This window comes from Mumia sp. zg.B21, from assembly GCF_019550855.1.
GTDB lineage: Bacteria > Actinomycetota > Actinomycetes > Propionibacteriales > Nocardioidaceae > Mumia.
On record NZ_JAHWCJ010000001.1, the window covers coordinates 1,295,583 to 1,350,329 of the forward strand.

At 69.2% G+C, this 54,747-nt stretch carries 65 protein-coding genes (3 of these 65 only partly in view); 12 read left to right on the forward strand and 53 right to left on the reverse strand.

Annotation, left to right across the window (positions count from 1 at the left end; all coding sequences use genetic code 11):
* On the reverse strand, position 1 holds a 1-nt sliver of the coding sequence (locus tag KV100_RS06340; protein ID WP_220342019.1) for a holo-ACP synthase. 350 nt of this gene lie to the left of the window's left edge; a 1-nt sliver of its 351-nt coding sequence is all that appears in the window; only part of the start codon is in view: it crosses the left edge, with 1 base visible at position 1; its stop codon lies off the left edge, out of view.
* A protein-coding gene (gene glmS / locus KV100_RS06345) for a glutamine--fructose-6-phosphate transaminase (isomerizing) (RefSeq protein ID WP_220342020.1) crosses the window boundary here: on the reverse strand, positions 1–1,845 show its 5' portion. 3 nt of this gene lie to the left of the window's left edge; 1,845 of the gene's 1,848 nt are visible here — the first part of the coding sequence; the start codon lies at positions 1,843–1,845; the stop codon falls past the left edge of the window. Before glmS ends, KV100_RS06340 begins: the two co-directional genes overlap by 4 nt.
* A gap of 43 nt (positions 1,846–1,888) precedes the next feature.
* Between glmS and coaA the strand changes: the two genes are divergently transcribed.
* The gene (coaA, locus tag KV100_RS06350; protein WP_220342533.1) at positions 1,889–2,857 is read left to right on the forward strand and encodes a type I pantothenate kinase; all 969 of its coding nucleotides are present in this window, start codon (positions 1,889–1,891) and stop codon (positions 2,855–2,857) included.
* A 45-nt stretch (positions 2,858–2,902) separates the two neighbouring features.
* Positions 2,903–3,784, forward strand: a complete 882-nt coding sequence (locus tag KV100_RS06355) for a bile acid:sodium symporter family protein (RefSeq protein WP_220342021.1) — start codon at positions 2,903–2,905, stop codon at positions 3,782–3,784.
* 3 nt (positions 3,785–3,787) lie between these two features.
* On the opposite strand, the gene KV100_RS06360 is transcribed toward KV100_RS06355, so the two are convergent.
* From KV100_RS06360 to rplM, 4 genes are all read right to left on the reverse strand, one after another.
* Positions 3,788–4,780, reverse strand: a complete 993-nt coding sequence (locus KV100_RS06360) for a GNAT family N-acetyltransferase (RefSeq protein WP_220342022.1) — start codon at positions 4,778–4,780, stop codon at positions 3,788–3,790.
* 181 nt (positions 4,781–4,961) lie between these two features.
* On the reverse strand, positions 4,962–6,308 hold the full coding sequence (gene glmM / locus KV100_RS06365; RefSeq protein ID WP_220342023.1) for a phosphoglucosamine mutase: 1,347 nt from the start codon (positions 6,306–6,308) through the stop codon (positions 4,962–4,964).
* Positions 6,309–6,318: 10 nt separating this feature from the next.
* Positions 6,319–6,828, reverse strand: a complete 510-nt coding sequence (rpsI, locus tag KV100_RS06370) for a 30S ribosomal protein S9 (protein WP_220342024.1) — start codon at positions 6,826–6,828, stop codon at positions 6,319–6,321.
* A gap of 24 nt (positions 6,829–6,852) precedes the next feature.
* A complete protein-coding gene (gene rplM, locus KV100_RS06375) occupies positions 6,853–7,296 on the reverse strand; it encodes a 50S ribosomal protein L13 (RefSeq protein ID WP_220342025.1) in 444 nt (147 codons plus the stop codon).
* Positions 7,297–7,648: 352 nt separating this feature from the next.
* On the opposite strand from rplM, the gene KV100_RS06380 reads away from it, so the two are divergent.
* The 4 genes from KV100_RS06380 to KV100_RS06395 all read left to right on the forward strand — a co-directional run bounded on the left by KV100_RS06380 (position 7,649) and on the right by KV100_RS06395 (position 11,555).
* On the forward strand, positions 7,649–8,962 hold the full coding sequence (locus tag KV100_RS06380) for a citrate synthase (RefSeq protein ID WP_220342026.1): 1,314 nt from the start codon (positions 7,649–7,651) through the stop codon (positions 8,960–8,962).
* A gap of 105 nt (positions 8,963–9,067) precedes the next feature.
* Positions 9,068–10,117, forward strand: a complete 1,050-nt coding sequence (locus KV100_RS06385) for an NADP-dependent oxidoreductase (RefSeq protein WP_220342027.1) — start codon at positions 9,068–9,070, stop codon at positions 10,115–10,117.
* A 21-nt stretch (positions 10,118–10,138) separates the two neighbouring features.
* Entirely contained in the window at positions 10,139–10,963 is an 825-nt protein-coding gene (gene truA, locus KV100_RS06390; protein ID WP_220342028.1) for a tRNA pseudouridine(38-40) synthase TruA, read from the forward strand.
* Positions 10,956–11,555: a class I SAM-dependent methyltransferase gene (locus tag KV100_RS06395; protein WP_220342029.1), complete on the forward strand. Its 600-nt coding sequence runs from the start codon at positions 10,956–10,958 to the stop codon at positions 11,553–11,555. Before truA ends, KV100_RS06395 begins: the two co-directional genes overlap by 8 nt.
* A gap of 7 nt (positions 11,556–11,562) precedes the next feature.
* On the opposite strand, the gene KV100_RS06400 is transcribed toward KV100_RS06395, so the two are convergent.
* Complete coding sequence (locus KV100_RS06400; protein ID WP_220342030.1) at positions 11,563–12,783, reverse strand: acyl-CoA dehydrogenase family protein; 1,221 nt, start codon at positions 12,781–12,783, stop codon at positions 11,563–11,565.
* A 16-nt stretch (positions 12,784–12,799) separates the two neighbouring features.
* Positions 12,800–13,618 carry an SDR family oxidoreductase gene (locus tag KV100_RS06405; RefSeq protein WP_220342031.1) on the reverse strand — a complete coding sequence of 273 codons (819 nt, stop codon included), beginning with the start codon at positions 13,616–13,618 and terminating at the stop codon, positions 12,800–12,802.
* Between the two features lie 95 nt (positions 13,619–13,713).
* Here KV100_RS06405 and KV100_RS06410 point away from each other — a divergent pair, with 95 nt between their 5' ends.
* Positions 13,714–14,388, forward strand: a complete 675-nt coding sequence (locus tag KV100_RS06410) for a TetR/AcrR family transcriptional regulator (protein WP_220342032.1) — start codon at positions 13,714–13,716, stop codon at positions 14,386–14,388.
* Positions 14,389–14,452: 64 nt separating this feature from the next.
* Positions 14,453–14,878: a hypothetical protein gene (locus KV100_RS06415; protein ID WP_220342033.1), complete on the forward strand. Its 426-nt coding sequence runs from the start codon at positions 14,453–14,455 to the stop codon at positions 14,876–14,878.
* A gap of 7 nt (positions 14,879–14,885) precedes the next feature.
* Here KV100_RS06415 and KV100_RS06420 read toward each other — a convergent pair whose 3' ends face one another.
* The 3 genes from KV100_RS06420 to KV100_RS06430 all read right to left on the reverse strand — a co-directional run bounded on the left by KV100_RS06420 (position 14,886) and on the right by KV100_RS06430 (position 18,020).
* Positions 14,886–15,233, reverse strand: coding sequence for a DoxX family protein (locus KV100_RS06420; RefSeq protein ID WP_220342034.1), 348 nt, complete (start codon positions 15,231–15,233; stop codon positions 14,886–14,888).
* Between the two features lie 136 nt (positions 15,234–15,369).
* The gene (gene sigJ / locus KV100_RS06425) at positions 15,370–16,257 is read right to left on the reverse strand and encodes an RNA polymerase sigma factor SigJ (RefSeq protein WP_220342035.1); all 888 of its coding nucleotides are present in this window, start codon (positions 16,255–16,257) and stop codon (positions 15,370–15,372) included.
* Between the two features lie 56 nt (positions 16,258–16,313).
* Positions 16,314–18,020, reverse strand: a complete 1,707-nt coding sequence (locus tag KV100_RS06430) for an ABC-F family ATP-binding cassette domain-containing protein (protein WP_220342036.1) — start codon at positions 18,018–18,020, stop codon at positions 16,314–16,316.
* Between the two features lie 160 nt (positions 18,021–18,180).
* Here KV100_RS06430 and KV100_RS06435 point away from each other — a divergent pair, with 160 nt between their 5' ends.
* Positions 18,181–18,684: a hypothetical protein gene (locus tag KV100_RS06435; RefSeq protein ID WP_220342037.1), complete on the forward strand. Its 504-nt coding sequence runs from the start codon at positions 18,181–18,183 to the stop codon at positions 18,682–18,684.
* Positions 18,685–18,706: 22 nt separating this feature from the next.
* Positions 18,707–20,209 carry a flotillin family protein gene (locus tag KV100_RS06440; protein WP_220342038.1) on the forward strand — a complete coding sequence of 501 codons (1,503 nt, stop codon included), beginning with the start codon at positions 18,707–18,709 and terminating at the stop codon, positions 20,207–20,209.
* A gap of 13 nt (positions 20,210–20,222) precedes the next feature.
* Here the strand turns inward: KV100_RS06440 and KV100_RS06445 are convergent, their stop codons facing one another.
* On the reverse strand, positions 20,223–20,825 hold the full coding sequence (locus tag KV100_RS06445) for a class I SAM-dependent methyltransferase (RefSeq protein WP_220342039.1): 603 nt from the start codon (positions 20,823–20,825) through the stop codon (positions 20,223–20,225).
* A 60-nt stretch (positions 20,826–20,885) separates the two neighbouring features.
* Here KV100_RS06445 and KV100_RS06450 point away from each other — a divergent pair, with 60 nt between their 5' ends.
* Positions 20,886–21,563, forward strand: a complete 678-nt coding sequence (locus tag KV100_RS06450) for a TetR/AcrR family transcriptional regulator (RefSeq protein WP_220342040.1) — start codon at positions 20,886–20,888, stop codon at positions 21,561–21,563.
* On the opposite strand, the gene KV100_RS06455 is transcribed toward KV100_RS06450, so the two are convergent.
* The 39 genes from KV100_RS06455 to KV100_RS06645 all read right to left on the reverse strand — a co-directional run bounded on the left by KV100_RS06455 (position 21,560) and on the right by KV100_RS06645 (position 49,387).
* Positions 21,560–22,606, reverse strand: coding sequence for an LLM class flavin-dependent oxidoreductase (locus tag KV100_RS06455; RefSeq protein WP_220342041.1), 1,047 nt, complete (start codon positions 22,604–22,606; stop codon positions 21,560–21,562). The two genes, KV100_RS06450 and KV100_RS06455, sit on opposite strands and share 4 nt — an antisense overlap.
* A gap of 294 nt (positions 22,607–22,900) precedes the next feature.
* Positions 22,901–23,461 carry a 50S ribosomal protein L17 gene (gene rplQ / locus KV100_RS06460; RefSeq protein ID WP_220342042.1) on the reverse strand — a complete coding sequence of 187 codons (561 nt, stop codon included), beginning with the start codon at positions 23,459–23,461 and terminating at the stop codon, positions 22,901–22,903.
* Between the two features lie 48 nt (positions 23,462–23,509).
* Complete coding sequence (locus KV100_RS06465) at positions 23,510–24,520, reverse strand: DNA-directed RNA polymerase subunit alpha (RefSeq protein WP_220342043.1); 1,011 nt, start codon at positions 24,518–24,520, stop codon at positions 23,510–23,512.
* Between the two features lie 98 nt (positions 24,521–24,618).
* Positions 24,619–25,227, reverse strand: a complete 609-nt coding sequence (rpsD, locus tag KV100_RS06470; protein WP_220342044.1) for a 30S ribosomal protein S4 — start codon at positions 25,225–25,227, stop codon at positions 24,619–24,621.
* A 27-nt stretch (positions 25,228–25,254) separates the two neighbouring features.
* Complete coding sequence (gene rpsK / locus KV100_RS06475) at positions 25,255–25,653, reverse strand: 30S ribosomal protein S11 (RefSeq protein ID WP_139087808.1); 399 nt, start codon at positions 25,651–25,653, stop codon at positions 25,255–25,257.
* Positions 25,653–26,030: a 30S ribosomal protein S13 gene (rpsM, locus tag KV100_RS06480; RefSeq protein ID WP_220342045.1), complete on the reverse strand. Its 378-nt coding sequence runs from the start codon at positions 26,028–26,030 to the stop codon at positions 25,653–25,655. The genes rpsK and rpsM overlap by 1 nt, the downstream gene beginning before the upstream one ends.
* Before the next feature lie 133 nt (positions 26,031–26,163).
* Positions 26,164–26,277, reverse strand: a complete 114-nt coding sequence (rpmJ, locus tag KV100_RS06485; protein WP_167005642.1) for a 50S ribosomal protein L36 — start codon at positions 26,275–26,277, stop codon at positions 26,164–26,166.
* 79 nt (positions 26,278–26,356) lie between these two features.
* A complete protein-coding gene (infA, locus tag KV100_RS06490; RefSeq protein WP_039345467.1) occupies positions 26,357–26,578 on the reverse strand; it encodes a translation initiation factor IF-1 in 222 nt (73 codons plus the stop codon).
* Positions 26,579–26,714: 136 nt separating this feature from the next.
* Entirely contained in the window at positions 26,715–27,551 is an 837-nt protein-coding gene (gene map, locus KV100_RS06495) for a type I methionyl aminopeptidase (RefSeq protein WP_220342046.1), read from the reverse strand.
* Between the two features lie 6 nt (positions 27,552–27,557).
* Positions 27,558–28,124: an adenylate kinase gene (locus KV100_RS06500; protein ID WP_220342047.1), complete on the reverse strand. Its 567-nt coding sequence runs from the start codon at positions 28,122–28,124 to the stop codon at positions 27,558–27,560.
* Positions 28,124–29,431 carry a preprotein translocase subunit SecY gene (gene secY, locus KV100_RS06505; protein WP_220342048.1) on the reverse strand — a complete coding sequence of 436 codons (1,308 nt, stop codon included), beginning with the start codon at positions 29,429–29,431 and terminating at the stop codon, positions 28,124–28,126. Before secY ends, KV100_RS06500 begins: the two co-directional genes overlap by 1 nt.
* A gap of 143 nt (positions 29,432–29,574) precedes the next feature.
* Positions 29,575–30,015, reverse strand: a complete 441-nt coding sequence (rplO, locus tag KV100_RS06510) for a 50S ribosomal protein L15 (protein ID WP_220342049.1) — start codon at positions 30,013–30,015, stop codon at positions 29,575–29,577.
* 14 nt (positions 30,016–30,029) lie between these two features.
* Entirely contained in the window at positions 30,030–30,212 is a 183-nt protein-coding gene (gene rpmD, locus KV100_RS06515) for a 50S ribosomal protein L30 (protein WP_220342050.1), read from the reverse strand.
* Positions 30,212–30,811 carry a 30S ribosomal protein S5 gene (rpsE, locus tag KV100_RS06520; RefSeq protein WP_220342051.1) on the reverse strand — a complete coding sequence of 200 codons (600 nt, stop codon included), beginning with the start codon at positions 30,809–30,811 and terminating at the stop codon, positions 30,212–30,214. The genes rpmD and rpsE overlap by 1 nt, the downstream gene beginning before the upstream one ends.
* 26 nt (positions 30,812–30,837) lie before the next feature.
* Positions 30,838–31,221 carry a 50S ribosomal protein L18 gene (gene rplR, locus KV100_RS06525; RefSeq protein WP_220342052.1) on the reverse strand — a complete coding sequence of 128 codons (384 nt, stop codon included), beginning with the start codon at positions 31,219–31,221 and terminating at the stop codon, positions 30,838–30,840.
* A complete protein-coding gene (rplF, locus tag KV100_RS06530) occupies positions 31,221–31,763 on the reverse strand; it encodes a 50S ribosomal protein L6 (protein WP_220342053.1) in 543 nt (180 codons plus the stop codon). The genes rplR and rplF overlap by 1 nt, the downstream gene beginning before the upstream one ends.
* 16 nt (positions 31,764–31,779) lie before the next feature.
* Positions 31,780–32,187, reverse strand: a complete 408-nt coding sequence (rpsH, locus tag KV100_RS06535) for a 30S ribosomal protein S8 (RefSeq protein ID WP_220342054.1) — start codon at positions 32,185–32,187, stop codon at positions 31,780–31,782.
* Between the two features lie 75 nt (positions 32,188–32,262).
* Complete coding sequence (locus KV100_RS06540) at positions 32,263–32,448, reverse strand: type Z 30S ribosomal protein S14 (RefSeq protein ID WP_220342055.1); 186 nt, start codon at positions 32,446–32,448, stop codon at positions 32,263–32,265.
* Positions 32,449–32,450: 2 nt separating this feature from the next.
* Complete coding sequence (rplE, locus tag KV100_RS06545; protein WP_220342056.1) at positions 32,451–33,020, reverse strand: 50S ribosomal protein L5; 570 nt, start codon at positions 33,018–33,020, stop codon at positions 32,451–32,453.
* Entirely contained in the window at positions 33,020–33,391 is a 372-nt protein-coding gene (gene rplX / locus KV100_RS06550) for a 50S ribosomal protein L24 (protein WP_220342057.1), read from the reverse strand. Before rplX ends, rplE begins: the two co-directional genes overlap by 1 nt.
* The gene (rplN, locus tag KV100_RS06555; RefSeq protein ID WP_139087795.1) at positions 33,391–33,759 is read right to left on the reverse strand and encodes a 50S ribosomal protein L14; all 369 of its coding nucleotides are present in this window, start codon (positions 33,757–33,759) and stop codon (positions 33,391–33,393) included. The genes rplX and rplN overlap by 1 nt, the downstream gene beginning before the upstream one ends.
* 63 nt (positions 33,760–33,822) lie before the next feature.
* Positions 33,823–34,095 carry a 30S ribosomal protein S17 gene (rpsQ, locus tag KV100_RS06560; RefSeq protein ID WP_220342058.1) on the reverse strand — a complete coding sequence of 91 codons (273 nt, stop codon included), beginning with the start codon at positions 34,093–34,095 and terminating at the stop codon, positions 33,823–33,825.
* Positions 34,092–34,316 (reverse strand): 50S ribosomal protein L29, encoded by a 225-nt coding sequence (rpmC, locus tag KV100_RS06565; RefSeq protein ID WP_220342059.1) that lies wholly within the window; start codon positions 34,314–34,316, stop codon positions 34,092–34,094. The genes rpsQ and rpmC overlap by 4 nt, the downstream gene beginning before the upstream one ends.
* A complete protein-coding gene (rplP, locus tag KV100_RS06570; protein ID WP_220342060.1) occupies positions 34,316–34,735 on the reverse strand; it encodes a 50S ribosomal protein L16 in 420 nt (139 codons plus the stop codon). The genes rpmC and rplP overlap by 1 nt, the downstream gene beginning before the upstream one ends.
* Before the next feature lie 3 nt (positions 34,736–34,738).
* A complete protein-coding gene (gene rpsC, locus KV100_RS06575; protein WP_220342061.1) occupies positions 34,739–35,572 on the reverse strand; it encodes a 30S ribosomal protein S3 in 834 nt (277 codons plus the stop codon).
* Positions 35,572–36,021 (reverse strand): 50S ribosomal protein L22, encoded by a 450-nt coding sequence (gene rplV, locus KV100_RS06580; RefSeq protein WP_220342062.1) that lies wholly within the window; start codon positions 36,019–36,021, stop codon positions 35,572–35,574. The genes rpsC and rplV overlap by 1 nt, the downstream gene beginning before the upstream one ends.
* A gap of 29 nt (positions 36,022–36,050) precedes the next feature.
* Complete coding sequence (gene rpsS, locus KV100_RS06585; RefSeq protein WP_139087789.1) at positions 36,051–36,332, reverse strand: 30S ribosomal protein S19; 282 nt, start codon at positions 36,330–36,332, stop codon at positions 36,051–36,053.
* Positions 36,333–36,345: 13 nt separating this feature from the next.
* Positions 36,346–37,176, reverse strand: coding sequence for a 50S ribosomal protein L2 (gene rplB, locus KV100_RS06590; RefSeq protein WP_220342063.1), 831 nt, complete (start codon positions 37,174–37,176; stop codon positions 36,346–36,348).
* 21 nt (positions 37,177–37,197) lie between these two features.
* Complete coding sequence (gene rplW / locus KV100_RS06595) at positions 37,198–37,503, reverse strand: 50S ribosomal protein L23 (protein WP_220342064.1); 306 nt, start codon at positions 37,501–37,503, stop codon at positions 37,198–37,200.
* On the reverse strand, positions 37,500–38,159 hold the full coding sequence (gene rplD / locus KV100_RS06600; protein WP_220342065.1) for a 50S ribosomal protein L4: 660 nt from the start codon (positions 38,157–38,159) through the stop codon (positions 37,500–37,502). The genes rplW and rplD overlap by 4 nt, the downstream gene beginning before the upstream one ends.
* The gene (gene rplC, locus KV100_RS06605) at positions 38,156–38,815 is read right to left on the reverse strand and encodes a 50S ribosomal protein L3 (protein WP_220342066.1); all 660 of its coding nucleotides are present in this window, start codon (positions 38,813–38,815) and stop codon (positions 38,156–38,158) included. The genes rplD and rplC overlap by 4 nt, the downstream gene beginning before the upstream one ends.
* A 13-nt stretch (positions 38,816–38,828) precedes the next feature.
* Positions 38,829–39,137, reverse strand: a complete 309-nt coding sequence (gene rpsJ, locus KV100_RS06610) for a 30S ribosomal protein S10 (RefSeq protein WP_039345402.1) — start codon at positions 39,135–39,137, stop codon at positions 38,829–38,831.
* Between the two features lie 404 nt (positions 39,138–39,541).
* Positions 39,542–40,453: a cation diffusion facilitator family transporter gene (locus tag KV100_RS06615; protein WP_220342067.1), complete on the reverse strand. Its 912-nt coding sequence runs from the start codon at positions 40,451–40,453 to the stop codon at positions 39,542–39,544.
* Positions 40,454–40,593: 140 nt separating this feature from the next.
* On the reverse strand, positions 40,594–41,787 hold the full coding sequence (tuf, locus tag KV100_RS06620; protein WP_220342068.1) for an elongation factor Tu: 1,194 nt from the start codon (positions 41,785–41,787) through the stop codon (positions 40,594–40,596).
* Positions 41,788–41,862: 75 nt separating this feature from the next.
* A complete protein-coding gene (gene fusA, locus KV100_RS06625) occupies positions 41,863–43,971 on the reverse strand; it encodes an elongation factor G (protein ID WP_220342069.1) in 2,109 nt (702 codons plus the stop codon).
* 79 nt (positions 43,972–44,050) lie between these two features.
* Positions 44,051–44,521, reverse strand: a complete 471-nt coding sequence (rpsG, locus tag KV100_RS06630; protein WP_220342070.1) for a 30S ribosomal protein S7 — start codon at positions 44,519–44,521, stop codon at positions 44,051–44,053.
* Positions 44,521–44,895, reverse strand: a complete 375-nt coding sequence (rpsL, locus tag KV100_RS06635) for a 30S ribosomal protein S12 (RefSeq protein ID WP_139087780.1) — start codon at positions 44,893–44,895, stop codon at positions 44,521–44,523. The genes rpsG and rpsL overlap by 1 nt, the downstream gene beginning before the upstream one ends.
* A gap of 245 nt (positions 44,896–45,140) precedes the next feature.
* A complete protein-coding gene (locus KV100_RS06640) occupies positions 45,141–48,101 on the reverse strand; it encodes an FAD-binding and (Fe-S)-binding domain-containing protein (RefSeq protein ID WP_220342071.1) in 2,961 nt (986 codons plus the stop codon).
* A complete protein-coding gene (locus tag KV100_RS06645) occupies positions 48,098–49,387 on the reverse strand; it encodes a hydroxyacid-oxoacid transhydrogenase (protein WP_220342072.1) in 1,290 nt (429 codons plus the stop codon). Before KV100_RS06645 ends, KV100_RS06640 begins: the two co-directional genes overlap by 4 nt.
* A 141-nt stretch (positions 49,388–49,528) precedes the next feature.
* Here KV100_RS06645 and KV100_RS06650 point away from each other — a divergent pair, with 141 nt between their 5' ends.
* Positions 49,529–50,722: a hypothetical protein gene (locus tag KV100_RS06650; RefSeq protein ID WP_220342073.1), complete on the forward strand. Its 1,194-nt coding sequence runs from the start codon at positions 49,529–49,531 to the stop codon at positions 50,720–50,722.
* Here KV100_RS06650 and KV100_RS06655 read toward each other — a convergent pair.
* Both KV100_RS06655 and KV100_RS06660 read right to left on the reverse strand, forming a co-directional pair.
* The gene (locus KV100_RS06655; protein ID WP_220342074.1) at positions 50,651–51,805 is read right to left on the reverse strand and encodes an acyltransferase family protein; all 1,155 of its coding nucleotides are present in this window, start codon (positions 51,803–51,805) and stop codon (positions 50,651–50,653) included. The two genes, KV100_RS06650 and KV100_RS06655, sit on opposite strands and share 72 nt — an antisense overlap.
* Positions 51,806–51,935: 130 nt before the next feature.
* On the reverse strand, positions 51,936–54,747 hold the 3' portion of the coding sequence (locus KV100_RS06660; RefSeq protein WP_220342075.1) for a DNA-directed RNA polymerase subunit beta'. 1,067 nt of this gene lie beyond the right edge of the window; only the last 2,812 of its 3,879 coding nucleotides appear in the window; the start codon falls outside the window, past its right edge — the gene reads right to left on this strand; it ends in the stop codon at positions 51,936–51,938.

Below are 54,747 nucleotides of genomic sequence, written 5' to 3' on the forward strand. Positions count from 1 at the left end.
CTCGACCGTGACGGACTTCGCCAGGTTGCGCGGCTGGTCGACGTCGTGGCCGAGCAGCGTGGCGAGCTCGGCGGCGAAGATCTGCAGCGGGACGACGGCCAGCACCGGCTGCAGCAGCGTCGGCGCCTTCGGGAGCCGGATGAGGACGTCGGCGTACGGGTCGACCGACGTGTCGCCGTCCTCGACCAGCACCACCGTCCGCGCACCGCGCGCCCGGATCTCCTGGATGTTGCTGATGACCTTGTCGTGGAGCTGGTCGCGGCCCTTGGGCGGCACCACGACGAAGACCGGCAGCCCTGGCTCGATCACGGCGATCGGGCCGTGCTTGAGCTCGCCTGCCGCGAAGCCCTCGGCGTGGAGGTACGCGAGCTCCTTGAGCTTGAGGGCGCCCTCGAGCGCGACCGGGTAGCCCACGTGGCGCCCCAGGAACAGGAACGTCCGCTGGCCGGCGAGCTCGCGGGCGAGGTCGCGGACCACGTCGGCACGCTCGAGGACGGCCTCGATCCCGGCGGGGAGCTTCTCCAGCTCCGCGACCGTCGAGGCGATCTCGTCGCCGAACTTGGTGCCGCGGACCTGCGCGAGATAGAGGCCGAGGACGTAGCAGGCGATCAGCTGGGTGAGGAAGCCCTTGGTGGAGGCCACCGCGATCTCGGGGCCGGCATGGGTGTAGATGACGGCGTCGGACTCGCGCGGGATGGTCGACCCGTTGGTGTTGCAGATGGCGAGGACCTTCGAGCCCTGCTGCCGTGCGTGCCGGATCGCCTGGAGGGTGTCGGCGGTCTCGCCCGACTGGCTGATCGCGATCACGAGGGTCGACTGGCCGACGATCGGGTCGCGGTAGCGGAACTCCGATGCGAGCTCGACCTCGCACGGGATCCGCGTCCAGTGCTCGATCGCGTACTTGGCAACCATCCCGGCGTACGACGCCGTCCCGCACCCGATGATCAGGATCCGGTCGACGTGACGGAGCTCGTCGTCGGACAGGCGCATCTCGTCGAGGATCAGGCGCCCCTGGGAGTCGTGGCGACCGAGGAGGGTGTCGGCGACCGCCTTGGGCTGCTCGTCGATCTCCTTGAGCATGAACCAGTCGTAGCCGCCCTTCTCGGCGGCGGAGATGTCCCAGTCGACGTGGTACTCGGTGACCTTCGACGGGGCACCCTCGAAGTCGATGACGTCGATGCCCTCGCGGGTGATGGTCACGACCTGGTCCTGCCCGAGCTCGACGGCGTCTCGGGTGTAGTCGATGAACGCGGAGACGTCGGAGGCCAGGAAGTTCTCGCCGTCTCCTCGGCCGGCCACCAGCGGCGAGTTGCGACGGGCTCCGACCACGCGGTCGGGGTCGGCGCCGTCGGCGACGACCAGGGTGAACGCGCCCTCGAGGCGCAGGCACACCCGGCGCACCGCCTCGGTGAGGTCGACGGCTCCCTTGAGCAGCTCGCGGTCGACCAGGTGAGTGACCGTCTCGGTGTCGGTCTCGGACTGCAGCTCGACGCCCTCCGCCTCGAGCTCGGCCCGCAGCTCCGCGAAGTTCTCGATGATGCCGTTGTGGACCACGGCGACCCGGTGGTCCTCGGAGACGTGCGGGTGCGCGTTGCGGTCGCTCGGCGGCCCGTGCGTGGCCCAACGGGTGTGCCCGATGCCGGTGGTCGACTCCGGCAACGGGTGCTCGGCGAGCTCCGCGTCCAGGTTGGCCAGCTTGCCGACCTTCTTCGCGGAGACGATCGAACCGTCCCTCACGAGCGCGACACCGGTCGAGTCGTAGCCCCGGTACTCGAGACGGCGCAGACCCCCGAGGACGACGTCCAAGGCGGACCGTTCACCGACATAACCCACGATTCCACACATGAGCAACAGGGTACCGACCCCGCTGACGAGGTCGGCCGCCACAATGGGGTCCATGTCGCTCACGCAGCCGGGTTCCGGGGACACCTCGCCGTACGTCGAGCTCGAGCGCGGCGCGTGGGCCGCCCTCGCGGGCGAGGCGCCGCAGCCGCTGTCGCAGCGCGAGATCGACGAGGTCCGAGGCCTCGGGGACGAGCTGGATCTCGAGGAGGTCCGCAAGGTCTACGTGCCGCTGACGCAGCTGATCAGCATGCGCATCGGCTACGCGGGCGAGCTCTACCGGTCCACCGAGGCGTTCCTGCGCCGCCCGCAGCCGCAGCGCACGCCGTACGTGATCGGCATCGCGGGATCGGTCGCGGTCGGCAAGTCGACGACCGCCCGGCTGCTGCGCGAGCTGCTCGCCAAGAGCCCGGGCCACAGCAACGTGTCGCTCGTCACCACCGACGGGTTCCTGCTCCCCAACGCCGAGCTGGAGCGCCGGGGTCTGCTCGAGCGCAAGGGGTTCCCCGAGTCGTACGACCGCAAGGCCCTGCTGCGCTTCGTCATGGCCGTCAAGTCCGGGCGTGAGACGGTCGAGGCCCCGGTCTACTCGCACCTCTCGTACGACGTCACCGACGAGGTCGTCACGCTGAACCGGCCCGACGTGGTCCTCATCGAGGGCCTCAACGTCCTGCAGCCCGCGCGAGTCCGGGGTGACGGCCGACCGGGGCTCGCGATCAGCGACTTCTTCGACTTCTCGGTGTACGTCGACGCGGCCCGCAAGGACATCCGCCGGTGGTACATCGAGCGCTTCCTGCGCCTGCGCGAGACCGCGTTCCGCGACCCCGACTCGTACTTCGTGCGCTACGGCGCTCTGGACGCCGAGCAGGCGACCGCGCAGGCCTCGCTGCTGTGGGACTCGATCAACGGCCCGAACCTCAAGGAGAACATCGAGCCGACCCGCGGGCGCGCCACGCTGGTGCTGCGCAAGGACGCCGACCACTCCGTGCGATGGGTCCGTCTGCGCAAGCTCTGACCCGCACCTCGCGCTGTGATGGCCCTCACCCCTAGGGTGTGCGCCATGGACTCCGCGCTCAGCACGGTCGGGCTTCCGATCGCCCTCGGCATCATCATGCTCGGTCTCGGCCTCTCGCTGACCCTCGACGACTTCCGGCGCGTCGGCCGGCACCCCCGTGCCGTCGTGGTCGCGCTGGCCTGCCAGCTCCTCCTGCTCCCCGCAGTGTGCTTCGGCCTCGTCCTGCTCTTCGACCTCCCTCCGCTGCTCGCGATCGGCATGATGCTCCTCGCCGCGTCACCGGGCGGCACCAGCGCCAACCTCTACAGCCACCTCTTCCGCGGAGACGTCGCGCTCAACGTGACGCTGACCGCGATCAACTCGATCATCGCGATCGTCTCGCTGCCTCTGATCACGAACCTCGCCATCGCCTACTTCGACACCGACAGCTCGGTCTCGCTGCAGTTCACCAAGGTCCTGGAGGTCTTCGCGATCGTGCTCCTCCCGGTCGCTCTCGGCATGGCGATCCGTTCGGCACGGCCCGCTTTCGCCGCGCGGATGGACAAGCCCGTCAGGATCGCCTCGGCCGTGATCCTCGGCGTCCTCGTGCTCGGGATCCTCATCGACCAGCGTGACAACGTCGTGGAGTACGCCGCGCAGGTCGGCGCCGTCGCCACCCTCTTCTGCGTGGTGAGCCTCGCGGTCGGCTACCTCGTCCCCCGGTGGGCGGGCGTCACCGAGCGCCAGGCTGTCGCGTCGTCGTTCGAGATCGGCGTCCACAACGCGACGCTGGCGATCTACGTCGCGGTCGAGATCCTCGACGAGACGGAGATCTCCATCCCGGGCGCGGTCTACGGCCTGATCATGTTCTTCATCGCGGCCGCCTGGGGACTCGTGCTCACGCGCTACCTGGTCCGTACCGACGAGCGCGTCCCCGCCGACGCCTGAGCGTCAGAGGTCGCACCGGAACTCGCCGGTCATCGACGCCAGCCGGAAGCCCATCGCCTCGTTGACGGCGATCATGGGCGCGTTGTCGGCCGCGTTCCACGTGTGCAGGAGCTCACGCGGCGCCAGGTCGTCGGCCGCGGCGAGGAGGTTGCGCACCTTCATCGCGAGTCCGAGGCGGTGCCCGCGGTGCTCGGGGAGCACGAGGGTGTCCCACTGGTAGGCGTTCACCGGGTCCGAGCCCGGCACGACGATCTGGCTGTGCCCCGCCAGCACGCCGTCCGGGGCGACCGCCACGGTCGTCCACATGACCCTCCCCTGGGCTGCGAGCTCGGCCTCCTCCTGGCGCACCCGCTCGGGCGGGAAGTCCTCCGCCTCCCACCCCATGTCACCCGCGGGCGCCTCGACCGCCATCACGCTGCGCATCGCCGCGTACGGGGCCACGAGGTCGTCCGGCACGGGTCCGCGCCAGGTGCGCAGCTCGTACCCCGCGTGGTGACCGGCGGCCTTCTCGGCCAACCGAGCGAGCTCGTCGCGGTCCGGAGGCAGGTCGAGGACGCGTTGCGCCTCGATGAGACCGAGCCGGAACCCGTGCGCACGAAGCAGCTCGGCGTCCGGGCCCTCGTCGTCGCCAGGCGGCCACTTCGCCGAGCACTCCAGCCGCCTGCGGCCGAGCAGCCGTACCCGGTCCTTGAGGTGCTCGATGAAGGGACCGACCGATCCGCGGTGCTCGGGGGCGGTCGCCAACGCCACCCACGCCGTCTCCAGGTTGTCACGCAGCGGGACCTCCAGCTGGCAGGTCGCGACGACCTCACCGTCGTCGAGGCGGGCCCACAGGAACGCCCGTGCCGTCCACGGGTCGTCCGTCCGCGCCGCCACCGTCAGCTCCGGCAGCGTCCAGGCCGTGCCGTACGGCTGCGTCGCGGCGACGCGTACCTCGTGCTCGTGGAACGCGGCCAGCCCGGCGTCGTCGGCGGGGTCGAGCTCCTCGATCTGCATGCCGTCACGGTAGGTCGGGACAGCCCCAGGCCGCACCCGGGTTTCGCCCGAGCGTCCCGCCTCGTCCGCGATGTGTGCAGCTGGTCAAGGAATCCGGGCGAGATTCTTGGACGAACCGCACACACCGCGGACGGGACGGGGCCGCACGGGACGGGACCGGACGCGACGAGTCGGGGATGGGTCAGAGGGCGAGCGCGGAGCCGACGACGGTCGCCAGGCGCTGCGCGACGGTCTCGGCATGGCTGGCGGTGCTCGCCTCGACCATCACGCGTACGAGCGGCTCGGTGCCCGAGGGGCGCAGCAGGACTCGACCCGTCCCGCCCAGCTCGTCGGTAGCCTCGGCGACGGCCGCCGCCACGACGGGATCGGTGCCGGCACGGCCCTTGTCGACGCCGGAGACGTTGACGAGCACCTGCGGGAGCCGGTGCATCACCGCACCGAGGTCGGCGAGCGAGCGGCCCGTGCCGACCATCCGGCTGGACACCGCGAGAGCGGTGAGGACACCGTCGCCGGTGGTCGCGTGGTCGCTCATGATGACGTGCCCCGACTGCTCGCCGCCCAGGTTGAACCCCCGGCCGCGCATCGCCTCGAGCACGTAGCGGTCTCCCACGGCAGTCTGCACGACCGTCACGCCCGCGGCCTCCATCGCCTGGACGAAGCCGAGGTTGGACATGACCGTCGCCACGACCGTGTCGTCGACGAGACGGCCGTCCTCCTTCAGCGCGAGCGCGAGGATGGCGAGGATCTGGTCACCGTCGACGAGCACACCGTCGGCCGACACCGCGAGGCATCGGTCGGCGTCTCCGTCGAAGGCGAACCCCGCGTCGGCGCCGGTCTCGAGCACCACTCGCTGCAGGTCCTCCGGGTGCGTGGACCCGCACCCGGCGTTGATGTTGAGACCGTCGGGCTCGGCGTGGATGGCGATGACCTCGGCCCCGAGCTCGCGGAACGCCGCCGGCCCCACCTCGCAGGCCGCGCCGTTCGCGCAGTCGAGCACGACGCGCATCCCGTCGAGGCGTCGGTCGACCGCGCCGACCAGGTGCCGCTCGTACGTGCGCAGAGCGGTCGGGCTGTCGCCGATCCGGCCCACCGCGGCTCCGGTCGGACGCTTCCAGGGCTGCTGGAGGGTGCGCTCGATCGCGTCCTCGATGGCGTCGTCGAGCTTGAGCCCGCCGCGGGCCAGGAACTTGATGCCGTTGTCGGGCATCGGGTTGTGGCTCGCGGAGATCATGACGCCCATGTCGGCGGCGAGCGCCGACGTCAGGTACGCCGTACCAGGTGTGGGGACGACACCGAGACGGTGCACGTCCACCCCCGCAGACGCGAGACCCGCGACCACCGCGGCCTCGAGAAACTCTCCCGAGGCGCGAGGATCGCGGGCCACGACTGCGGTCGGCCGTTGGTCGGCGAAGGCTCCGGCCTCCCCCAGCACGTGGGCTGCTGCCACGGCGAGGTCGACCGCGAGCTCTGCCGTGAGATCTTCGTTCGCGATCCCACGGACGCCGTCGGTTCCGAAGATCCGACCCACGGCTCGGCCGTCAGCGCTTGCTGTACTGAGGCGCCTTGCGGGCCTTCTTGAGGCCGGCCTTCTTGCGCTCCTTGGCGCGGGCGTCACGCGTGAGGAGCCCGTCCTTCTTGAGCGTCGCGCGGTTCGACTCCTCGTCGACGGCGTTCAGCGCACGGGCGACACCGAGACGGAGGGCACCGGCCTGGCCGGTCATGCCACCGCCGGAGACGCGGGCGACGACGTCGAAGCTCTCGCCGAGACCGGTTGCGGCGAAGGCCTCCTTGGCAATCTGCTGGTGCAGCTTGTTGGGGAGGTACTCCTCGAGCGACTTGCCGTTGACGGTCCACGAGCCGGTGCCGGGAACGATACGGACGCGAGCGACGGCCTCCTTGCGGCGACCGGTCGCCGCCGAGGGGGCGATGATCGACGAACGGGCCGCCGACTCCGCGCTCGGGACGCTCTCCGAGGTGTACGAGACACCCTCGGTGTTGGCCGTGAACTCGTCGGTCGTTTCGACGGTCTCGGTGCTGGACTCAGCCACGTTGATCCTCACTGCTTCCTGGGCCTACTGGGCGATCTGGGTGATCTCGAAGGTCTGCGGCTGCTGAGCGGCGTGCGGGTGCTCGGGGCCGGCGTAGACCTTCAGCTTGCTCATGAGCGATCGGCCGAGGCGGTTCTTGGGCATCATGCCCCAGACGGCCTTCTCGACGGCCTTGCGCGCGTCCTTCTCGAGCAGGTCGCCGTAGGCGATCTGCTTGAGGCCGCCCGGGTATCCGCTGTGGCGGTACGCGAGCTTGTCCTGGCGCTTGTTGCCGGAGAGGGCGACCTTCTCCGCGTTGACGATGATGACGAAGTCACCGTTGTCAATGTGGGGGGCGAACGTCGGCTTGTGCTTGCCGCGAAGCAGGGTCGCGGTCTGGACGGCGAGACGCCCAAGCACCACGTCAGATGCGTCGATGACGTGCCACTTGCGGTCGACGTCACCAGGCTTCGGGCTGTACGTGCGCACGCTAGATCTACCTTCGTATGGATGGGGTCTGACGATGCGCCGAGATGGACGCAGCAAGGCCGCGGCGGATCAAGGCACAACGACGTACAACGATAACGTGCCGGGGCGGGCTCGGTCAAAACGGGCTGCCCACGGGGTGCGTCGTACGCCTGACGCACCGATTTGATGATACCCCCGGCGGCCAAGGGAGCCGGAGGCGGTGGGCCTCGGCGTCCCGGACAGCGGACCCCCGGATTCACGTTCCACTGCAGGAGGCAATAAGTTGGAGTGGGTCCGAACACCCCAGGGGACCCCTGACTCGAGCGGCGCATCGACCCAGCGTGCGCACGCCACGGCACAAGGAGACCTCCTCGTGACAGACGCCACGCCTTCGGCTGACGGCCAGACCCTGACCGTCCGCGACGACCGGACGGGCAAGGACTACGTGCTCCCGATCGTCGACGGGACCATCCGCGCGAGCGACCTCGGCAAGATCCGGGTCAACGACGACGAGCCCGGCATCGCGTCGTACGACCCCGGGTTCACCAACACCGCCTCGACCCGCTCGGCCGTCACGTTCATCGACGGCGAGAAGGGCATCCTCGAGTACCGCGGCTACCCCATCGAGCAGCTCGCGGAGAAGTCGAACTTCCTCGAGGTCGCCTACCTGCTCATCCACGGCGACCTGCCCTCCAAGGAGCAGTACGACGCCTGGGTGCACGAGATCACCTTCCACACCTTCGTGCACGAGAACATCAAGTCGCTCATGCAGGGCTTCCGCTACGACGCCCACCCGATGGGCATGCTGCTGTCGGCGGTGGGCGGTCTCTCGACCTTCTACCCCGAGGCCCGCAACATCCAGGACCCCGAGGTCCGGCACCTGCAGATCGTCCGGATGATCGCCAAGATGCCGACGCTCGGCGCCTGGTCGTTCCGGCACGCGCAGGGCAAGCCCTACGTCTACCCCGACAACGACCTCTCGTACGCCGAGAACTTCCTCGCGATGCTCTTCAAGATGAGCGAGCCGAAGTACGAGGCGGACCCGCGGCTGGCCAAGGCGCTCGAGGTCCTCTTCATCCTGCACGCCGATCACGAGCAGAACGCCTCGACCAACGCGGTCCGGTCGGTCGGCTCCACCCAGGTCGACCCGTACTCCGCCGTCTCGGCCGGCATCGCGGCTCTCTACGGCCCGCTTCACGGCGGCGCCAACGAGGCGGTCCTGCGGATGCTCAAGCGGATCAAGACCAAGGACAACGTCCCGGCGTTCATCGAGGGCGTCAAGGCCGGCAACGAACGCCTGATGGGCTTCGGCCACCGCGTCTACAAGAACTACGACCCGCGCGCCACGATCATCAAGAAGGCGTGCGACGACGTCTTCGAGGTGACGGGCGTCAACCCCTACCTGGAGGTCGCGCAGGAGCTCGAGAAGATCGCGCTCGAGGACGAGTACTTCGTCAAGCGCAAGCTCTATCCCAACGTCGACTTCTACTCCGGCCTCATCTACGAGGCGCTGCAGTTCCCGCCGGAGATGTTCACGGTGATGTTCGCCATCCCGCGTACGGCCGGCTGGCTCGCGCAGTGGGTGGAGCTGGTGGACGACAAGGAGCAGAAGATCGCCCGGCCGAAGCAGATCTACACCGGCGAACGCGGGCTCACCTTCCCCTCGAGCACCGAGCGCTGGGGCTGAGCAGCACCCACGTCACCCGACGGGCCCGTCCACACCGTTGGGCGGGCCCGTCGCCGTCTCCGGGCCCCCTACAGTGGCCGCAGCCGCCACGAGAGGAACACCCCGATGCCCGCTCCCGCCACGCCCCCGTTCACCAGCCGTCAGCTCCTGCTGCGGGAGCGCCCGAAGGGTTACCCCGACGAGAACACGTGGGAGACGGTGACGACGGAGGTCCCCGCGCCCGGCCCCGGAGAGATCGTCGTACGGGTCGACCACGTCTCGCTCGACCCGGCGATGCGCGGGTGGCTGAACGACGTCCGGTCGTACATCCCTCCGGTGGGCCTCGGCGAGGTCATGCGTGCCGGAGCGACCGGCACGGTCGTGGCTTCGAAGCACCCCGACTTCGAGGTGGGCGACGCGGTCATGGGGATGTTCGGCGTGACCGAGTACGCCCTCTCCGACGGCCGCGGCGTCACCACGATCGACCTGGCCGTCGCGGGAGCCCCGACGTGGCTCGGCGCACTGGGCCTGCCCGGGATGACCGCGTACTTCGGTCTCACCGACGTCGGCCGCCTCCAGCCGGGCGAGACGGTGCTCGTCTCGGGTGCCGCCGGGGCCGTGGGCAGCGTCGCGGGCCAGATCGCCAAGGCGATGGGCTGCACGGTGGTCGGCATCGCCGGTGGCCCCGACAAGTGCGCGTGGCTGACGTCGATCGGTTTCGACGCCGCCATCGACTACAAGGACGAGAACGTCCTCGAGCGTCTGCGGGAGGTGGCGCCCCAGGGAGTGGACGTCTTCTTCGACAACGTCGGCGGTGACATCCTGGACGCCGGCCTCGCCAACCTCCGCCGTCACGCGCGGGTGGTCCTCTGCGGCGCGATCTCGGCGTACAACGCGACGTCCCTGCCCGCCGGCCCACGCCGGTACCTGTCGCTGCTGGTCTTCCGGGCGTCCATGACCGGCTTCGTCGTCTTCGACTACGAGGACCGTTATCCGGAGGCGATCGACACGATCGCCTCCTGGATCTCCGACGGCTCGGTGGTCGCCCGCGAGACTGTGGTCGAGGGCGGTGTGGAGGCGTTCCACGAGACGTGGCTCGGACTCTTCGAGGGCTCCAACACGGGCAAGCTCGTCCTCGCGCTCACCGGGGACGGACGGGGTGTCACGGCCGTTTGACGCGATCGGTAGGTTGAGCAGGTGCGTTGGAGACTGGACCTGGCCTACGACGGTGGCGCTTACCGCGGCTGGGCCTCGCAACCCGGCCTTCCGTCGGTGCAGCAGACCATCGAGGACGCGCTGACGCTGGTGCTCCGGCTCGACGGGCCCGCGAGGCTGACCGTCGCCGGCCGTACGGACACCGGCGTCCACGCACGCGGTCAGGTCGCTCACGTCGACCTTCCCGACGAGCTCGAGATGGACGAGGCGCACCTGCTCCGCCGTCTCGACCGCGTGCTCCCCGACGACATCGTGGTGCGGGCCGCACGGGTCGCGCCCGACGGGTTCGACGCACGCTTCTCCGCGCTGCGCCGGCGCTACGTCTACCGGATCTGGGACGGCGTGACCGGCCCTGACCCGCTCCACCGCAACCACGTCGTCCACCACCACCGTCCGCTCGACGTGTCGCTGATGAACGACGCCGCGGTCGGCGTGCTGGGCGAGCAGGACTTCGCCGCGTTCTGCCGTCGGCGGGAGGGGGCGAGCACCATCCGCAGCCTCATGCAGCTCACCACCCGGCGCACCGACTCGTCGATCGTCGAGACGACGGTGGTCGCTGACGCCTTCTGCCACTCGATGGTCCGGTCGCTGATGGGCGCGCTCACGGCGGTCGGCGAAGGCCGCCACGAGCCGGCGTGGATGGTGCGGGTGCTCAAGGCACGGACCCGGGACTCGCGGGTGAAGGTGATGCCGTCGCTCGGGCTCACGCTCGAGGAGGTCGTCTACCCGGCGGAGTCCCGGCTCGCCGCCCGCGCACAGGAGACGCGTACCTTCCGAGGTCCGCTCGAGAGCCCCGAGGATGACTGAGCACTACTTCGACAGCGATCCGACCGGCCCCGAGGGTCGGCGCGACGTGACGGCGGAGATCTGGGGTCGCAGCCTCACGTTCACGACGGCCGCCGGCGTCTTCGCGCGAGGGGGTCTCGACAAGGCGACGGCGGTGCTGATGAGCAGCTCGGAGCCGCCCCGTGAGGCGCGGACGGTGCTGGACCTCGGGTGCGGCTGGGGTCCGATCGCCGTCGCGGTCGCGGTCACGGTGCCGGCCGCCACGGTGCACGCGGTCGACACCAACGCTCGCGCGCGCGATCTCACCCGGTCCAACGCCGAGCGTGCCGGCGTCGGGTCGCGGGTCGTCGTGGCGGCGCCGGACGAGGTCCCTGCGTCCCTGGTCTTCGACGAGATCTGGTCGAACCCTCCGATCCGGATCGGCAAGGCCGCGCTGCACGAGCTCCTCCTGCAGTGGCTCCCCCGGCTCGCACCTGATGGCGTCGCCCGCCTGGTGGTGGGCAAGAACCTCGGTGCCGACTCGCTCCAGCGGTGGCTGACCGACCAGGGCTGGCCCACCGAGAGGGTCGCGAGCGCGAAGGGCTTCCGCGTCCTGCACGTACGCCGGGGGTGACGGCGCCTCAGGCGACCGTGCCCGCGTGCCGGCGAAGCTCCCGGCGGGCCAGGGTGCGCTTGTGGACCTCGTCCGGCCCGTCGGCGATGCGCAGCGTCCGCAGGTGGGCGTAGAACGACGCAAGAGGGACGTCCTCGGTGACCCCCGCCGCGCCGTGGACCTGGATCGCACGATCGACGATCTTGAGCGCCATGTTCGGGGCGTCGACCTTGATCGCGGCGATCTCGGTACGGGCGGCCCTGTTGCCCGACTCGTCCATCACGTAGGCCGCCTTGAGCGTGAGGAGGCGACTCTTCTCGATCTCGATCCGCGCCTCCGCGATCCAGTCCTGGATGTTCGACCGTTCGGCGACGGGGGCCCCGAAGGTCTCCCGTGCCAGTGCGCGGGTGCACATCAGCTCGAGTGCTCGCTCGGCCATCCCGATCGCCCGCATGCAGTGGTGGATCCGGCCGGGACCGAGACGTGCCTGGCTGATCGCGAACCCCTCGCCCTCTCCGGCCAGCACGTCGGCGGCCGGGACCCGGACGTCCTCGAAGACGAGCTCGGCGTGACCCTCTCGGTCCTGGTAGCCGAAGACCGGGAGGTTGCGCAGCACCGTGATCCCAGGTGCGTCGAGGGGGACGACCATCATCGACTGCTGACGGTGGGTCGCCGCCGTCGGATCGGTCTTGCCCATCACGATCAGGACCCGGCAGTTGCGGTGCATCGCGTTGGAGGCGAACCACTTGCGGCCGTTGAGGACGTACTCGTCGCCGTCGCGCTCCATCCGCATCTCGACGTTGGTGGCGTCGGAGCTGGCGACGGCAGGCTCCGTCATGGCGAAGGCGGACCGGATGGTGCCGTCGAGGAGGGGCCGCAGGTAGGTCTTCTTGTGCTCCTCGCTCCCGAACAGCGTCAGGACCTCCATGTTGCCGGTGTCGGGCGCCGCGCAGTTGCAGGCCTCCGGCGCGAGGTGCGGGCTCCTGCCCATGATCTCGGCGAGCGGCGCGTACTCGAAGTTGGAGAGTCCGGGTCCCCACTCGGGGTGCGGGTGGAAGAGGTTCCACAACCCGCGGCGCTGGGCCTCCGCCTTGAGGTCCTCGATGACCTGCGGGTGGTGGTGGGGATCACCGGCCTCGCGCATCTGGGCGGCATAGACGGCCTCTGCCGGATAGACGTGGCTGTCCATGAAGGCCAGGAGCTCCTCCTGATATCTGGCGCTGCGCTCGGTGGTCTCGAACAGGGACATGCGTCCTCCTGGTTGGTCAGGGTCGGGGGTCGAGCAGCTGGGCCTGGTAGCGCCGCATCCCGCGGATCCATCGGTCGTAGTCGGCGCTCTTCTGGCGGTACATCGCGAGCACCTGAGGGTGCGGGAGGATCAGGAACTCCTCGGCACGGACGGCACGGACCACGTCGTCGGCGACGGTGTCCGGATCGAGGACCTCGCCGGCCGAGGTCACCGCGCGGGTGGCCGCCTCGCCGAGGCGGTCACCGGACCGCTCCCCCGCACGCAGCAACGCCGTCTCGACGCCCATGGGGCAGAGGCAGCTGACACCGATGCCCCGGTCGCCGTAGGTGACCGACAGCCACTCGGCGAACCCGACTGCGGCATGCTTGGTCACCGCGTACGCCGCGGAGCCGATCTGCGTGAGCAGCCCCGCCGCCGACGCCGTGCTGACGAAGTAGCCTCGTCCGCGCTCGAGCCAGCGCGGGACCAGCAAATCGGCGGCACGCACGTGAGCGCGCAGGTTGACGTCCAGGGCCACGTCCCACGCCGCCTCACCGCCGAGGCCGTGCCCACCGGAGACGCCTGCGTTCGCGGCGTAGAGGTCAACCGGACCGTAGGCCTCCTCGGCACGCGCCAGGAGCTCGTCGATCTGAGCGGGGTCGGCGACGTCGGCAGCGTGGGCGATCGCGGACCCGGGGCGTACGGCCTCGACCTCTGCAGCGGCCGCCTCCGCGGCGGCGCTGTCCAGGTCGGCCACGACGACGCGCGCGCCCTCGGCCGCGAAGCGTCGAGCCAGTGCGCTGCCGATCCCTCCGCCACCACCTGTGACGACAGCGACCGCACCGTGCAGCTCCATCCGGTCCTCCTCCGTCGGGGGCTTCTGTATACTTGAATCCGATCTCAACTTCAAGTCGAAGCTGTCGACCGGGGCGTCGGCACGGAAGGACGGGGATGACGCGACCGATCCCGGTCGACGGCGACGCGACCGACGGCACGACCCGCGAGCCACCGCGTACGGCGCGTGGAGCTCGGACGCGGGCCGCCCTCGTCGCGGCGGCGCGACGGGTCTTCGAGCGCGACGGCTACCTCGAGGCCCGCCTCGCCGACATCACGACAGAGGCCGGGACTGCTGCGGGGTCGTTCTACACGTACTTCACCGGCAAGGAGGAGATCTTCGCCGCGGTGCTCGAGGAGGTGAAGGAGGAGATGCTCCATCCTGACCTCCGCGACGTCTCCCGCACCGAGGACCCTGTGGCCGTGATCGCCGCCGCCAACCGCGCCTATCTCGAGTCGTACCAGCGCAACGCGCAGCTGATGCGGCTCCTGGAGCAGGTCTCGACCATCGACGACCGGTTCGCCGACGTACGGCGGCAGCGCGCGCGGGCCTTCACCGCGCGCAACGCCCGCAGCGTCCGCGCGCTCCAGGAGCGCGGCCTCGCCGATCCCGAGCTCGATGCCGACCTGGCGGCCGCCGCGCTGTCGTCGATGGTGTCGCGGACCGCGTACAACGCCTTCGTGGTGGGAGCAGAGCGTGACGTCGAGAGGCTCGCGCACACGTTGACCCGGCTCTGGGTCAACGCGCTGGGGATCCCCGAGCGTCTTCGGGCGGCCGGACCGCACCCCTGATCCCGCGCCGCGGGCCTGTGGACGACGCAGGCGGGGCGCGGTCGGGATCGGGCAGGCTGCTCGAATGACGGACACCCATGCATCCCTTCACGACCCGATCCGAGGCCAGGCCGACCTCCGTGCCCGGTGGAGCACGCTGGTGGGCGAGCTCGGCTTCTCCCGCCGAGCCCTCTGGTTCGCGTTCGTGGACCCTGACCGCCGCATGCACCCGCGTCTGGCCGAGGTCGCCGACGTCCCGCCGACGGCCGAGCCGGAGCAGGTCACCGAGATCGTCGGGGCGATCAAGCAGGTCGTGGACGAGCTCGAGCCGGGGACGACGGTCGCCTTCCTGCTCAGCCGGCCGGGACCCGGCGGCATGAACGACGCAGATCGGACCTGGGCTCGTGCGCTCGCCACGTCGGCGCGCTACCTGCGTGTGCCGGTCGAGACGACACACCTGGCCACCGACACCGAGCTCGTCGCCTTCGCGCCGGACGACCTCGCGGCGTGAGGACCTCTCAGGCGGTCCCGATCAGCGTCCCGGCGACCGCAGCCGGGGTGAGATAGAGCAGCGGGAACGGCAGGTGCGCGTAGGCGCCGGCCCGTACGACGGTGACGATCGCGCCGAGGAAGTAGACGACGAGACCTCCGGCAGCCAGCACGCCGATGGGCGGGACGACCAGCCCCACCAGGAGGCCGAGCGCGCCGAGGAGCTTGGCGGTGGCCAGCCAGGGCCACCAGGACCTCGGCACGCCGTAGTCGGCGAAGTTGTCGACGACCCAGCCCTGGCGCGTGTAGGTGGCGACGGCGGAGAAGCCGACCCAGGCGGCTGCGAGGATGACGACGGCGGTCGAGACGATGCCCATGAGAAGTCCTCTCGTGACAGGACCACGCCGGTGAGCGTGGCCACTCTACGAGACAGACACGCCCCGGCGCCTCGGTGTGACAGCAGCCAGTCCCCGGTGTGACAGACGGCGCTGCCGCCGGTCGCCGGCGATCCCCTCAGCCCTCCAGTCGCCCCAGGTCCACCCGTGACAGACGGTGCGGGTCGGCCAGGACGTCGATCGCGACGATCCGACCGCCCGTGACCGTGAACGCCATGACCACCTGGAGCCGGCCGCGCGGAGCGACCACGACGCCGGGGACCCCGTTGACGAGGACACGGCGGGTGAACGGAGAGAGGCGACTGGTCGCGGCGGCCTGCCCGGCGACCTCCTCGGCGCCGTGGAGCACGACGGTGGACTGCGGCCGACCGCTTCCGCCGTCCGAGCGCAGGATGACGTCCGGGTGCAGAACGGCGATCAAGCCGTCGAGATCCCCCTCTCGCGATGCGGCGAAGAAGGCGTCGACCACCTCCCGCTGGCGCGCCAGGTCGGGATCCGGCGCTGGCGCCTGCCCCTGGACCCGACGCCGCGCCCGGCTCGCGAGCTGGCGAGTGGCTTCCGGGCTGCGGTCGAGGACGGCGGCGATCTCGGCGAAGGCGACCCCGAACACGTCGTGCAGGACGAAGGCGACGCGCTCAGCCGGGCTGAGCCCCTCCAGCACCACCAGCAGCGCCAGTCCGACGCCCTCGGCGAGCAGCGCCGAGTCCTCCGGCCCCGGACCCGAGTCGGGACTGACGATGGGGTCGGGCACATGGACCAGGGACTGCTCACGCCGGCTCCGCCGTGTCCGCAGCGCGTTCAGGCAGACCCGCGCGACGACCGTCCTCAGCCAGGCCGCCGGGTTCTCCACGTCACCGGCCTCGGCCCGACTGACCCGCAGCCACGCCTCCTGCAGCGCGTCGTCGGCGTCGTCGGCGGACCCGAGCATCCGGAAGGCGATCGACCTCAGCCGGGATCGGTCCTCCTCGAACCGTGCGAGGAGCTCATCGTGGTCGTTCGCGCTCATCCCTCTCCTCGTAGGTCCTGCCCCCATGACACACGGCGGAGCCCGGACGTGACAGCTCAGCGGTCGCGCAGGACCCGGCCCTCGTCCCAGACCGGCTCGTCGCTCTCGTAGACGTCACCGTCGGCGCCGAACACGAGGAACCGGTCGAACCGCCGCGCGAACCACCGGTCGTGGGTCACCGCGAGGACCGTCCCGTCGAACGCCTCGAGCCCGTCCTCCAACGCCTCGGCCGACTCGACGTCGAGGTTGTCGGTCGGCTCGTCGAGCAGCAGGAGGGTCGCTCCCGACAGCTCCAGGAGCAAGATCTGGAACCGCGCCTGCTGACCGCCCGACAAAGAGTCGAACGCCTGCTCGGCGGAGCGGGCCAGCCCGTAGCGGTCGAGCTTGCGCGCGGCCTCCTCCCGACCCATCCCTCGCCGACCGATCCCGCGCGCATCGACGTCGCCACGGTGCAGGACCTCGAGCAGGGTGCGACCGACCAGCTCGGGATGGTGGTGGGTCTGCACGAACCACCCGGGCCGGACCCTCGCCCCGAGCTTGGCGAGCCCGCGGTGCGCGACCGGCTCGACCACCTGGTCCCCGACCGGCTCGTGCTCCACGTCCGGCCGGGTGCCTCCGGCGGCGAGCAGGCGGAGGAAGTGCGACTTGCCCGACCCGTTGGAGCCGAGGACCGCGACGCGCTCGCCGTACCAGACCTCGAGGTCGAACGGACGCATGAGTCCGGTGAGCTCCAGGCTCTCGGCGACGACCGCCCGCTTGCCCGTACGGCCTCCGGTGAGCCGCATGACGACGTTCTGGTCGTGGGGCACCACCTCGGGCGGGCCCGCCTCCTCGAACCTGCGCAGCCGCGTCTGCGCCGCCCGGTAGCGCGCGGCCATGTCGGAGTTGTAGGCAGCCTTGGTCTTGTACATGATCACCAGCTCGCGGAGCTTCTGGTGCTCCTCGTCCCACCGCCGGTGCTGCTCCTCCAGCTTCGCGAACCGAGCGGCGCGGGCCTCGTGGTACGTCGCGAAGCCGCCGGGGTGGGTCCAGGCCGTGCTTCCGGTGGCACCGACCTCGAGGGTGACCACCCGCGTGGCGGTGTTGGCCAGCAGAGCTCGGTCGTGGCTGACGTACAGCACAGTCTTCTGCGTGGCGGTGAGCTGCTCCTCGAGCCACTGCTTGCCGGGCACGTCGAGATAGTTGTCGGGCTCGTCGAGAAGGAGCACCTCGTCGGGGCCGCGGAGAAGGCCCTCGAGCACCAGCCGCTTCTGCTCTCCGCCCGACATCGTGGAGAGGTCCCGCCACATCGCCCGCTCGTAGGAGATCCCCAGCGCGGCCGTGCAGCACGCGTCCCAGGTGACCTCGAGGTCGTAGCCGCCCGCGTCCCCGTACTCCGCCAGAGCGGTGGCGTAGCGCAGCTGTGTCGGCTCGTCGTCGCGCTCCATCAGGACGAGCTCGACCTCGTCCACCCGCGCGGCCGCTGCCCGGATGCGAGGCGGAGCGATCGAGAGGAGCAGCTCGCGCACCGTCTCGAGGTGGGAGCCGTCGGGGTGACGTGTCACCATCTGCCTCATCACGCCGAGGCCGCCGCTGCGGCTGACCGACCCACCGTGCGGCGAGATCTCACCGGTGATGATCCTCAGCAGCGTGGTCTTCCCCGCGCCGTTGGCGCCGACGAGGGCGACGATCGCGCCGTCGCCGACGCGGAAGCCGACGTCGTCCAGCAGCACCCTCCCGTCGGGGAGGTCGTACCGGATCCCGGACAGCTCTGCGTGGCCCACAGCCCTAGTCTCCGCCCTCGGTCAACGCCGTTTCGACGCGCCCCGTCCCACCTGACGAGGAGCTGGCGAGAAGCGGTCCCGCGCGCCCTCGCCATCGAGTACGATCCGGCGAGCGGTTCCCCGACGTACGGGCGGGCCAGACCCGACGTACGGAGCAGGCGTGACCGTCTTCCTGATCCTCGGCCTCGCCGGCCTCGCGCTTCTCGCCGTCTCGCTCGTCGTCGGCGAAGTGCTCGACGGAGCTCTCGACGTGCTGCCCGGGGACGCCTTCTCGACCGCCGTCGTCGGCGGCTTCGTCTCCGCCTTCGGGTTCGGGGCTGCCGCCGCGGACGGCGCCGGTGTCCCGCTCCTGCCCGCTCTGCTCGCCGGCGGCGGGTGCGGTGTCGTCGTCGCGTGGTTGGCGGCCTGGCTGACCGGCCTGGTCCGCGGTGGGAGCAGCGACGCCACTCCCTCGACCGGGGACAGCATCGGCCGCAGCGGGCGGGTGGTGTCCGGTATCCCCGACGACGGTTACGGCACGGTCCGCGTCGCGGTCGGCGGGCACGTGCTCCAGCTCAACGCCCGTGCCGACAGAGCCCTCGACGCCGGCACCGAGGTGCACGTGACCGGCGTCCTCTCCCCTACCGCCGTCAGGGTCGCCCCGGTGTGGGACGACCTCCCCTGATCCCCACCCGAAAGGCTCCCCCGTGCTGATCCCGATCGCCGGCATCGCCGTCCTCGTCCTCCTGCTCCTCTTCCTTGTCACGAGCCGCTACAAGGTCGCCGGACCCAACCAGGCCTTCATCGTCACCGGCCGCAAGGGCAAGGCGGTCCTCAACCCGGAGACCGGCGCCCTCACCACCGACCTGTCAGGTCAGAAGGTGATCCTCGGCGGCGGCACCTTCGTCGTCCCGTTCGTGCAGAAGCTCGCGACGATGGACCTCTCGAGCCGTCGCATCTCGGTGCAGATCCGTGGTGCGGTGTCGGGACAGGGCATCAAGCTGAACGTCGAGGGTGTCGCGATCGTCAAGGTGGGCGGCAACGCCGACCAGATCCGGCTCGCGGCCCAGCGCTTCCAGTCGCAGCAGGCCGACATCGAGCCCTTCACGCAGGAGGTCCTCGCCGGCGCGCTCCGCTCCATCGTCGGCGGTCTGACGGTCGAGCAGATCATCCGCGACCGGGCCGCGTTCGCCCAGCGCGTGGCCGACGAGTCCGAGAACTCCCTGACCGGCCAGGGTCTGATCCTCGACACGTTCCAGATCCAGGACGTCACCGACGACGGCAGCTATCTCGCCGACCTCGGCCGCCCCGAAGCCGCCCGTAACCGGCAGACCGCGGCGATCGCCGAGGCCGCGGCTCGCCAGGCCGCGGAGCAGGCGAGCCTGAAGGCCGAGGAGGAGATCGCCATCGCGCAGCGCACGCTGGCGCTCAAGCAGGCGGAGATCAAGGCGGAGACCGACGCTGCCTCCGCAAACGCGGCGTCGGCCGGTCCGCTGGCCCAGGCCGATCGTGACCAGGCCGTGCTCGTCGAGCAGGAGAAGGTCGCCGTCAGGCAGGCAGCCCTGACCGAGCGGCAGCTGGAGACTCAGGTCCGCAAGCCGGCCGATGCGGCCCGGTACAAGGTCGAGCAGGAGGCCGAGGCGCGCCGCTCCTCGGACATCGCGGCGGCAGAGGCCCGCAAAGCCGCCACCATCGCCGCCGCGGAGGCCAAGGCGGAGGAGGCGCGTCTGACCGGTGAGGGGGAGAAGTCACGCCGTACGGCCATCGCGGAGGCCGAGGCGATCGAGGGCGCTCGTCGTGGTGAGGCCGAGAAGGCCCGACGCGTGGCGGAGGCCGAGGCCACCCGCGCCGAGGGTGAGGCTCAGGCCTCCGCCACGCTCGCCGTCGGCCACGCCGAGGCCGAGGCGATGGACAAGCGCGCGGCGGCGTTCGCAAGCTACAACGACGCGGCGGTCCTCCAGATGCTCATCGAGGTGCTCCCGCAGATCGCCAAGGAGGTCGCGGCACCGATCAGTGCGATCGACCAGCTCACGGTGATCTCGACCGAGGGCGCCGGGGCTCTGCCGAGGCAGGTCAACGACAACATCGTCCAGACCTTGCAGATGCTCAAGACCTCGACCGGGCTCGACCTCGAGAGCCTCCTCCACCGGTCGGTGGACAGGGCCGCGAACGGCATGGGCGTCACCACCGGCAAGAACGGCGACAGCTGAGCCGTCCGGGCCGTCAGGGTCGGCGACGCAGCCGGTAGAAGCGGGGCGTCGTCGACCGGAGCGGTCGCGGCATCCCCGACACGTCGGCCAGGCAGCTGCCGGTGAGCTCCCACGCGGGGAGCGCCCGGGCCAGATCGCGCTCGTCGGCCCCTCTCGGCAGGAGGGGTCGGCGGCCGGGGGCGAAGGCCAGCAGCAGGAACGAGGCGGTCGGTGACGCGACCGCCGTCATCGCGGTCCCGTACGCCGCGCGGGCCTCGTCACCGAGTCCGTGGAAGCAGCCGATGTCCACGAAGAGCTCGACCGGGCCTGGGAGCTCGACGTCGGCCAGCGCCGTGACGTCCGCGCAGACGAAGCGGGCGTGCTCGGCGCCGTCCCGGGCCCGGGCGCGATCGATGGCCCTCTGCACGTCGTCGACGCCCACCGCGGTCCACCCACGGCGTCCGAGCTCGATCGTGTGGCTCCCGCTGCCGCAGCCGACGTCGAGGGCGCACCCCCAAGGCTGCGGGCGCGCCTCCTCCTCGGTGAGCAGCCCGGCCAGCTGGTCGGCGCCTCCGTCACCCGCGGCCTCCCACGGCGTGACCCCGCACCGGTAGGCGATCTGGTATCCCCTCGACATCCGACTCCCCCACTTTCGTTCTAGTGCGACTAGAACTAAATCGCCTCTAGAGTGGACCCGATGAGCGAGCACGTCAAGCGGTCTCCCGGATCCCGTCCGTACGACGCATCTCGGCGTCGTCAGCGCGCCGACGAGAACCGCATCGCGATGCTGCGGTCCGCGCACCGGATGTTCGTCGAACGCGGCTACGCCCGCACGACGATGGCGGCGATCGCCGCCGACGCCGGGGTGAGCACGGACCTCCTCTACAAGACCTTCGGCACCAAGCATCGCCTCGTCGTCGAGGTGCTCAACTACGACGCCACCAGCGAGGTCGACAGTCCGCCCGTGCTGGAGCAGACGCGCCCCCAGGAGGTCAGGGCAGAGAAGGACCAGCGCACCCAGATCAGGATGTTCGCTGACGACATCGCCCAACGCACACGCCGGGTCCGACCCATCGACGACGTCATCCGGTCCGCGGGCGAGGTCGACCCGGTCCTCGCCACGCAACGGGCCCAGGATCAACGCACGCGCCTGAGCAACCTCCAGGCGTTCGTCGGATGGGTGGCTGCCAACGGCGCGCTCCGAGAAGGCCTGGAGGAGGAGGACGCCGCAGCCACCGTGTGGGCTCTGACCGGCCCTGACATGCACAGGCTCCTCGTCGATGAGCTCGGCTGGGAGCACCAGCGCTATGCGGACTGGATCAGGGACACGCTGACCGCTGTGCTGCTCCCGCCCCCTGCCGACCGCACGACCTAGCCCAGCGCCTCCGCCAAGAGCTCCAGGGTCCGCTCCCGAGGGACGGAGCGACGCGGATCGGCGCCCTGCCTCGCGGAGGCCACCGGGTGCACCATCACCTCGTCCACCTCGAACTCCGCTGCCAGGGCCTGCAGTCGCTGGGCCGCCTGCTCGGGGTCGCCGACGATGTTGCGCGCCAGGCCGTCCTGCACCATCGCCTCCTGCGTCGGGGTGAGAGGGGACTTCTCGGCGTCCTCGACGAGATCGAGAGCGGCGAGGGGAGCGCCCGTCATCAGCCGTGCCATCGACTGCAGGTTCGGGAGCGCGAGCGCCACGGCCTCGTCGTACGTCTCGGCGACGACGGCGTTGACGGTCAAGAAGGTCGTCGGCTCAGGTGTGCGCTCGCTCGGGCGGAACTCCGCACGGTAGGTCGCCAGGGCCTCTGCGGTGCCCTTGCCCGAGAAGTGGTGGGCGAACACGTAGGGAAGGCCCTTGGCGGCGGCGAGGTGGGCGGAGTACATCGACGAGCCGAGCAACCACTGTCGCGGAACCGAGGTCGCGGCCGGCGTCGCCTTCAGGAGGTACTGCCGTCCCTGGAGCGGCACGCGGACGCCCACCTGGGAGTCCATCAGCGCCATGACGTCGTCGAGGTACTGGGGGAACTGCTCGATGTCGGTGTTGTCGCGACCCGCGGCGCCACGGAGCATCCAGGACGTGACCTGGTCCGAGCCCGGCGCGCGCCCGATGCCCAGGTCGATACGTCCAGGATGGGCCGCCTCGAGGAGCGCGAACTGCTCGGCCACGGCGAGCGGGGCGTGGTTCGGAAGCATCACACCTCCGGAGCCGACGCGGATGCGCTCAGTCTGGGCAGCGACGTGGGCGATCAGCACCGGCGGCGACGACGCCGCGACAGCCGGCATGTTGTGGTGCTCCGCGAGCCAGTAGCGCGTGTAGCCGAGATTGTCGGCAGCCTGCGCCAGCGCCACGGTGGCGGCGAGAGCGTCTCCGGTCGACTGGTCGGTGCGGACGGGGACGAGGTCGAGGACCGAGAGCTCGAGCGGCATACCTGGTTCCAACGCCGACGGAGGCGTCGCTCATTCCCTCGCGTACGGCTTGCCTGCGACGTCCTACCGGGCGGCGGACGTGGACCGTCCCCGCCACCACTGCCAGATCAGGGTCACGATCAGCGCGCTGACGAACGAGCCGACCAGACCCGAGACGAAGGCCATCGGCCAGTCGATGCCGGACGCACCGCGGCCGAGGATGAGCTGGGCGACCGCGCCCTGGAGTGCACGAAGGCCGGCCCCCGCTCCTCTCGGAGCAGGTGCCGGCCTGCGTGCGTGCTCGACCGGTGAAGGTCAGGCCTTCTCGGTGGTGCCTTCGGCGTCGGTGCCCTCGGCGTCGGTGCCCTCGACCTCGTCGGCCGAAGCCTCGGGAGCCTCGTCGGCCGGCGCCTCGTCGGCAGCGGCGATCTGGTCCTCGACCTCGTCGGCGTTGTCGGCGACCGGGGCGGTCTCTGCCTTCGTGGACTTCTTGGGCGTCTTCGTCGTGACGGAGAAGTCCTTCTCCTCCACGAGCTCGATCACGGCCATGGGGGCGTTGTCGCCCTTGCGCGGCCCGATCTTGGTGATGCGCGTGTAGCCGCCGGGGCGCGTCGTGTACTTCGGCGCGACCTCGGTGAAGAGCACGTGCAGGATCTGCTTGTCACGGATCACCTTGACGACCTGGCGCCGGTTGGCGACCGTGTCGACCTTGGCGCGCGTGATCAGCGACTCCGCGTACGGACGAAGGCGTCGGGCCTTCGCCTCGGTGGTGGTGATGCGGCCGTGCTCGAACAGGCTCTGTGCGAGATTGGCGAGGATGAGGCGCTGGTGCGCCGGGCTCCCGCCGAACCGCGGACCCTTGGTGGGCGTGGGCATTGCTGTGTCTCCTGGGATGTCGTGCGGAGATCAGTGCTGAGCGTCGGCTCAGTACTGCTCGTCCTCCGCGAAGCTCTCGTCGTCGTCGTAGCTGTCGACCACCGCGGACGGGTCGAACCCGGCAGGGCTGTCCTTGAGGCCCAGGCCCATCTCTGCGAGCTTGGCCTTCACCTCGTCGATGGACTTCGAACCGAAGTTGCGGATGTCCAGCAGGTCCTGCTCGCTGCGCGAGATGAGCTCACCCACGGTGTGGATGCCCTCGCGCTTGAGGCAGTTGTACGAGCGCACCGTGAGGTGGAGGTCCTCCACCGGGAGCGCCAGGTCGGCGGCGAGCGCCTCGTCGACGGGCGACGGGCCGATGTCGATGCCCTCGGCCTCGACGTTCAGCTCGCGGGCGAGACCGAACAGCTCGACGAGCGTCTTGCCGGCCGACGCCATGGCGTCGCGCGGCAGGATCGAGCGCTTGGTCTCCACGTCGATGATGAGCTTGTCGAAGTCGGTGCGCTGCTCGACACGAGTCGCCTCGACCTTGTACGTGACCTTGAGGACCGGGCTGTAGATCGAGTCGATCGGCATGCGCCCGATCTCCTCGTCGCCGGTCTTGTTCTGGACTGCCGACACGTAACCGCGTCCGCGCTCGACCACCAGCTCCACCTCGATCTTGCCCTTGTCGTTCAGGGTCGCGATCTTGAGGTCCGGGTTGTGCACCTCGACGCCGGCCGGAGGCGCGATGTCGGCTGCGGTGACGTCGCCGGGGCCCTGCTTGCGCAGGTACATGACGACGGGCTCGTCGTGCTCCGAGCTGACCACGATGTTCTTGAGGTTGAGGATGATCTCGGTGACGTCCTCGGTCACGCCGGGGATCGTCGAGAACTCGTGCAGGACACCGTCGATCTTGATCGAGGTGACTGCTGCACCCGGGATCGACGACAGGAGCGTACGGCGCAGCGAGTTGCCGAGGGTGTAGCCGAAGCCGGGCTCGAGGGGCTCGATGACGAACCGCGAACGGAACTCGTCGACGACGTCCTCTGACAGGGTGGGCCGCTGTGCAATGAGCATTTTCTGGTTTCCTTTCCGCGTCGCCCGCTATTTGACGGACACGGTCTGTGGAGGTGGTGGGGCTGCCCGGGACCGGCCCGGGCAGCCGTGTGAGCGGATCAGATCTTGGAGTAGTACTCCACGATCAGCTGCTCGGAGATCGGCACGACGATCTGCTCGCGCACCGGCGGCTGGTGGACCAGGATGCGGCCCTTCTCAGGGACGGCGGTGAGCCATCCCGGAACCGTGGTGGCGTCGAACGTCTCGCGGGCCACGATGAACGGCGTGGTCTCGAGCGACTTCGGCCGCACGTCGATGATGTCGTGCTTGCTGACCTGGAACGACGGGATGTCGGTCTTGTGGCCGTTGACCAGGAAGTGGCCGTGGGTCACGAGCTGGCGAGCGTGACGTCGGGTCCGCGCGAAACCGGCGCGGTACACGACGTTGTCGAGACGGCACTCGAGGATCTGGAGGAGGTTGTCGCCGGTCTTGCCCGGACGACGGTTTGCCTCCTCGTAGTAGTTGCGGAACTGCCGCTCGAGCACGCCGTAGGTGTAACGCGCCTTCTGCTTCTCCTGAAGCTGGGTGCGGTACTCGCTCTCCTTGACACGGGCGCGGCCGTGCTGGCCGGGCGGGTACGGACGACGCTCGAACGCGGCGTCACCGCCGACGAGGTCCACGCCCAGGCGGCGAGACTTCTTGGTCAGGGGTCCGGTGTAACGGGCCATCTGTGTTCTCCTCTCCGATCCGGGCGATCAGACGCGGCGGCGCTTGGGAGGCCGCACGCCGTTGTGGGGGCTGGGGGTGACGTCCTGGATGGTGCCGACCTCGAGGCCGACCGCACCCAGCGAACGGATCGCCGTCTCGCGGCCCGAACCGGGGCCCTTCACGAAGACGTCGATCTTCTTCATCCCGTGCTCCATCGCCCGACGCCCGGCGGCCTCGGCGGCCATCTGCGCGGCGTACGGAGTGGACTTGCGCGAGCCCTTGAAGCCGACGGTGCCGGCCGAGGCCCACGAGATCACCGCTCCGGTGGGATCGGTGATCGTGACGATCGTGTTGTTGAACGTGCTCTTGATGTGGGCCTGGCCCGCGGCGACGTTCTTCTTCTCCTTGCGGCGCACCTTCTTGGCGCCTGTGCCCTTCGGAGGCATTACTTACCCTTCTTCTTTGCGCCGGAAACGGTGCGCTTCGGACCCTTGCGGGTGCGAGCGTTCGTCTTGGTCCGCTGCCCGCGCACGGGGAGCCCGGCGCGGTGGCGGCGGCCCTGGTAGCTGCCGATCTCGATCTTGCGACGGATGTCGGCGGCCACTTCGCGGCGAAGGTCGCCCTCGACCTGGAACTGACCCTCGATCGCGTCACGGAGCGAGACCAGCTGGTCCTCGCTCAGCTCGTGGACGCGCAGGTCGGGGCTGATGCCGGTCTGCTCGAGCAGCTGCTGACTGCGGGTACGGCCGATGCCGTAGATGTAGGTGAGACCGATCACCACGCGCTTGTCGCGCGGGAGATCGACACCGATGAGGCGTGCCATCAGGCGGTTTCCTTCCACTGCGGAGGTGTGGTCGTGACGCGTCCTGGCTGCCTCAGCCAGGCCCCGGCCTCCGGTCCGGGGGAAGCACCTCGTCGTCGACGGGGTGAGCGGTCACGTGTGGGTGGCGGGCTGGTCAGCCCTGCCGCTGCTTGTGGCGCGGGTTCTCGCAGATCACCATGACACGGCCATGGCGACGGATGACCTTGCACTTCTCGCAGATCGGCTTGACGCTCGGTTGAACCTTCATCGAGCTCTCTTATCTTGAACGGACGGATGGTTGCGCGGCGCGCGACGACGACGCCCTCGCGGGCGGCTCCCGGTGCGGGTCACTTGTACCGGTAGACGATCCGGCCTCGGGTGAGGTCGTACGGGGACAGCTCCACCACTACGCGGTCCTCGGGGAGGATCCGGATGTAGTGCTGGCGCATCTTGCCGCTGATATGGGCTAGAACCTTGTGGCCATTGGTCAGCTCGACCCGGAACATCGCGTTCGGCAGGGCCTCGATGACCGAGCCCTCGAGCTCGATGACGCCTTCCTTCTTCGGCATGTCCTCCGCAATCTGTCGCACGTCTCTCGGATCGGCCGAAGGCATGCGGATACGCAGACCTCGGCCGACTGTCCATAGTACGGTGCTCCGTGGCGGTCGGACAAATCAGCCCCCCTCGACGAGAGGAAGGGCGCCGTCAGTCGCTCTCGGGGCCGCCGTACGGGACGCCCAGCTCGGCGAGCCGGGCCTTGCCGCCGTCGAGGGCGCTGAGCACCCAGGCGCCGGCGTCGGTGAGCGTGAACGTGTGCTCGAAGTGGGCCGACCACCCGCTGTCGTCGGTCACGACGGTCCAGTCGTCCTCGAGCGTCGTCGTGTCGATCGTGCCTTCGGTCAGCATCGGCTCCACCGCGAGGACCAGCCCCTTGACCAGCTTGGCGCCGTGGCCCGGTCGGCCGAAGTTGGGGACGTTGGGCGGCATGTGCATGGCCGTGCCGATCCCGTGACCGACGTAGTCCTCGACGATCCCGTACGACGCGCCGGCGGGTTGGCTGCGGACGTACGTCTCGACCGCGTGGCCGATGTCGCTGACCCTGCCGCCGAGCCGTGCCGCGGCGATGCCGCGCCACAAGGACTCCTCGCACACGCGCATCAGCTCGCGCCGGCTCGCCGAGACCTCCCCCACCGCGACGGTGACCGCCGCGTCGGAGTGCCAGCCGTCGAGCACGCACCCGCAGTCGATCGAGACGAGGTCGCCCTCCTCGATCACGCGGCCGCCCGGGATGCCGTGGACGACCTCGTCGTTGACCGACGTGCAGATCGTCGCCGGAAAGCCGTGGTAGCCCTTGAAGTTCGGCTTGGCCCCACGGCTGTGGATGTGCTCCTCCGCGATCGCGTCGAGGTCGGCCGTGGTCATGCCCGGCCGGACCGACTCACGCAGGAGCGCGAGCGTCTCGCCCACGATCACGCCCGCCCGCCGCATCACGGCGACCTGGTCAGGCGTCTTGATCTCCAGGCCGCTGCCGAACAGACCCATGGCTCCTTAGTCCTGCGGCAGGGCGTCGAGGATGCGGGCCTGGACCTCGTCCACGGCGCCGAGCCCGTCGACCCGCACCAGCAGACCGCGGTCGGCGTAGAGGGCGAGCAGCGGCGACGTCTGCGCCTCGTACACCTCTTGGCGGTGCCGGACGACGTCCTCGGTGTCGTCGGTGCGGCCCGAGGTCTCCGCGCGCTTCAGCAGGCGCGCGATGAGCTCCTCACGCTCCACCACCAGCTCGACGACGGCATCGAGCTTCTCTCCCAGTTCGGCCAGGATCCCGTCGAGCGTGTGGACCTGGTCGACCGTCCGCGGATAGCCGTCGAGGAGGAAGCCGGCGTGCGCGTCGTCCCACGTGAGCCGGTCGCGCACCATCGCGTTGGTGACCTCGTCGGGGACGTACTCGCCCTTGTCCATGTACGTCTTCGCCACGACGCCGAGCTCCGTGCCCTCGGAGACGTTCGCGCGGAAGATGTCGCCCGTCGAGATCTGCGGGATCCCGAGCTTTTCCGCGAGGAGAGTCGCCTGGGTGCCCTTGCCTGCCCCCGGAGGACCCATGAACAAGAGACGCATCACTTGAGGAACCCTTCGTAGTTGCGCTGCTGCAGCTGGCTCTCGATCTGCTTCACCGTGTCGAGACCGACGCCGACGATGATCAGGAGCGTCGTGCCACCGAACGGGAAGTTCTGGTTGGCGTCGACGAGCAGGAAGGCCAGGAGCGGGATGAGCGCGACGAGACCGAGGTACAGCGAGCCGGGGAAGGTGATGCGCGAGAGCACGTAGCCGAGGTACTGCTCGGTCGGACGTCCGGCACGGATGCCGGGGATGAAGCCGCCGTACTTCTTCATGTTGTCGGCGACCTCCTTCGGGTTGAAGGTGATCGACACGTAGAAGTACGTGAAGAACACGATCAGCAGGAAGAAGGTGAGCATGTAGACCGGGTGGTCGCCGCGGACGAAGTTGTCGTTGATCCAGTTCGCCCAGCCCTTGCCCTGGTTGAACTGTGCGGCCAGCGCCGGGAGATAGAGCAGGCTCGAGGCGAAGATGACCGGGATGACGCCGGCCTGGTTGACCTTCAGCGGGATGTAGGTCGACGAGCCGCCGAACATCTTGCGTCCGACCATCCGGCGGGCGTACTGCACCGGGATCCGGCGCTGGGCCTGCTCGATGAAGATGACGGCCGCCATGACGGCGAGACCGACGGCGACCACGACGGCGAAGACGCCCCAGCCGCGCTGCTCCTTGATGAGCCACATCGTGCCCGGGAAGGTCGCGACGATCTGGGTGAAGATCAGCAGCGACATGCCGTTGCCGACACCACGGTCGCTGATGAGCTCGCCGAACCACATGATCATCGCCGTACCGGCGACCATGACCAGGACGATCAGCAGGAAGAGACCGACCGAGTCGGTGTCGGTCAGGAGGTCGCGGTTGCACTGGTTGCCGAAGAGGGCTCCGGAACGGGCCATCGCGACGATGCCGGCGCCCTGGAGGACCGCGAGACCCAGGGTGAGGTAGCGGGTGTACTGGGTGATCTTGGCCTGGCCGGACTGACCCTCCTTCTTGAGGGTCTCCAGCCGTGGGATCACCACCGTCAACAGCTGAAGGATGATGCTCGCGGTGATGTAGGGCATGATGCCCAGCGCGAACACGGTCAGCTGGAGGAGAGCTCCACCCGAGAAGACGTTGAGCAGGTTGAACAGGCTGTTGGCGTTCTCACCTGAGGTAGCAGCGTTGAGGCAGAACTGAACGTTCTCCACGTCCACTCCCGGAGCGGGGAGGACGGATCCCATCCGGAACAGCACGAGGATGAACAAGACGAACAAGATCTTCTTGCGTAGATCAGGCGTCTTGAACGCGTTGACGAAAGCGCTGAGCACCGGGTCCTCCTATGGACAACGGCGACGGTGTCCCGTGCGGGTGGAGTGCGGAATGGGGGCCTTGAAGCGAAACATGGCGACTCTAACAGTCGCTCGGTGAGCGACTGTCAGAGACCGCCATGTCCCATACGACTCGGTACGACTCAGCGCTCGGTGACCGAGCCGCCAGCCGCTTCGATCTTGCTCTTGGCCGACGCCGAGAACTTGTCGGCAGTCACCTGGACCGCGACGTCGATCTCGCCGTTGCCCAGGATCTTGACGGGCTGACCCTTGCGGACCGCACCCTTGTCGACGAGTGCGGCGACGTCCACCGTGCCGCCCTCGGGGAAGAGCTCGCCGAGGCGGGTCAGGTTCACGACCTGGTACGCCACCTTGAACGGGCTCTTGAACCCACCCAGCTTCGGGAGGCGCATGTGGATCGGGACCTGGCCGCCCTCGAAGCCGACGGGCACCTGGTAGCGGGCACTCGTGCCCTTGGTGCCGCGGCCCGCGGTCTTGCCCTTGCTTCCCTCACCGCGACCCACACGGGTCTTCGCGGTCTTCGCGCCCGGTGCGGGGCGGAGGTGGTGCAGCTTGAGCGTCATGTCAGTTCCTCCCCTCAGTCCACATTCTTGACGTCGACGAGGTGAGGAACCGTTGCGATCATCCCGCGGATCTCGGGACGGTCCTCCTTGACGACGACGTCGCCGATGCGCTTGAGACCGAGCGTGCGCAAGGTCTGGCGCTGGTTGTTCGTACGCCCGATGCCCGAGCGCACCTGGGTCACCTGCAGCTTCGACATCATGCACCTGCCTGGGCCGGCGTCGACGGCTCACGCTCGGCCTTGAGCATCGCCGCCGGTGCGACGTGCTCGACCGGCAGGCCGCGGCGAGCCGCCACGTCCGCCGGGGACTCGAGCTCACGCAGCGCCTGAATGGTCGCGTGCACGATGTTGATGGCGTTCGACGAGCCGAGCGACTTGCTCAGCACGTCGTGGATGCCTGCGGCCTCGAGCACGGCGCGGACCGGACCACCGGCGATGACGCCGGTACCGGGAGCGGCCGGGCGCAGCATGACCACGCCGGCTGCCCGCTCACCCTGCACGGGGTGCGGGATGGTGCCCTGGATGCGCGGCACGCGGAAGAAGGACTTCTTTGCCTCCTCGACACCCTTCTGGATGGCGGTCGGCACCTCCTTCGCCTTGCCGTAGCCGACACCGACCATGCCGTCGCCGTCACCGACGACGACCAGGGCCGTGAAGCTGAACCGACGTCCGCCCTTGACGACCTTGGCCACGCGGTTGATGCCGACGACCTTCTCGATGTATGCGGTCTTGTCCGCCGAACCGCGATCGCGGCCCCGACGGTCCCCGCCGCCACTGCGGCGCTGGGCTCCGCTCATTCGACTGTCCTCTTCTCTCGTCTGGCTCAGAAGGCCAGGCCGCCCTCGCGGGCGCCCTCGGCCAGGGCGGAAACGCGCCCCTGGTACTTGTTTCCTGCGCGGTCGAACACGACCGCTTCGACCCCGGCGACCTTCGCGCGGTCGGCGATCAGCTCACCGACGCGACGGGCCTTGGCGGTCTTGTCTCCGTCGAGCGAGCGCAGCTCGGCCTCCATCGACGAGGCCGACGCAAGCGTACGGCCCTCCAGGTCGTTGACGACCTGAGCGACGATGTGACGGCTGGAGCGCGTGATCACCAGACGCGGACGATCCTGCGTCCCGGCGACCCGCTTGCGACCCCGCACCTGACGGCGACGACGACCAGCGACGCGCGCAGCCTCGTGCTTGCGGTGCTTGAGAGCGATAGCCATTACTTTCCAGCCTTCCCAGCCTTGCGGCGAACCTGCTCGCCGGCGTATCGCACGCCCTTGCCCTTGTAGGGCTCGGGCTTGCGCAGCTTGCGGATGTTGGCCGCAACCTCACCGACCTGCTGCTTGTCGATCCCGGTGATCGTGAGCTTCGTCGGCGACTCGACCGTGAAGGTCACGCCCTCCGGTGCCTGGAAGGCGACCGGGTGGCTGAAGCCGAGGTTGAGCTCGATCGCGGCCGGGCCCTTGGCCAGGACGCGGTATCCGACGCCGACGAGCTCGAGCTTCTTCTCGTAGCCCGTCGTGACGCCGATGACCATGTTGTTGATCAGGGTGCGTGTGAGGCCGTGGAGCGAGCGGTTCTGCCGCTCGTCGTTCGGACGCTCGACCGAGATCGCGCCGTCCTCAGCCTTGCTCGCGGTGATCGGTGCGGCCACCGTGTGCGCCAGCGTGCCCTTCGGGCCCTTGACCGTGACGACCTGCCCGTCGATCGCGATGTCGACACCGGAAGGAACCGTCACCGGCTGCTTGCCAATACGTGACATGTGTTTTCTCCTCCCGTCACCAGACGTAGGCGAGGACTTCGCCCCCGACGCCCTTGAACTTGGCCTGCTTGTCGGTCAGAAGGCCCTGGCTCGTGGAGATGATCGCCACGCCCAGTCCTCCGAGAACCTTCGGCAGGTTGGTCGACTTCGCGTAGACCCGCAGACCCGGCTTGCTGATGCGCCGGATGCCGGCGATCGCACGCTCGCGGTGCTGGCCGTACTTGAGGGTCACCGTGAGCGTCTTGCCCACGACGTCCCCGGTCGGCTCGGCCACGGAGAAGCCCGTGATGTAGCCCTCTTGCTTCAGGATCTCCGCGACGCCGGCCTTGAGCTTGCTGTAAGGCATGCTCACCTCGTCGTGGAACGCCTGGTTGCCGTTGCGGACACGCGTCAGCATGTCCGCGATCGGATCAGTCATCGTCATGAGTGTGTTTCCACTTTCCTGCCACGGTTTCCGCGCTGTCGGCGCGGACCTGCGGCGTTCAGGGTCGAGTCGGGATTACCAGCTGCTCTTCGTGATGCCCGGGAGCTCACCGCGGTGAGCCATGGTCCGCAGGCAGATCCGGCACAGGCCGAACTTGCGATAGACGGACTTCGGGCGTCCACAGCGCTGGCAGCGGGTGTAGGCGCGCACGGCGTACTTCGGCTTGCGCGCGGCCTTAACCTTCAGCGAGGTCTTCGCCATGGTCAGTTCTCCTTGAACGGGAAGCCGAGCTTGGTGAGGAGCGCGCGCCCCTCCTCGTCGTTGGTCGCCGAGGTGACGATGGTGATGTCCATGCCACGGGTCCGGTCGATCTTGTCCTGATCGATCTCGTGGAACATGACCTGCTCCGTGAGACCGAACGTGTAGTTGCCGCGTCCGTCGAACTGCTTGGGCGAGAGCCCGCGGAAGTCGCGGATACGCGGGAGGGCGATCGACAGCAGCCGATCGAGGAACTCCCACATGCGGTCGCCGCGCAGCGTGACGTGCGCACCGATCGGCATGCCCTCGCGCAGCTTGAACTGCGCGATGGACTTGCGGGCACGGGTGACCTGCGGCTTCTGGCCGGTGATCGCGGCCAGGTCGCGGATCGCGCCCTCGATCAGCTTGGAGTCACGAGCTGCCTCGCCGACGCCCATGTTGACGACGATCTTGGTCAGACCCGGGACCTGCATGACGTTCTCGAACGAGAACTCCTCGCGCAGCGCGGGGAGGATCTCCTCGCGGTAGCGCGTCTTCACGCGCGGGATGACCTTCTCTGTGGTCTCGGCGCTCATCAGATCTCCTCTCCGGTGCGCTTGGCGACGCGCACGCTGCGGTGCGCGCTGTAGGTGGAGCCGTCAGGGCGCTTCTTGGTGACCTCGTCGCGACGGTTGCCGATACGGGTGGTGACCTTCTCGCCGTCGACCTCGACCAGGAGCGCCACGTTGGACACGTGGATCGGAGCCTCCTTGGTCACGATCGAGCTGGTCGTGCCCGGCTGCAGCGCCTTCTGGTGCCGCTTGATCCGGTTCACGCCCTCGACGATCACGCGATCGACCTCGGGGAGCACGGCGATGACCTTGCCCTCGACGCCGCGGTCCTTGCCGGACAGCACGCGGACCTGGTCACCCTTCTTGATGCTCAGGCTCTTCTTCTTGGCAGTCATCACAGCACCTCCGGGGCAAGCGAGATGATGCGCATGAACCGCTTGTCGCGCAGCTCACGGCCCACGGGGCCGAAGATGCGCGTGCCACGGGGCTCACCATCATTCTTCAAGATGACTGCGGCGTTCTCGTCGAACCGGATGTAGGAGCCGTCCGGACGACGGCGCTCCTTCGCGGTGCGGACGACGACAGCCTTCACGACGTCGCCCTTCTTGACGTTCCCGCCCGGGATCGCGTCCTTGACGGTGGCGACGATGGTGTCGCCGATCCCTGCGTATCGACGACCGGAACCGCCGAGCACGCGGATGCACAAGATCTCCTTGGCACCGGTGTTGTCGGCGACCTTGAGTCGCGACTCCTGCTGGATCATCGGTTATCTCCTGTTGTCTCGCCGGTTCTCACGGGGTCTCCGCGAGCCTGACGGAACGAGTGGTTACTTGGCCTTCTCGAGGATCTCGACGAGGCGCCAACGCTTGGTCGACGACAGCGGACGGGTCTCTGCGACCAGTACGCGGTCGCCGATACCAGCCTCGTTCGCCTCGTCGTGCGCCTTGAGCTTGCTCGTGCGGCGCATGACCTTGCCGTACAGAGCGTGCTTGACGTGGTCCTCGACGCTGACGACGACGGTCTTGTCCATCTTGTCGCTCACGACGAGGCCCTCGCGCACCTTGCGGCGGTTGCGCTCGCCTGCGGTGTTGTTGCTCATGCCTCTTCACTTTCGATGATGCCGAGCTCGCGCTCACGGACGACGGTGTAGATGCGCGCGATGTCCTTGCGCACCGTACGGAGCCGGGCGTTGTTCTCGAGCTGGCCGGTCGCGGCCTGGAAGCGCAGGTTGAACAGCTCTTCCTTGGCCTCGCCCAGCTTGTCGGCCAGGTCCTCGGCGCTCAGCGCGCGGAGGTCAGCGGTGGTGGTGGCGTTCGCCATCAGAGATCACCTGCCTCGCGGGTCACGATCTTGCACTTCATCGGGAGCTTGTGCATCGCACGTCGCAGCGCCTCACGGGCCACCGGCTCGGTCACGCCCGACAGCTCGAACATGACGCGGCCAGCCTTGACGTTGGCGATCCACCACTCCGGCGAACCCTTTCCGGAACCCATGCGGGTCTCGGCAGGCTTCTTGGTCAGCGGACGGTCGGGGTAGATGTTGATCCACACCTTGCCGCCACGCTTGATGTGACGGGTCATGGCGATACGAGCCGACTCGATCTGCCGGTTGGTCACGTAGTGACCCTCGATCGCCTGGATGCCGAAGTCACCGAACGCCAGCGACGTGCCGCCCTTGGCGGCGCCACGACGCTTGGGGTGGTGCTGCTTGCGGTGCTTGACCCTGCGCGGGATCAGCATGGTTCAGCTCTCCGTTCCGTTCGCTGCTTCCGCGGGAGCGGTAGCAGCCTCAGTGCTCGCGGGAGCCGGCTCTGCAGCCTGCTCCTGACGTGCGGGGCGCTCTGCGCGCTGTCCCTCACGCGCCGGGCGACGAGCGCCACCACGACCCGGACGCTGACGCCCACCGGGGGCGGCGGCGCGGGCAGCGGCCTGAGCCTCGCGCTCGGCACGGGTGCCGGCGACCTCGCCCTTGTAGATCCAGACCTTCACGCCGATGCGGCCGAAGGTCGTACGCGCCTCGTAGAAGCCGTAGTCGACGTCGGCACGGAGCGTGTGCAGGGGCACGCGGCCCTCGCGGTAGAACTCCGAGCGCGACATCTCCGCGCCGCCGAGACGGCCGGAGCACTGGATGCGGACACCCTTGGCACCGGCGCGCATGGTCGTCTGCAGTGCCTTGCGCATGGCGCGACGGAACTGCACACGGCCGGCGAGCTGCTCGGCAACACCCTGGGCGACCAGCTGCGCATCGAGCTCGGGGTTCTTGACCTCGAGGATGTTGAGCTGGATCTGCTTGCCCGTGAGCTTCTCGAGATCGCCGCGGATGCGGTCGGCCTCGGCGCCGCGGCGTCCGATCACGATGCCCGGACGCGCCGTGTGGATGTCCACGCGGACACGGTCACGAGTGCGCTCGATCTCGACCCGGCTGATGCCGGCGCGGTCCATGCCCTTGGTGAGCAGGCGACGGATCTTGATGTCCTCGCCGACGTAGCCCTTGTACAGCTTGTCGGCGTACCAGCGGCTCTTGTGGTCGGTGGAGATACCGAGACGGAAGCCGTGCGGGTTGATCTTCTGTCCCACTAGCGGTTCCCACCCTTCTTGTTGGCCTTGTGTGTTCGACTCAGCGCGGCGACAGCGTCACGAGGCTGCACGACGACGGTGATGTGGCTGGTGCGCTTGAGGATGCGGTTGGCCGCACCACGGGCGCGGGGGCGCCAGCGCTTCATCGTCGGGCCCTCGTCGACCCGGACGGCCGAGATGACCAGCGTCGAACGGTCGAGGCCTTCGGTGGTCTCGGCGTTCGCGACGGCGCTCGCGACCAGCTTGTAGACGTCCTGCGCCGCACCCTGCGGGGCGAACCGCAGCAGGGCCAGTGCATCGTCCACGTCGAGGCCGCGGACCATGTCGACGACCCGGCGCGCCTTCTGCGGCGTGACGCGGACGAAGCGTGCGACCGCGAAAGCACCGGGCTCGTCGCCGAGCAGGCTCTCGCGTCGGGCGCTGAGGCCCTTACGCTCCAATGTGCTCATCTGAACTCTTCCCTTGGTTGTCGCCCGCGTCAGCGGCGGCGGCTCTTTCGGTCGTCCTTGACGTGTCCGCGGAAGGTACGCGTCGGCGCGAACTCGCCCAGCTTGTGGCCGACCATCGCGTCGGTGACGAACACCGGGACGTGCTTGCGCCCGTCGTGGACGGCGATGGTGTGACCGATGAAGGACGGGAGAATCATGGAGCGACGCGACCACGTCTTGATGACGGTGTGCGTGTCGGCCTCGTTCTGAGTCTCGACCTTCTTCAGCAGGTGGCCGTCGACGAACGGTCCCTTCTTCAAACTGCGTGGCATGTCAGGCTCTTCCTCAGCGCTTTCCGGACTTGCGGCGACGGACGATCAGCTTGTCGCTGGGCTTCTTCTTGCGGGTACGGCCCTCAGGCTGGCCCCACGGCGACACCGGGTTGCGGCCACCCGAGGTCTTGCCCTCGCCACCACCGTGCGGGTGGTCGATCGGGTTCATCGCGACACCGCGGACGGTCGGGCGCTTGCCCTTCCAGCGGTTGCGGCCGGCCTTGCCCCAGTTGATGTTGGACTGCTCGGCGTTGCCGACCTCGCCGATGCTGGCGCGGCAGCGGACGTCGACGTAGCGCATCTCGCCCGAGGGGAGACGCAGCTGCGCGCGGTTGCCCTCACGGGCGACGAGCTGCACCTTGGCGCCGGCCGAGCGGCCCATCTTGGCGCCACCCCCGGGACGGAGCTCGATCGCGTGGATCGTGGTGCCGACCGGGATGTTGCGCAGCGGCAGGTTGTTGCCGGGCTTGATGTCGGCGCCGGGACCGGCCTCGACCGTCATGCCCTGCTTCAGACCCTCCGGCGCGATGATGTAGCGCTTCTCGCCGTCGATGTAGTGGAGCAGCGCGATGCGCGCGGTGCGGTTGGGGTCGTACTCGATGTGAGCGACCTTGGCCGGCACGCCGTCCTTGTCGTATCGCTTGAAGTCGATGATGCGGTAGGCACGCTTGTGACCGCCGCCCTGGTGCCGGGTGGTGATCCGGCCCTGGTTGTTGCGTCCGCCCTTCTTGGGCAGCGGACGCGTCAGCGACTTCTCGGGCGTCGTGCGCGTGATCTCACTGAAGTCGGCCACCGAGGAGCCGCGACGGCCCGGGGTGGTCGGCTTGTACTTACGGATTGCCATACGTACTCAGTCCTCGTTCGTTCAGGCGCCAGGCGCAGCGAAGATGTCGATGCTCTGACCCGGAGCGACGCTCACGATCGCGCGCTTGACATCGGCGCGCTTGCCGGTGCCGTTGCGGGTACGACGCGTCTTGCCCTTGCGGTTCTGGGTGTTCACCGCGGTGACCGTGACGCCGAAGATCTTCTCCACGGCGATCTTGATCTCGGTCTTGTTGGCATCCGGACGGACGATGAACGTGTACTTGTTCTCGTCGAGCAGCCCGTAGCTCTTCTCGCTCACGACCGGCCCGAGCAGGATGTCGCGCGGGTCCTTGTGCAGCGTGCTCACTTGTCACCGTCCTTCGCGGTAGCGACCTCGCTCAGCTTGACGGTCTCGGCGTCCCCGTTGGAGCGGAGCGCGACGAAGGCGTCGAACGCGGCCTTGGTGAAGACCACGTCGTCGCTGAGCAGGACGTCGTACGTGTTGAGCTGGTCGAGCCCGATCAGGTGGGTGCCGGCGACGTTGCGCAGGCTCTTCACCGTGGTCTGGTCGGTGCTCTCCACCACGACCAGCACACGCGGACGTGCGGTGATCTCGCGGAGCGTCGCCAGAGCGGCCCTCGTCGACGGCGCCTCGCCGCCCACGAGCGACTCGACGACGTGCAGACGGCCGTTGCGTGCCCGGTCGGAGAGGGCGCCACGGAGAGCGGCTGCCTTCATCTTCTTGGGGGTGCGCTGGTCGTAGCTGCGCGGCGTCGGTCCGTGGACCACGCCACCACCGGTGAACTGAGGTGCGCGGATCGAGCCCTGACGGGCGCGGCCAGTGCCCTTCTGGCGGTACGGCTTCCTGCCGCCGCCGGACACCTCGCCACGCGACTTGGTGTCGTGGGTGCCCTGGCGCGCTGCTGCGAGCTGGGCGACGACCACCTGGTGGATCAGGGGGATGTTGACCTGGACGTCGAAGATGTCCCGGGGGAGATCGACGTCGATGACGTTGGCGGTCACTTGACGGCTCCCTTCTTGGCGCCGGTGCGGATCATGACGATGCCGCCCTTGGGGCCGGGAACCGCACCCTTGATGAGGATGAGGCCCTTGTCGGCGTCGATGGCGTGCACCGTGAGGCTCTGCGCCGTGACACGATCGGTGCCCATGTGGCCTGCCATGCGCAGACCCTTGAACACGCGACCCGGCGTGGCGCAGCCGCCGATCGATCCCGGCTTGCGGTGGTTGCGGTGGGCACCGTGCGAGGCGCCGACACCGTGGAAGCCGTGGCGCTTCATGACGCCCGCGAAGCCCTTGCCCTTGCTGGTGCCCGTCACGTCGACGAAGTCACCGGCGGCGAAGATCTCAGGGGTGACTGCCTGCCCGACCTGGTAGTCCCCGATCGCCTCGGTGCGGATCTCCGCGAGGTGACGGCGGGGCGTGACGCTGGCCTTGTCGAAGTGACCGGCCTGCGGCTTGTTCACCTTGCGCGGGTCGATCTCGCCGAAGCCGATCTGGACGGCGCTGTAGCCGTCGGTCTCGGCGGTGCGGATCTGCGTGACGACGTTGGTGTCGGCAGCGATCACGGTGACCGGAACCACGCGGTTGTTCTCGTCCCACGTCTGGGTCATCCCGAGCTTGCGCCCGAGCAGCCCGACGGGTGCCTTCTGGTTGCTCATCAGCGATCGTTCCTCAGAGCTTGATCTCGATGTCGACGCCCGCAGGAAGGTCGAGGCGCATCAGCGAGTCGACGGTCTTCGGCGTGGGGTCGATGATGTCGATGAGGCGCTTGTGGGTGCGCATCTCGAAGTGTTCGCGGCTGTCCTTGTACTTGTGCGGCGAACGAATGACGCAGTAGACGTTCTTTTCCGTCGGCAGAGGCACCGGGCCAGCGACCGTGGCACCCGTACGCGTGACGGTGTCCACGATCTTGCGCGCCGAGGTGTCAATCACCTCGTGGTCATAGGCCTTGAGCCTGATGCGGATCTTCTGTCCCGCCATGCTCTCGCTTCGTCCTTCTCTTCGTACTGCCTCGGACTCTCCACCCCGGGATCGAGGAAGAGCGCTGCTCCCCTCCGACCCCCGAGGTCGGGCGTGTCGCGGGCTGTAGCGCGCGCGAGTCTTCACACCTCTGGAGTTGGATGGTTGGGCCCCGGACGCCGCCCACCCCGTGCGGGATGTGCCTGCTCTTCCTCGGACCAGGCGCACCAGCGCCGTTCACACCGGAGTGGAACGGCAAGGCGCGCCGAAGCAACTTTCCAAGTCTGACAGACACCACCCCTGATTGCCAAATCGGAGCAGGATCCGTCGCACTTGGACCAACTCTCACGGTAGCGAACACCACCAAACGGTCTGCCGTCGGGCGTCGCCGGCGGCCTCTGCCGTACGGGCTCGGCCGCGCGCTGTCAGCGGTGCGTGTGCTGCTCCGTGGCCGCATGGCCGGCCGACTCCAGCTGGAAGGTGGAGTGGTCCACGTCGAAGTGGTCGGAGAGACACCCCCGCAGCTCGTCGAGCACCCCGTGCCCCGCGTCGTGCTCGAGGACCTCGTCGGCGACCACGACGTGGGCCGACATGACCGGCATCCCCGAGGTGATCGTCCAGACGTGCAGGTCGTGGACGTCGAGGACCCCCCGAGCCTCCCGCATGTGGGCCCTGAGGTCGTCGAGGTCGAAGTCGCGCGGCGTCGACTCCAGGAGGACGTCGGCGACCTCGCGCAGCAGCCCGACGGCGCGCGGGAGGATCAGCGCGGCGATCGCCAACGAGGCGATCGGGTCGGCGGCGTCCCAGCCGGTCACCATGATCACGACGGCCGCCACGATCACCGCCACGGAGCCGACCGCGTCGCCGAGGACCTCCAGGTAGGCGCCCTTGACGTTGAGACTCTCCTGGGAGCCCTTGCGCAGCAGGAGGAGACCGACCACGTTCACCGCGAGCCCGAGCACGCCCGCCGCCAGCATCCACGGCGAGTCGACATGGGGAGCGTCGTCCAAGCGGCGTACGGCCGAGACCACGACGACCGCGCACAGCGCCAGCAGCACCAGGCCGTTGACGCCCGCGGCGAGGATCTCCGAGCGGTGGTTGCCGAACGTCCGACGCGGGCTGCCGGCACGTTGCGCGACCGTCACGGCAGCGAGGGCCATCGCGAGCCCGAAGGTGTCGCTGAGCATGTGGCCGGCGTCGGCCAGCAGGGCCAGGCTCCCGGTCAGGAGAGCGGCCACGACCTCGACGACGAGGACCAGCACGGTGAGGCCCAGCACGAACGCCAGACGCGGACGGTGCTGGGCGGACGGCGTGCCGTGCGCATGGTCGTGTCCCACGCCCTCACGATACGTCGCCCGGTCCGTGGCGCGCCGTGACGCACGCCATGGGCAGAGAACAGACGACGAGGCCCCGTCCAGCTCGTCGAGCTGGGCGGGGCCTCGTCCAGAGACCGTCCCGGGGTTGCCCCGGGCTCAGATCACTTGTTGATCTTGGTGACGCGACCTGCGCCGACCGTACGACCACCCTCGCGGATCGCGAAGCGGAGACCGTCCTCCATCGCGATCGGCTGGATCAGCTGCACCGACATCTCGGTGTTGTCGCCCGGCATGACCATCTCGGTGCCCTCAGGCAGCGTGACGACGCCGGTGACGTCCGTGGTGCGGAAGTAGAACTGCGGGCGGTAGTTGTTGAAGAACGGCGTGTGACGGCCGCCCTCCTCCTTGCTCAGGATGTAGACCTGCGCCTCGAACTCCGTGTGGGGAGTCGTGGTGCCCGGAGCGATGACGACCATGCCGCGCTCGACGTCCTCGCGCTTCGTGCCACGAAGCAGGAGGCCGACGTTCTCGCCCGCCTGGCCCTCGTCGAGAAGCTTGCGGAACATCTCGATGCCCGTGACCGTGGAGGTCTGCTTCGTCTCGCGGATGCCGACGATGTCGACGGTGTCGTTGAGCTTGACGATGCCGCGCTCGATACGACCCGTGATGACGGTGCCACGACCGGTGATCGTGAAGACGTCCTCGACCGGCATGAGGAACGGCTTGTCCGTCTCACGCTCCGGCTGGGGGATGTACTCGTCGACAGCGTTCATGAGCTCGATGATCGACTCGCCCCACTTGGCGTCGCCGTTGAGCGCCGGGAAGGCCGCAACGCGGACGACCGGTGCGTTGTCACCGTCGAACTCCTGCTCGCTGAGCAGCTCGCGGACCTCGAGCTCGACGAGCTCGATGAGCTCCTCGTCGTCGACCATGTCGCACTTGTTGAGCGCCACGACCATCGCCGGCACGCCGACCTGGCGCGCGAGCAGGACGTGCTCACGCGTCTGGGGCATCGGGCCGTCGGTGGCGGCGACCACGAGGATCGCGCCGTCCATCTGTGCCGCACCCGTGATCATGTTCTTCACGTAGTCGGCGTGACCCGGGCAGTCGACGTGCGCGTAGTGACGGTTCTCGGTCTGGTACTCAACGTGAGCGATCGAGATCGTGATACCGCGCTGGCGCTCCTCAGGAGCCTTGTCGATCTGATCGAAGGCCGAGGCCTCGTTCAGGTCCGGGTACTTGTCATGCAGCACCTTGGTAATCGCCGCCGTGAGCGTCGTCTTACCGTGGTCGATGTGACCGATGGTGCCGATGTTCATGTGCGGCTTAGTCCGCTCGAACTTCGCCTTAGCCACTGAGGCTCCTCCTCGATTGAATGATGCTTTTGCGCCGTGCGGTTGAGCTGATCGAAGCCTAGGTCAGGCCCGCGATCACTCGCCCCTGGCCTTCTTGATGATCTCTTCTGCGACGTTCTTGGGAACCTCGGCGTAGGAGTCGAACTCCATGGAGTACGACGCCTGCCCCGACGTCTTCGACCGGAGGTCTCCGACGTACCCGAACATCTCGGAGAGCGGAACGAGTGCGTCCACGACCCGGTCACCGGAACGTTCCGACATCTGCTGGATCTGGCCACGGCGAGAGTTGATGTCGCCGATGACCTCGCCCAGGTAGGACTCAGGGGTGGTGACCTCGACCTTGAACATCGGCTCGAGGAGCACCGGGTCTGCCTTGCGTGCCGCTTCCTTGAACGCCATGGAACCGGCGATCTTGAAGGCGAGCTCGGACGAGTCGACGTCGTGGTACTGACCGTCGGTCAGCGTCACCTTGACGTCGACCATGGGGTAGCCGGCGAGCACGCCGAACTCCATGGCTTCCTGCGCGCCCTCGTCGACGGCGGGGATGTACTCCCGCGGGACGCGCCCACCGGTGATCTCGTTCGAGAACTCGTAGCCGCCCTCTCCACCAGCCAACGGGCCCGTGGGCTCGATGCTGATGAGGACCTTGGCGAACTGACCCGAACCACCGGTCTGCTTCTTGTGGGTGTACGAGACCTTCTCGACCTTGCGCTTGATGGTCTCGCGGTACGCGACCTGCGGCTTGCCGACGTTGGCCTCGACGCGGAACTCGCGCTTCATGCGGTCCACGAGGATGTCGAGGTGCAGCTCGCCCATGCCGGCGATGATGGTCTGCCCGGTCTCCTCGTCGGTGTGGACCGTGAACGTCGGGTCCTCCTCGGCGAGACGCTGGATCGCGACGCCGAGCTTCTCCTGGTCGCTCTTGGTCTTCGGCTCGATGGCGACCTGGATCACCGGAGCCGGGAAGGTCATCGACTCGAGCACGATCGGGTTGCTCGGCTCGGAGAGCGTCTCGCCCGTGGTGGTGTCCTTCAGACCCATCACGGCGACGATCTGGCCGGCGCCGACCGACGCGATCTCCTCACGCTTGTTGGCGTGCATCTGGTAGATCTTGCCGATCCGCTCCTTGCGGCCCTTGACGGAGTTGAGCACCTGCGTGCCCGCCGTCAGGCGACCGGAGTAGAGACGGATGTAGGTCAGCTTGCCGAGGTGGGGGTCGGCCGCGATCTTGAACGCGAGGGCCGAGAAGGGCTCCTCCTCGGTCGGCTGGCGCGTGAGCTCGGTCTCCTCGTCGCCGGCCTTGTGGCCCGCCACGGAGCCGACGTCGACCGGCGAGGGGAGGTAGTCGACGACCGCGTCGAGCAGGGGCTGGACGCCCTTGTTCTTGAACGCGGTGCCGCACAGGACCGGGACGATCTTGTCGGCCAGCGTGGCGCGACGGATCGCCGCCTTCAGCGTGTCGACGTCGATGTCCTCGCCCTCGAGGTACATCTCCATCAGGTCGTCGTCAGCGGTCGCGACCGTGTCGAGCAGCTTCTCGCGGTACTCGGCGGCCTTGTCGGCGAGCTCGGCCGGGATCTCCTCGACCGTGTAGTCCTCACCGATCTCGGTCTCGCCGCGCCACGTGAGCGCACGCATGCCGACGAGGTCGACGACGCCCAGGAAGTCGGCCTCGGCGCCGATCGGGAGCTGCAGCACCGCCGGGTTGGCGTTGAGGCGCTCGACGATCGTGTCGACGCAGTAGAAGAAATCTGCGCCGGTGCGGTCGAGCTTGTTGACGAAGCACATCCGCGGCACGTGGTACTTGTTGGCCTGACGCCAGACGGTCTGCGACTGCGGCTCCACGCCGGCGACGCCGTCGAAGACCGCGACCGCGCCGTCGAGGACGCGCAGGGACCGCTCCACCTCGACGGTGAAGTCGACGTGACCGGGGGTGTCGATGATGTTGATCTGGTGGTTCTTCCACCAGCAGGTCGTCGCGGCCGACGTGATCGTGATGCCGCGCTCCTGCTCCTGCTCCATCCAGTCCATCGTGGCTGCGCCCTCGTGGACCTCACCGATCTTGTACGTGATGCCGGTGTAGAAGAGGATGCGCTCGGTCGTCGTCGTCTTGCCCGCGTCGATGTGCGCCATGATGCCGATGTTGCGCACCGTGGCGAGGTTGGTGGTGATGTCTACGGCCACCTTGGCTGACTTCCCTTGCTGTCGTGAGTCGATTCCGGAGATGGGTGCCGCCGGCCCGTGACGGGCCTACGGCACGCCGTCACCAGCGGTAGTGGGCGAAGGCCTTGTTGGCCTCGGCCATCTTGTGCGTGTCCTCACGCTTCTTGACTGCGCCGCCCAGACCGTTCGAGGCGTCGAGCAGCTCGTTCATCAGGCGCTCGGCCATGGTCTTCTCGCGACGCTCACTGGCGAACCGGACGAGCCAGCGAAGAGCGAGGGTGTTGGCGCGTGAGGCGCGGACCTCGATCGGGACCTGGTAGGTCGCACCGCCGACACGGCGGGACTTGACCTCGAGGGTCGGCTTGACGTTGTCGAGCGCGCGCTTCAGCGTGATGACCGGGTCGGTGCCGGACTTCTCACGCGAGCCTTCGAGCGCGCTGTAGACGATGCGCTGGGCGACCTGCTTCTTGCCGTCCTCGAGGACCTTGTTGATCAGCTGCGTGACCAGGGGGCTCGAGTAGACCGGATCGGCCTCGGTGGGACGCTTCGGTGCTGGACCCTTGCGCGGCATCAGCTCTTCTCCTTCTTCGCGCCGTAGCGGCTGCGAGCCTGCTTGCGGCTCTTGACACCCTGGGTGTCCAGCGCGCCGCGGATGATCTTGTATCGCACACCCGGGAGGTCCTTCACACGGCCACCGCGAACGAGCACGATCGAGTGCTCCTGCAGGTTGTGACCCTCACCGGGAATGTAGGCCGTGACCTCGATGCCGCTGCTCAGCCGGACGCGAGCAACCTTGCGCAGCGCAGAGTTCGGCTTCTTCGGCGTCGTCGTGTACACGCGGGTGCACACTCCGCGACGCTGGGGCGAACCCTTCAGGGCGGGCGTCTTGGTCTTCGCCACCTTGTCCTGACGGCCCTTGCGGACCAACTGCTGGATCGTTGGCACTACATGCTTCTTTCTTCTGTCCGGCTCTGTCTCTGTAGCTCTCTTCGTCCCCGCCGCAGGCGTCGTCCGGCGGCGCGCTCGGGGCGTGCCGCCACCGCGTCGTGCGATGGTAGGTGTTGCTGCTCGCGGTCCTGCACCTCGTCCGCACGGCCCGGCTGCGAGGCCAGGTCGCGCGACTCGACCGACGGTGCGGCGACACGCGAATCAGTGCACACGGACACGAGTCCACGGCACAATGTCCAAGACTACCGGGTGCCTCGTGAGGGGTCAAAACGGGTTCGGGGGGCGCCCTCACCACGGCCCTCGCGCGAGGGGTGGCGGTCCAGCAGCTCGGCCAGGTGGAGGGCCTGGACGCCGGCGAGATCGTCCAGCTGGGTCCGGCACGAGAACCCGTCCGCCAGCACGACGCTCCCCTCGGGCGCCTCGCGTACGGCGGGGAGCAGCTGGTGCTCCGCGACGGCCACCGACACGTCGTAGTGACCGCGCTCGACCCCGAAGTTGCCCGCCAGACCGCAGCATCCCCCGAGCCGGGTCACCGTAGCCCCGGCTCCCTGCAGCAGCGCCGCGTCGGCCTGCCAGCCGAGAACCGAGGCGTGGTGGCAGTGCGGCTGCGCGACGATCGTCACGTCGCTCAGGTCGGGCGCGACCCATCCGGGGGTCCGGGCGAGGAGCTCGGCGAGGGTGAACACTCCCCCGGCCACCTCGACGGCGCGGGGGTCGTCGGTCAGCTCGACGGCGTCCGAGCGCAGCACGGCGAGGCAGGACGGCTCGAGGCCCACGACGGGGGTGCCGAGCGCGACGTACGGGTGCAGCGCAGCCACCGTGCGCTCGACGTTGCGGCGGGCACCGTCGAGCTGACCGGTGGAGATCCACGTGAGCCCGCAGCACACCGACTCGTCGAGCAGCCGGACCCGGTAGCCCGCCGCCTCGAGCACGCGGACAGCGGCCTGCCCGGGCGCGGTGTGGAAGTAGTTGGTGAACGAGTCGGCCCAGATCAGCACCTCAGGACGGTCCGCCCCGGAGGTGTCGTGCAGCGCGGCGGCATCGCTCCCCCGGGTCGCCGTGCCCTCCCCGCGACTCCAGCGACGGAGCGTGGTCGAGGCGAAGCGCGGGATGCTGCGCCGGGGGTCGACGCCCGCCAGCCACAGCGCGAGCGGCCGCAGGCCCGGGGTCCGGAGCAGGGCGTTCACCAGCCTCGCCACCGGCGAGGACAGGCGCGCCCAGAGCGGGAGCAGGCCCAGGGCGTAGTGGCTGCGCGGCCGGAGACGACGTCGGTAGGTCTGGTGGAGCACCTCCGCCTTGTAGGTCGCCATGTCGATCCCGGTCGGGCAGTCCCTGGCACACCCCTTGCAGGAGAGGCAGAGGTCGAGCGCCTCGTGCACCGCCGGATCCTTCCAGCCCTTGTCGACCACCCGGCCGTCGACCATCTCCTGGAGCACCCGCGCCCGGCCCCGGGTCGAGTCCTTCTCATTGCGTGTCGCCACGAACGACGGGCACATCACCCCGCCCGCCGCCGTGTTGTCGGCGATGCACTTGCCGACGCCGGTGCAGCGGTGGACCGCGGCGCCGAAGTCGCCGTCGTCGTGGACGAGCCGGAGCGCGAGGCGGTCGCGGACTCGGCCGACGCCGGTGCCGCGGAGGTCGGCGTCGAGCGGGGCGGGATCGACCAGCACACCGGGGTTGAGGAGGTCGTCGGGGTCGAAGGCCGCCTTGACCCGCCCGAAGAGCGACAGCGACTCCGGCGTGTACATCAGCGGCAGGAGCTCGGACCGAGCCCGTCCGTCTCCGTGCTCACCGGACAACGAGCCGCCATGTCGCGCGACCAGCGCGGCGGCGTCGAGCAGGAAGGCGCGGAACACCCTCGTGCCCTCGTGCTCGGGCGCGGCGAACGGGAAGTCGATGCGGACGTGGACGCATCCGTCACCGAAGTGGCCGTACGGCACACCGTCCAGGTCGTACTGGCGCAGCAGGGCCTCGAACTCGCGCAGATAGGCACCCAGCCGCGCGGGCGGGACAGCGGCGTCCTCCCAGCCGGCATAGGCCGGACGTGAGAGCGACCGTGCCGCGAGGCCGGCCCCCTCCTCCCTGATGCGCCACAGGGCGGCCTGCTCGGCGACGTCGGTGACCAGCCGCGTCGAACGGGTGCCGACACCGGCGGCGACGGCCGCGGCACGCGCCTCGAGCTCGCCCGGCGAGCCTCCGGACAGCTCGACGAACATCCATCCGGAGCCGGCCGGCAGCTCGGGGACGGACGCGGGACCGCGCTGGGCACGGACGACGTCGACGATCCGGGCGTCGAGGCCCTCGCAGGCGGTCGGGTCGTGCGGGAGGATCGCCAGCACGTCGTCGGCAGCGTCGGCCATCGTCGGGTAGCCCAGGAGCAGCAGGACACGGTACGGCGGATCGGAGACCAGGTCGACGGTCGCACCGAGGGTGACGGCGAGCGTGCCCTCGGTGCCGGCGAGGAAGGTCGCCACGTCGAACCCGTTCTCGGGCAGGAGGTGCTCCATGGAGTACCCCGACACCTGCCGCCCGAACCGCCCGAACTCGGTCCGGATCGTCGCGAGGTCGGCACCGACCACGGCGCGGAGGGCTTCCAGCGTCGGCGACGAGCCGGAGCCGCTCGAGGCGGAACCGGCCACGGGCCGGACGAGCGAGAGCCGCTCACCGCTCGCCGTGACGACGTCGAGCGCGGCGACGGTGTCGGCCGAGCGTCCGTACGCGAGGGCGCGGGACCCGCACGCGTTGTTGCCGATCATCCCGGCGATGGTGCACCGGGTGTGCGTGGACGGGTCGGGCCCGTAGCGCAGCCCTGCCCGCGCTGCCTCCCGCTGCAGCGCGGCATGGACGGTGCCGGGCTCGACCCGGGCCGTACGGGCCTCGCGATCGATCTCGAGGACACGGTTGAGGTGGCGCGTGAAGTCCATCACGATCCCCGGGCCGACCGCGTTGCCGGCGATCGACGTCCCGGCACCGCGCGAGGTGAGCGGCACCCCCGACGCACGGGCGACGTCGACGACCGCAAGGACCTCGTCGGTGGTGCGCGGCCGCACGACGACCTGGGGGACGACACGGTAGAGCGAGGCGTCGGTGCTGTAGAGCGCGCGCGCCAGGGGGGAGTCGTCGACGTCGCCGACCCCCGCGCGACGCAGAGCCGTGGCGGTGTCGAGGCCGAGCGTGGCCGCATCGACCGAGGAGGGCGTCACCACAGGCTGATCGACCGCTCGAAGATGCCCGCCACCGCCTCCTCGTCCACCGGCTTGGGCGCGGTGGCGAGGAGCCGCTGCTGCTTCATCGTCCCCTCGACGAGAGCGGGGACGTCGCCCTTGTCGAAGCCGACGGCGCCGATGCCTGCGGGGATGCCGATGTCGCGCATCAGGCGGACGAGCACCTGCGGCAGGAGGTCGGCGAGGTCGGACGGCCGGGCAGCGCCGGGCTCGAGGAGCTCGGCCGCGCGCACGTGCCGCTCGGGCGCGGCGTCGAAGGTGTAGCGGAACGCCTCGGGAGCGGTGAGCGAGACCGCCATGCCGTGCGGCACCATCGCCTCGTCCTGCGGGTAGCCCGAGGGACGGAAGTCCTTCACCTGGCCGGCGATCGGGTAGGCGTTGGCGTGCGGGATATGGACCCCGGCGTTGCCGAACCCCATGCCGGCGAACGTCGCGGCGAGCGCCATCTGCTCGCGGGCGTCGACGTCACCGCCGTCGTGCACCGCCGCGCGGAAGGACGACGCCAGCAGGCTCATCGACTTCTCGGCCCACACGTCGGAGATGGGGTTCGCTCCGCAGTACGGGACGCGCTCCGAGGCGGCCTTGCGCTCGTAGGAGGTGAACGGACGTGCGGTGTAGCTCTCGAGCGCGTGGCAGAGGATGTCCATCCCGCTGGCCGCAGTGACCTCCGGCGGCTGGGACAGCGTCAGCTGGGGGTCGATGATCGCCAGCTCCGGCCTCAGCCGCGGATGGCTGATGCCCGTCTTCACGTGCTGCGACAGGACGTCGAGCACGCAGATCGTGGTGCTCTCGCTCCCGGTGCCGGTCGTCGTCGGGAGCGCGATCAACGGGAGGAGGGCCTTGGCCGGCGCCCGGCCTGCTCCCACCGGCACGTTGATGTAGTCCATCAGCTCACCGTCGTTGGTCGTGAGCAGGTTGACCGCCTTGGCGGTGTCGATGCTCGAGCCTCCTCCGAGGGCCACCACGGCGTCGAAGGGACCGTGCGAGCGTGCGAAGTCGATCGCATCGGAGAGGCTCGCGTCGGTCGGCTCGACGTGCGAGTCGGCGTAGACGACCAGCTCCACGCCGTCGGCCGCGACCTGCTCGACGACCCGGTCGGGGACACCGGTCGCCTCGAGGCCGCGGTCGGTGACCAGCAGCGCTCGACGCACACCGAGCGACGCGAGCTCGTAGCCGAGCTCCGCGCTCGCGCCGGACCCGATCTTCAGTCTCGGGGACCCGTAGGTGAAGACAGTCTCGGGACGGGTCGGCTGGGCGAACGGCATCCGGGCTCCTGAAGGTCACGACGGCCCACAGGCGCGTCTGTACGCGTGTTGCGTAGATGACAATACGGCGTCACGGGCACTTGTCGGGCACCTGACCACGTTGCTCTAGGGTGTTCGGGGGCTTGATCTGGAGGTGGACGGATGAACCGGTCGACAGTGGCCGCTGCGCTCGCAGCGACCCTGGTCCTCGGCCTGGGCGCGTGCAGCCCGCTCGCGCCGGCACGACCCGACCCCTCTGCGACCACCCACACCAGCCTCAAGGTGGACGTGGCCCAGCACGAGAGCTTCTCCGGCACGCCCATCGTCTACTCCTTCACCGTTCCCGACGGGGCGACCCAGCTCGGACCGCTCGTGCGTCAACGAAGCCCTGAGCTGCTCGCCGCGTACGAGCCGGTCCTGGCCGAGGCTGAGCGTCGTCAGGCACTCGAGGCGGCCGCCGACGCCGTCGAGAACCAGGGCGAGACGACACCGACACCGACCGAGCCCCCCAACCCGCTCCCCACCGACGACAGCTTCGCGATCCTCTCGGAGCCGCCGGAGCCCGACACGACGACGGCACTGCTGAGGATCGACGGTGACCCCGGCGAGGTGTTCAGCAACGTGCTCGCCCAGGTGGCCGAGGCCATGCCCGCGCTCGAGCTCGACCCTGACGCGTGGTCGCGATTCTGCACCGCGTCAGACGGCGTCTACACCGGCTGCTCGTTCGACGTGACAGGGCGCACCACCGAGGACGTCGGGGTCCGGGTCTCGGTGACCATCGACCCGGGCAACCTGCGGACGCAGCAGTCCCCCGCCGGCGCCCAGGGCAAACCGGTGATGACGTACACCGTCGTGGCCACCGATCCCCCCGACATGCGGCCGGTGTGGGCGGCGCTCGACGAGGAGACCGACACCCCGGCCGAGGGCGAGCCGCAGGTCCTGCCCGCTCCGGAGAAGGTTCCGGCGACGACCGCGCCTCTGCCGCCGGCCCCGCAGGTGGAGGGCACGTGGCCGAAGCTCCCGGTCTCGCGCCCGGTTGCCACCGGCGGCGACCTCATCACCCCGCAGTGGAAGCTGCGCGACGACTCGGCGCTGCTCCTCTCGGGCGACCGGCCCGCCTTCGCCAGCATCCTTGTCGAGCGCGGCGCCAACGCCGACGCGATCGCACGCAGCTATGTGCTGGCCTACAGCACGGCCGGCGACCCCGTCCAGGACGTCATCGAGGACCGCACCGAGATCAGCACCACCTACCGCGCCGTGACGCCGAAGAACGGCCCGACCGTCTCAGCGACGTTCACCCAGGCCGGACGCGGCAACTACATCGCGCTCTTCTACGCCCCGCCCTCGCGCGGCTGAACGGCCGGGCTCGTCTGGGCGTTCCGCCGGGCGGCGGAACGCCCACTCCATCCGTGGGGCGAGCAGCGGCCCGACGGCACGCGCGACGCGTTCCGACATCAGCGCGGTGCCCAGGAGGGCCGCGCCGACGAGGACGATCGGCACGCAGTACGGGCCCAGCTCGGCCAGAAGGTCGAACGCGCCGACGTGGGCCAGGGCGATGATCACGAACCCGTGGAGGAAGTACGCGTTCATCGTGCGGCGGCCGAGGCCGGTCGTGACGTCGACGCGCCGCGGGATGACCGACAGGACCGCGGCGGTCAGGGCGAACCCGACCACGAGCAGGCCCGCGCGCGTCGTCAGGCCGCCCAGGGCGTCGGCCTCGAGGGGCGACTCGGCGTAGGCGTCACGCCAGTAGAGCCACGAGACGTACCAGCCCTCGTGACGCAGCTGGCACCAGGCGAACGTGCCGGCCAGGGCGAGCGCCGACACGACACGGACCAGCGGACGGCGGAGGAACGCGAAGTGCGCCGGCCGCAGGTACATCCCCGCCACGTAGAACGGCAGCAGACCGAGGATGCGGTGGATCGAGACGACGTTGCTCACCTGCCACAGTCCGGCCACCAGGCTCACGGCGATCGCGACCAGCACCGGCGCCCGCACCACCTGCCAGAGCGGGGTCGACAGTCGCCAGGCGACCAGGGCGATGAGGAACCAGGTGGACCACGCCGGGTCGAGCAGGTTGATGTCGAGGGGCTTGCCGTCCAGCACCGCGCGGAACCCGTCGAGACCGACGTTGAGGACGATGTAGGGGACGACGAGTGTCGTGACGAGCGCTCGCGTCTGCTTGGGCGAGCCTTCGTAGCGTCGCGAGACGTAGCCCGAGACGAGCACGAACGCGGGCATGTGGAAGGCGTAGATCCAGGCGTAGGTGCCCCGGGCGGCAGGGACGTCGAGGAGGTACTGCAACGCGTGCCCGGCGACCACCAGGAGCATCACCCAGTAGCGGGCGTTGTCGAGAAGAGGATCGCGCGCCGCCGGTCGGGCCGCTGCGTCGACGGAGCTGTCGGCGTCTGCTCGGGGCTGCATCAGCGTCGTAGACATCTGGCACGACGTAACCACCCGTTCCTTAACGCATCCTGAGAGGGCCCGAGAGCACGCGGCGGACGGTGCACGACGTGCGAGGGCCCCCGGGAGCAGATGCTCCCGGGGGCCCTCGTCAGGACCTCGTCGATCAGCCGGAGAAGCTGCCGAAGTCGAAGTCGTCCAGCGCGACGGACTGGCCCCCGGTGTTGCCGAAGTCGTAGTCGTACGACTCGTACCCGGTCACCGCGTACGCCGCCTGGCGCGCCTCCTCGGTGGGCTCCACCCGAACGTTGCGGTACCGCTCGAGGCCGGTGCCCGCCGGGATCAGCTTGCCGATGATGATGTTCTCCTTCAGGCCACGGAGCTGGTCCGACTTGCCCTGGATCGCCGCCTCCGTGAGGACACGGGTCGTCTCCTGGAAAGACGCGGCACTCAGCCACGACTCGACCGCGAGGGAGGCCTTCGTGATGCCCATCAGCACCGGACGGCCGGATGCAGGCTGCCCGCCCTCGGCCACCACGCGACGGTTGGCCTCCTCGAACGTCGCACGGTCGTGCAGGTCACCCGGCAGCAGCTTGGTCTCGCCCTGGTCGATGACCGTGACGCGACGCAGCATCTGCCGCACGATGATCTCGATGTGCTTGTCGTGGATGGCCACGCCCTGGCTGCGGTAGACCTCCTGGACCTCGTCGACCAGGTGCTCCTGAGCCCGGCGGACGCCGAGGATGCGCAGAACCTCCTGCGGATCCGGCGTGCCGTGCGTCAGCTGCTGCCCAACCTCCACCTCGTCGCCGTCGGCGATGAGGAGACGCGAGCGCTTGGACACCGGGTACTCGTGCGGCTCAGACCCGTCGTGCGGGACGACGACGAGCTTGCGAGCCTTGTCGCTGTCGTCGATCGTCACGCGTCCGGCGGCGTCCGAGATCGGCGCGCGGCCCTTGGGCTGACGCGCCTCGAAGAGCTCGACGACACGCGGCAGACCGTGCGTGATGTCGTCACCGGCCACACCACCGGTGTGGAAGGTACGCATCGTCAGCTGGGTGCCGGGCTCACCGATCGACTGGGCCGCGATGGTGCCGACGGCCTCGCCGATGTCGACGAGCTTGCCGGTCGCCAGCGAACGGCCGTAGCACTTGGCGCAGGTGCCGGTCTTGGCGTCGCAGGTCAGCACCGTACGGACCTTGATCTCCTCGATCCCGGCCGCGACGAGCCGTGCGATCTCGGGGTCTCCGAGGTCGCCGGCGGCCTCGACGAGGACCTCACCCGTCTCCGGGTGGGTGATCTCGGTCGCCGCGTTGCGGGCGTACGCCGAGGTCTCGACGTTCTCCGCCAGCACGAGCCGGCCGTCAGGCAGACGGTCCGCGATCCGCTTGGGCAGACCACGCTCGGTGCCGCAGTCCTCCTCGCGGATGATGACGTCCTGGCTGACGTCGACCAGGCGACGCGTCAGGTAGCCGGAGTCCGCCGTACGGAGCGCGGTGTCGGCCAGGCCCTTGCGCGCGCCGTGGGTCGCGATGAAGTACTCGACGACCGACAGACCCTCGCGGTAGTTCGCCTTGATCGGGCGCGGGATGATCTCACCCTTCGGGTTGGCCACCAGGCCTCGCATCGCGGCGATCTGACGCATCTGCATCATGTTGCCGCGAGCGCCCGACTGGATCATCATCCAGATCGGGTTGTCCTCGGTGAAGGTCTTCTCCATCTCGGCGGAGACCTCGTTGGTGGCCTGCGTCCAGATCTCGATGAGCTCGCTGCGACGCTCGTCGTCGGTGATCAGACCGCGCTGGAACTGCTTCTGGACCTTGGCGTCCTGATCCTCGTAGATGGCGAGGATCTCCTGCTTGCGGCTCGGGGTGACGACGTCCTCGATCGAGATCGTGACGCCGGACCGCGTGGCCCAGTGGAAGCCGGTGTCCTTCAGCGCGTCCAGGGACGCGGCGACCTCGACCTTGCTGTAGCGCTCGGCGAGGTCGTTGACGATCACACCGAGCTGCTTCTTGCCGACCTGGTAGTTCACGTAGGCGTAGTCGACCGGGAGCGCCTCGTTGAAGAGGACACGACCGAGCGTGGTCTCCAGCGTCAGGGCGTCACCGCGGCTCCAGCCCTCCGGGACCTCGACGTCGGCCGGGGGCACGACCTCGGGGAACCGGATCTTGATCTTGCTCTGGAGCGCGATCTCGCCACGGTCGAACGCCATCCTCGCCTCGGACGCCGAGGAGAACGCGCGGCCCTCGCCCGGCTGTCCGTCACGCTCGAGCGTGAGGAAGTACAGCCCGATGACCATGTCCTGCGTCGGCATGGTGACCGGACGACCGTCGGCGGGCTTGAGGATGTTGTTGGTCGACAGCATGAGGACGCGTGCCTCAGCCTGCGCCTCGGCCGACAGCGGGAGGTGGACGGCCATCTGGTCACCGTCGAAGTCGGCGTTGAAGGCCGAGCAGACGAGCGGGTGGATCTGGATGGCCTTGCCCTCGATGAGCTGCGGCTCGAACGCCTGGATGCCCAGTCGGTGCAGGGTGGGTGCACGGTTGAGCAGCACCGGGTGCTCGGAGATGACCTCTTCGAGGACGTCCCACACCTCGGCGCGCGCGCCGCGCTCGACCATGCGCTTGGCCGACTTGATGTTCTGCGCGTGGTTCAGGTCGACCAGACGCTTCATCACGAACGGCTTGAACAGCTCGATCGCCATCTGCTTGGGCAGACCGCACTGGTGCAGCTTGAGCTGCGGGCCGACGACGATGACCGAACGGCCCGAGTAGTCGACGCGCTTGCCGAGCAGGTTCTGGCGGAAGCGACCCTGCTTGCCCTTGAGCATGTCGGAGATCGACTTGAGCGGGCGGTTGCCCGGTCCGGTGACCGGCCGTCCACGACGGCCGTTGTCGAACAGCGAGTCGACGGCCTCCTGGAGCATCCGCTTCTCGTTGTTGACGATGATCTCCGGCGCGCCGAGGTCGAGCAGA

Bases quoted from the DNA above. Each gene is read 5' to 3' on its own strand.
- rpsS (WP_139087789.1), bottom strand. From the start codon at position 36,332: ATGCCACGCAGTTTGAAGAAGGGACCGTTCGTCGACGGCCACCTGCTG.
- KV100_RS06400 (WP_220342030.1), bottom strand. From the start codon at position 12,783: ATGTCCCTGTTCGAGACCACCGAGCGCAGCGCCAGATATCAGGAGGAG.
- rplO (WP_220342049.1), bottom strand. From the start codon at position 30,015: ATGACGCTCAAGCTGCACCACCTCCGCCCCGCACCGGGCGCGAAGACC.
- KV100_RS06360 (WP_220342022.1), bottom strand. From the start codon at position 4,780: ATGCAGATCGAGGAGCTCGACCCCGCCGACGACGCCGGGCTGGCCGCG.
- rpsD (WP_220342044.1), bottom strand. From the start codon at position 25,227: ATGGCCCGTTACACCGGACCCCTGACCAAGAAGTCTCGCCGCCTGGGC.
- KV100_RS06355 (WP_220342021.1), top strand. From the start codon at position 2,903: ATGGACTCCGCGCTCAGCACGGTCGGGCTTCCGATCGCCCTCGGCATC.
- rplN (WP_139087795.1), bottom strand. From the start codon at position 33,759: ATGATCCAGCAGGAGTCGCGACTCAAGGTCGCCGACAACACCGGTGCC.
- rplC (WP_220342066.1), bottom strand. From the start codon at position 38,815: ATGAGCAACCAGAAGGCACCCGTCGGGCTGCTCGGGCGCAAGCTCGGG.
- rplF (WP_220342053.1), bottom strand. From the start codon at position 31,763: ATGTCACGTATTGGCAAGCAGCCGGTGACGGTTCCTTCCGGTGTCGAC.
- coaA (WP_220342533.1), top strand. From the start codon at position 1,889: ATGGGGTCCATGTCGCTCACGCAGCCGGGTTCCGGGGACACCTCGCCG.
- rplP (WP_220342060.1), bottom strand. From the start codon at position 34,735: ATGCTGATCCCGCGCAGGGTCAAGCACCGCAAGCAGCACCACCCCAAG.
- rpsQ (WP_220342058.1), bottom strand. From the start codon at position 34,095: ATGAGCAACAACACCGCAGGCGAGCGCAACCGCCGCAAGGTGCGCGAG.
- KV100_RS06385 (WP_220342027.1), top strand. From the start codon at position 9,068: ATGCCCGCTCCCGCCACGCCCCCGTTCACCAGCCGTCAGCTCCTGCTG.
- KV100_RS06655 (WP_220342074.1), bottom strand. From the start codon at position 51,805: ATGTCTACGACGCTGATGCAGCCCCGAGCAGACGCCGACAGCTCCGTC.
- map (WP_220342046.1), bottom strand. From the start codon at position 27,551: ATGGGTCTGTTCGGCAGCGGCCTGGAGATCAAGACGCCTGACCAGGTC.
- KV100_RS06645 (WP_220342072.1), bottom strand. From the start codon at position 49,387: ATGCCGTTCGCCCAGCCGACCCGTCCCGAGACTGTCTTCACCTACGGG.
- KV100_RS06650 (WP_220342073.1), top strand. From the start codon at position 49,529: ATGAACCGGTCGACAGTGGCCGCTGCGCTCGCAGCGACCCTGGTCCTC.
- rplE (WP_220342056.1), bottom strand. From the start codon at position 33,020: ATGAGCGCCGAGACCACAGAGAAGGTCATCCCGCGCGTGAAGACGCGC.
- KV100_RS06405 (WP_220342031.1), bottom strand. From the start codon at position 13,618: ATGGAGCTGCACGGTGCGGTCGCTGTCGTCACAGGTGGTGGCGGAGGG.
- KV100_RS06445 (WP_220342039.1), bottom strand. From the start codon at position 20,825: ATGTCGAGGGGATACCAGATCGCCTACCGGTGCGGGGTCACGCCGTGG.
- rpsJ (WP_039345402.1), bottom strand. From the start codon at position 39,137: ATGGCGGGACAGAAGATCCGCATCAGGCTCAAGGCCTATGACCACGAG.
- rpsG (WP_220342070.1), bottom strand. From the start codon at position 44,521: ATGCCGCGCAAGGGTCCAGCACCGAAGCGTCCCACCGAGGCCGATCCG.
- rplV (WP_220342062.1), bottom strand. From the start codon at position 36,021: ATGAGCACATTGGAGCGTAAGGGCCTCAGCGCCCGACGCGAGAGCCTG.
- KV100_RS06395 (WP_220342029.1), top strand. From the start codon at position 10,956: ATGACTGAGCACTACTTCGACAGCGATCCGACCGGCCCCGAGGGTCGG.
- rpmJ (WP_167005642.1), bottom strand. From the start codon at position 26,277: ATGAAGGTTCAACCGAGCGTCAAGCCGATCTGCGAGAAGTGCAAGGTC.
- KV100_RS06410 (WP_220342032.1), top strand. From the start codon at position 13,714: ATGACGCGACCGATCCCGGTCGACGGCGACGCGACCGACGGCACGACC.
- rpsK (WP_139087808.1), bottom strand. From the start codon at position 25,653: ATGCCTCCGAAGGGCACAGGCGCCAAGAAGGTGCGCCGCAAGGAGAAG.
- rpmC (WP_220342059.1), bottom strand. From the start codon at position 34,316: ATGGCGAACGCCACCACCACCGCTGACCTCCGCGCGCTGAGCGCCGAG.
- rplQ (WP_220342042.1), bottom strand. From the start codon at position 23,461: ATGCCCACGCCCACCAAGGGTCCGCGGTTCGGCGGGAGCCCGGCGCAC.
- KV100_RS06540 (WP_220342055.1), bottom strand. From the start codon at position 32,448: ATGGCGAAGACCTCGCTGAAGGTTAAGGCCGCGCGCAAGCCGAAGTAC.
- rplB (WP_220342063.1), bottom strand. From the start codon at position 37,176: ATGGCAATCCGTAAGTACAAGCCGACCACCCCGGGCCGTCGCGGCTCC.
- rplX (WP_220342057.1), bottom strand. From the start codon at position 33,391: ATGACTGCCAAGAAGAAGAGCCTGAGCATCAAGAAGGGTGACCAGGTC.
- rpmD (WP_220342050.1), bottom strand. From the start codon at position 30,212: ATGTCGAAGCTGCAGGTGACCCAGGTGCGCTCGGGCATCGGGCGTACG.
- rpsH (WP_220342054.1), bottom strand. From the start codon at position 32,187: ATGACGATGACTGATCCGATCGCGGACATGCTGACGCGTGTCCGCAAC.
- sigJ (WP_220342035.1), bottom strand. From the start codon at position 16,257: ATGAGCGCGAACGACCACGATGAGCTCCTCGCACGGTTCGAGGAGGAC.
- rpsE (WP_220342051.1), bottom strand. From the start codon at position 30,811: ATGAGCGGAGCCCAGCGCCGCAGTGGCGGCGGGGACCGTCGGGGCCGC.
- KV100_RS06465 (WP_220342043.1), bottom strand. From the start codon at position 24,520: ATGCTCATTGCACAGCGGCCCACCCTGTCAGAGGACGTCGTCGACGAG.
- rpsM (WP_220342045.1), bottom strand. From the start codon at position 26,030: ATGGCACGCCTCATCGGTGTCGATCTCCCGCGCGACAAGCGCGTGGTG.
- KV100_RS06455 (WP_220342041.1), bottom strand. From the start codon at position 22,606: ATGCCGCTCGAGCTCTCGGTCCTCGACCTCGTCCCCGTCCGCACCGAC.
- KV100_RS06500 (WP_220342047.1), bottom strand. From the start codon at position 28,124: ATGCGTCTCTTGTTCATGGGTCCTCCGGGGGCAGGCAAGGGCACCCAG.
- KV100_RS06420 (WP_220342034.1), bottom strand. From the start codon at position 15,233: ATGGGCATCGTCTCGACCGCCGTCGTCATCCTCGCAGCCGCCTGGGTC.
- rplR (WP_220342052.1), bottom strand. From the start codon at position 31,221: ATGGCTATCGCTCTCAAGCACCGCAAGCACGAGGCTGCGCGCGTCGCT.
- KV100_RS06450 (WP_220342040.1), top strand. From the start codon at position 20,886: ATGAGCGAGCACGTCAAGCGGTCTCCCGGATCCCGTCCGTACGACGCA.
- infA (WP_039345467.1), bottom strand. From the start codon at position 26,578: ATGCCGAAGAAGGAAGGCGTCATCGAGCTCGAGGGCTCGGTCATCGAG.
- KV100_RS06415 (WP_220342033.1), top strand. From the start codon at position 14,453: ATGACGGACACCCATGCATCCCTTCACGACCCGATCCGAGGCCAGGCC.